Source organism: Halomonas sabkhae (genome assembly GCF_030409265.1).
Classification (GTDB): Bacteria; Pseudomonadota; Gammaproteobacteria; order Pseudomonadales; family Halomonadaceae; genus Halomonas; species Halomonas halmophila.
In genome coordinates, this window is record NZ_JAUFPM010000002.1 from 1 (window position 1) to 57671 (window position 57671).

The 57671-nt window shown below is 65.5% G+C and carries 52 protein-coding genes and 2 tRNA genes (1 of these 54 running past the window's edge); 24 read left to right on the top strand and 30 right to left on the bottom strand.

What is annotated here, in order from left to right; all coding sequences use genetic code 11:
• Window positions 1-187, top strand: a 187-nt coding sequence (locus QWY79_RS01285; RefSeq protein WP_290269127.1) for a hypothetical protein, incomplete at its 5' end; no start/stop codon positions are given.
• 501 nt (window positions 188-688) lie between these two features.
• On the opposite strand, the gene tyrS is transcribed toward QWY79_RS01285, so the two are convergent.
• Window positions 689-1888: a tyrosine--tRNA ligase gene (gene tyrS / locus QWY79_RS01290; protein ID WP_290269129.1), complete on the bottom strand. Its 1200-nt coding sequence runs from the start codon at window positions 1886-1888 to the stop codon at window positions 689-691.
• Between the two features lie 112 nt (window positions 1889-2000).
• On the opposite strand from tyrS, the gene QWY79_RS01295 reads away from it, so the two are divergent.
• Window positions 2001-3131 carry an anhydro-N-acetylmuramic acid kinase gene (locus QWY79_RS01295; protein WP_290269131.1) on the top strand — a complete coding sequence of 377 codons (1131 nt, stop codon included), beginning with the start codon at window positions 2001-2003 and terminating at the stop codon, window positions 3129-3131.
• Window positions 3132-3133: 2 nt separating this feature from the next.
• On the opposite strand, the gene QWY79_RS01300 is transcribed toward QWY79_RS01295, so the two are convergent.
• Window positions 3134-4180: a type IV pilus twitching motility protein PilT gene (locus QWY79_RS01300; RefSeq protein WP_290269133.1), complete on the bottom strand. Its 1047-nt coding sequence runs from the start codon at window positions 4178-4180 to the stop codon at window positions 3134-3136.
• 54 nt (window positions 4181-4234) lie between these two features.
• On the opposite strand from QWY79_RS01300, the gene QWY79_RS01305 reads away from it, so the two are divergent.
• Genes QWY79_RS01305 through metW form a run of 5 tightly spaced genes read left to right on the top strand, consistent with a single transcriptional unit; the run spans window position 4235 to window position 8259 of the window.
• Entirely contained in the window at window positions 4235-4939 is a 705-nt protein-coding gene (locus QWY79_RS01305) for a YggS family pyridoxal phosphate-dependent enzyme (RefSeq protein ID WP_290269135.1), read from the top strand.
• A 55-nt stretch (window positions 4940-4994) separates the two neighbouring features.
• Entirely contained in the window at window positions 4995-5819 is an 825-nt protein-coding gene (gene proC, locus QWY79_RS01310; RefSeq protein ID WP_290269137.1) for a pyrroline-5-carboxylate reductase, read from the top strand.
• A 26-nt stretch (window positions 5820-5845) separates the two neighbouring features.
• On the top strand, window positions 5846-6439 hold the full coding sequence (locus QWY79_RS01315; RefSeq protein WP_290269139.1) for a YggT family protein: 594 nt from the start codon (window positions 5846-5848) through the stop codon (window positions 6437-6439).
• Between the two features lie 48 nt (window positions 6440-6487).
• On the top strand, window positions 6488-7645 hold the full coding sequence (metX, locus tag QWY79_RS01320) for a homoserine O-succinyltransferase MetX (protein WP_290269140.1): 1158 nt from the start codon (window positions 6488-6490) through the stop codon (window positions 7643-7645).
• Window positions 7645-8259: a methionine biosynthesis protein MetW gene (gene metW, locus QWY79_RS01325; RefSeq protein ID WP_290269143.1), complete on the top strand. Its 615-nt coding sequence runs from the start codon at window positions 7645-7647 to the stop codon at window positions 8257-8259. The genes metX and metW overlap by 1 nt, the downstream gene beginning before the upstream one ends.
• A gap of 30 nt (window positions 8260-8289) precedes the next feature.
• Here the strand turns inward: metW and sfsA are convergent, their stop codons facing one another.
• The gene (gene sfsA / locus QWY79_RS01330; RefSeq protein WP_290269145.1) at window positions 8290-9027 is read right to left on the bottom strand and encodes a DNA/RNA nuclease SfsA; all 738 of its coding nucleotides are present in this window, start codon (window positions 9025-9027) and stop codon (window positions 8290-8292) included.
• A complete protein-coding gene (locus QWY79_RS01335; protein WP_290269146.1) occupies window positions 9027-10199 on the bottom strand; it encodes a pyridoxal phosphate-dependent aminotransferase in 1173 nt (390 codons plus the stop codon). Before QWY79_RS01335 ends, sfsA begins: the two co-directional genes overlap by 1 nt.
• 379 nt (window positions 10200-10578) lie before the next feature.
• Here QWY79_RS01335 and dksA point away from each other — a divergent pair, with 379 nt between their 5' ends.
• The 11 genes from dksA (at window position 10579) to QWY79_RS01390 (ending at window position 23141) form a co-directional block, all read left to right on the top strand.
• A complete protein-coding gene (gene dksA / locus QWY79_RS01340; RefSeq protein ID WP_141320454.1) occupies window positions 10579-11016 on the top strand; it encodes an RNA polymerase-binding protein DksA in 438 nt (145 codons plus the stop codon).
• Between the two features lie 109 nt (window positions 11017-11125).
• The gene (gene gluQRS / locus QWY79_RS01345; RefSeq protein WP_290269150.1) at window positions 11126-12022 is read left to right on the top strand and encodes a tRNA glutamyl-Q(34) synthetase GluQRS; all 897 of its coding nucleotides are present in this window, start codon (window positions 11126-11128) and stop codon (window positions 12020-12022) included.
• A 238-nt stretch (window positions 12023-12260) separates the two neighbouring features.
• Window positions 12261-12440: a hypothetical protein gene (locus QWY79_RS01350; RefSeq protein WP_141320458.1), complete on the top strand. Its 180-nt coding sequence runs from the start codon at window positions 12261-12263 to the stop codon at window positions 12438-12440.
• A gap of 15 nt (window positions 12441-12455) precedes the next feature.
• Window positions 12456-15416, top strand: coding sequence for an ATP-binding protein (locus QWY79_RS01355; RefSeq protein WP_290269154.1), 2961 nt, complete (start codon window positions 12456-12458; stop codon window positions 15414-15416).
• Window positions 15394-16794, top strand: a complete 1401-nt coding sequence (locus QWY79_RS01360; RefSeq protein ID WP_290269156.1) for a sigma-54-dependent transcriptional regulator — start codon at window positions 15394-15396, stop codon at window positions 16792-16794. The genes QWY79_RS01355 and QWY79_RS01360 overlap by 23 nt, the downstream gene beginning before the upstream one ends.
• A gap of 939 nt (window positions 16795-17733) precedes the next feature.
• Window positions 17734-19134 carry a polynucleotide adenylyltransferase PcnB gene (gene pcnB / locus QWY79_RS01365; protein ID WP_290269158.1) on the top strand — a complete coding sequence of 467 codons (1401 nt, stop codon included), beginning with the start codon at window positions 17734-17736 and terminating at the stop codon, window positions 19132-19134.
• The gene (gene folK / locus QWY79_RS01370) at window positions 19131-19637 is read left to right on the top strand and encodes a 2-amino-4-hydroxy-6-hydroxymethyldihydropteridine diphosphokinase (RefSeq protein WP_290269160.1); all 507 of its coding nucleotides are present in this window, start codon (window positions 19131-19133) and stop codon (window positions 19635-19637) included. The genes pcnB and folK overlap by 4 nt, the downstream gene beginning before the upstream one ends.
• Window positions 19638-19749: 112 nt before the next feature.
• Entirely contained in the window at window positions 19750-20541 is a 792-nt protein-coding gene (gene panB, locus QWY79_RS01375) for a 3-methyl-2-oxobutanoate hydroxymethyltransferase (RefSeq protein ID WP_290269162.1), read from the top strand.
• Window positions 20541-21404, top strand: coding sequence for a pantoate--beta-alanine ligase (gene panC, locus QWY79_RS01380; RefSeq protein ID WP_290269165.1), 864 nt, complete (start codon window positions 20541-20543; stop codon window positions 21402-21404). Before panB ends, panC begins: the two co-directional genes overlap by 1 nt.
• 40 nt (window positions 21405-21444) lie before the next feature.
• Complete coding sequence (gene panD / locus QWY79_RS01385) at window positions 21445-21825, top strand: aspartate 1-decarboxylase (RefSeq protein WP_290269166.1); 381 nt, start codon at window positions 21445-21447, stop codon at window positions 21823-21825.
• 140 nt (window positions 21826-21965) lie between these two features.
• The gene (locus tag QWY79_RS01390) at window positions 21966-23141 is read left to right on the top strand and encodes an acetyl-CoA C-acetyltransferase (RefSeq protein WP_290269169.1); all 1176 of its coding nucleotides are present in this window, start codon (window positions 21966-21968) and stop codon (window positions 23139-23141) included.
• An 81-nt stretch (window positions 23142-23222) separates the two neighbouring features.
• Here the strand turns inward: QWY79_RS01390 and QWY79_RS01395 are convergent, their stop codons facing one another.
• The 16 genes from QWY79_RS01395 to rlmE all read right to left on the bottom strand — a co-directional run bounded on the left by QWY79_RS01395 (window position 23223) and on the right by rlmE (window position 40194).
• The gene (locus QWY79_RS01395; protein WP_435389746.1) at window positions 23223-24425 is read right to left on the bottom strand and encodes an MFS transporter; all 1203 of its coding nucleotides are present in this window, start codon (window positions 24423-24425) and stop codon (window positions 23223-23225) included.
• Window positions 24426-24505: 80 nt separating this feature from the next.
• Complete coding sequence (gene pnp / locus QWY79_RS01400) at window positions 24506-26644, bottom strand: polyribonucleotide nucleotidyltransferase (RefSeq protein WP_290269171.1); 2139 nt, start codon at window positions 26642-26644, stop codon at window positions 24506-24508.
• Between the two features lie 375 nt (window positions 26645-27019).
• Window positions 27020-27289, bottom strand: coding sequence for a 30S ribosomal protein S15 (gene rpsO / locus QWY79_RS01405; RefSeq protein ID WP_141320481.1), 270 nt, complete (start codon window positions 27287-27289; stop codon window positions 27020-27022).
• Window positions 27290-27378: 89 nt separating this feature from the next.
• Entirely contained in the window at window positions 27379-28305 is a 927-nt protein-coding gene (gene truB / locus QWY79_RS01410) for a tRNA pseudouridine(55) synthase TruB (RefSeq protein ID WP_290269174.1), read from the bottom strand.
• Complete coding sequence (gene rbfA / locus QWY79_RS01415) at window positions 28305-28694, bottom strand: 30S ribosome-binding factor RbfA (protein ID WP_141320485.1); 390 nt, start codon at window positions 28692-28694, stop codon at window positions 28305-28307. The genes truB and rbfA overlap by 1 nt, the downstream gene beginning before the upstream one ends.
• 18 nt (window positions 28695-28712) lie before the next feature.
• A complete protein-coding gene (gene infB / locus QWY79_RS01420; protein ID WP_290269180.1) occupies window positions 28713-31265 on the bottom strand; it encodes a translation initiation factor IF-2 in 2553 nt (850 codons plus the stop codon).
• A gap of 28 nt (window positions 31266-31293) precedes the next feature.
• A complete protein-coding gene (gene nusA / locus QWY79_RS01425) occupies window positions 31294-32787 on the bottom strand; it encodes a transcription termination factor NusA (RefSeq protein WP_141320489.1) in 1494 nt (497 codons plus the stop codon).
• Window positions 32788-32827: 40 nt separating this feature from the next.
• On the bottom strand, window positions 32828-33289 hold the full coding sequence (gene rimP / locus QWY79_RS01430; RefSeq protein WP_290269183.1) for a ribosome maturation factor RimP: 462 nt from the start codon (window positions 33287-33289) through the stop codon (window positions 32828-32830).
• A gap of 222 nt (window positions 33290-33511) precedes the next feature.
• Window positions 33512-33588 (bottom strand) — tRNA-Met (locus tag QWY79_RS01435).
• A 125-nt stretch (window positions 33589-33713) separates the two neighbouring features.
• Window positions 33714-33800, bottom strand: a tRNA-Leu gene (locus tag QWY79_RS01440).
• A 26-nt stretch (window positions 33801-33826) separates the two neighbouring features.
• Window positions 33827-34189: a preprotein translocase subunit SecG gene (secG, locus tag QWY79_RS01445; RefSeq protein WP_290269186.1), complete on the bottom strand. Its 363-nt coding sequence runs from the start codon at window positions 34187-34189 to the stop codon at window positions 33827-33829.
• Window positions 34190-34193: 4 nt separating this feature from the next.
• Window positions 34194-34943, bottom strand: coding sequence for a triose-phosphate isomerase (gene tpiA / locus QWY79_RS01450; protein WP_290269188.1), 750 nt, complete (start codon window positions 34941-34943; stop codon window positions 34194-34196).
• A 47-nt stretch (window positions 34944-34990) separates the two neighbouring features.
• Window positions 34991-36340 carry a phosphoglucosamine mutase gene (gene glmM / locus QWY79_RS01455; RefSeq protein ID WP_290269190.1) on the bottom strand — a complete coding sequence of 450 codons (1350 nt, stop codon included), beginning with the start codon at window positions 36338-36340 and terminating at the stop codon, window positions 34991-34993.
• Entirely contained in the window at window positions 36333-37196 is an 864-nt protein-coding gene (gene folP / locus QWY79_RS01460) for a dihydropteroate synthase (RefSeq protein ID WP_435389747.1), read from the bottom strand. Before folP ends, glmM begins: the two co-directional genes overlap by 8 nt.
• Before the next feature lie 109 nt (window positions 37197-37305).
• Window positions 37306-39282 (bottom strand): ATP-dependent zinc metalloprotease FtsH, encoded by a 1977-nt coding sequence (gene ftsH / locus QWY79_RS01465; protein ID WP_290269193.1) that lies wholly within the window; start codon window positions 39280-39282, stop codon window positions 37306-37308.
• A 216-nt stretch (window positions 39283-39498) separates the two neighbouring features.
• Window positions 39499-40194 carry a 23S rRNA (uridine(2552)-2'-O)-methyltransferase RlmE gene (rlmE, locus tag QWY79_RS01470; protein ID WP_290269195.1) on the bottom strand — a complete coding sequence of 232 codons (696 nt, stop codon included), beginning with the start codon at window positions 40192-40194 and terminating at the stop codon, window positions 39499-39501.
• A gap of 174 nt (window positions 40195-40368) precedes the next feature.
• On the opposite strand from rlmE, the gene yhbY reads away from it, so the two are divergent.
• Window positions 40369-40695, top strand: a complete 327-nt coding sequence (yhbY, locus tag QWY79_RS01475) for a ribosome assembly RNA-binding protein YhbY (RefSeq protein ID WP_141320505.1) — start codon at window positions 40369-40371, stop codon at window positions 40693-40695.
• 111 nt (window positions 40696-40806) lie between these two features.
• On the opposite strand, the gene greA is transcribed toward yhbY, so the two are convergent.
• The 4 genes from greA to dapB all read right to left on the bottom strand — a co-directional run bounded on the left by greA (window position 40807) and on the right by dapB (window position 46943).
• Window positions 40807-41283, bottom strand: a complete 477-nt coding sequence (gene greA, locus QWY79_RS01480; RefSeq protein ID WP_141320507.1) for a transcription elongation factor GreA — start codon at window positions 41281-41283, stop codon at window positions 40807-40809.
• On the bottom strand, window positions 41280-44510 hold the full coding sequence (gene carB, locus QWY79_RS01485; RefSeq protein WP_290269198.1) for a carbamoyl-phosphate synthase large subunit: 3231 nt from the start codon (window positions 44508-44510) through the stop codon (window positions 41280-41282). Before carB ends, greA begins: the two co-directional genes overlap by 4 nt.
• A 191-nt stretch (window positions 44511-44701) precedes the next feature.
• The gene (gene carA, locus QWY79_RS01490) at window positions 44702-45847 is read right to left on the bottom strand and encodes a glutamine-hydrolyzing carbamoyl-phosphate synthase small subunit (protein ID WP_290269200.1); all 1146 of its coding nucleotides are present in this window, start codon (window positions 45845-45847) and stop codon (window positions 44702-44704) included.
• A gap of 289 nt (window positions 45848-46136) precedes the next feature.
• Window positions 46137-46943 (bottom strand): 4-hydroxy-tetrahydrodipicolinate reductase, encoded by an 807-nt coding sequence (dapB, locus tag QWY79_RS01495; RefSeq protein ID WP_290269202.1) that lies wholly within the window; start codon window positions 46941-46943, stop codon window positions 46137-46139.
• A gap of 156 nt (window positions 46944-47099) precedes the next feature.
• Between dapB and QWY79_RS01500 the strand changes: the two genes are divergently transcribed.
• Window positions 47100-48077, top strand: coding sequence for an esterase-like activity of phytase family protein (locus QWY79_RS01500; protein WP_290269204.1), 978 nt, complete (start codon window positions 47100-47102; stop codon window positions 48075-48077).
• On the opposite strand, the gene QWY79_RS01505 is transcribed toward QWY79_RS01500, so the two are convergent.
• A complete protein-coding gene (locus QWY79_RS01505) occupies window positions 48063-48968 on the bottom strand; it encodes a DMT family transporter (protein WP_290269206.1) in 906 nt (301 codons plus the stop codon). The two genes, QWY79_RS01500 and QWY79_RS01505, sit on opposite strands and share 15 nt — an antisense overlap.
• Window positions 48969-48971: 3 nt before the next feature.
• Entirely contained in the window at window positions 48972-49253 is a 282-nt protein-coding gene (locus tag QWY79_RS01510; RefSeq protein WP_141320518.1) for a DUF2218 domain-containing protein, read from the bottom strand.
• A gap of 338 nt (window positions 49254-49591) precedes the next feature.
• Between QWY79_RS01510 and QWY79_RS01515 the strand changes: the two genes are divergently transcribed.
• From QWY79_RS01515 to QWY79_RS01525, 3 genes are read left to right on the top strand one after another with little or no spacing between them, the layout of a single operon-like run.
• Window positions 49592-50719, top strand: coding sequence for an ABC transporter substrate-binding protein (locus QWY79_RS01515; RefSeq protein WP_290269210.1), 1128 nt, complete (start codon window positions 49592-49594; stop codon window positions 50717-50719).
• Window position 50720: 1 nt separating this feature from the next.
• Window positions 50721-51809 carry a FecCD family ABC transporter permease gene (locus QWY79_RS01520; protein ID WP_290269212.1) on the top strand — a complete coding sequence of 363 codons (1089 nt, stop codon included), beginning with the start codon at window positions 50721-50723 and terminating at the stop codon, window positions 51807-51809.
• Entirely contained in the window at window positions 51803-52552 is a 750-nt protein-coding gene (locus QWY79_RS01525; RefSeq protein ID WP_290269214.1) for an ABC transporter ATP-binding protein, read from the top strand. Before QWY79_RS01520 ends, QWY79_RS01525 begins: the two co-directional genes overlap by 7 nt.
• On the opposite strand, the gene QWY79_RS01530 is transcribed toward QWY79_RS01525, so the two are convergent.
• Both QWY79_RS01530 and QWY79_RS01535 read right to left on the bottom strand, forming a co-directional pair.
• Window positions 52530-53429 (bottom strand): DMT family transporter, encoded by a 900-nt coding sequence (locus QWY79_RS01530; protein ID WP_290269216.1) that lies wholly within the window; start codon window positions 53427-53429, stop codon window positions 52530-52532. The two genes, QWY79_RS01525 and QWY79_RS01530, sit on opposite strands and share 23 nt — an antisense overlap.
• A gap of 76 nt (window positions 53430-53505) precedes the next feature.
• Window positions 53506-54483 carry a virulence RhuM family protein/type II toxin-antitoxin system death-on-curing family toxin gene (locus tag QWY79_RS01535; RefSeq protein WP_290269218.1) on the bottom strand — a complete coding sequence of 326 codons (978 nt, stop codon included), beginning with the start codon at window positions 54481-54483 and terminating at the stop codon, window positions 53506-53508.
• Between the two features lie 389 nt (window positions 54484-54872).
• On the opposite strand from QWY79_RS01535, the gene QWY79_RS01540 reads away from it, so the two are divergent.
• A complete protein-coding gene (locus tag QWY79_RS01540; RefSeq protein WP_290269220.1) occupies window positions 54873-55052 on the top strand; it encodes a hypothetical protein in 180 nt (59 codons plus the stop codon).
• 71 nt (window positions 55053-55123) lie between these two features.
• Here QWY79_RS01540 and dnaJ read toward each other — a convergent pair whose 3' ends face one another.
• Both dnaJ and dnaK read right to left on the bottom strand, forming a co-directional pair.
• Complete coding sequence (dnaJ, locus tag QWY79_RS01545; protein ID WP_141320527.1) at window positions 55124-56260, bottom strand: molecular chaperone DnaJ; 1137 nt, start codon at window positions 56258-56260, stop codon at window positions 55124-55126.
• Between the two features lie 92 nt (window positions 56261-56352).
• Window positions 56353-57671: the 3' portion of a molecular chaperone DnaK gene (gene dnaK, locus QWY79_RS01550; RefSeq protein ID WP_290269224.1), read on the bottom strand. The gene runs 616 nt beyond the window's last position; only the last 1319 of its 1935 coding nucleotides appear in the window; the start codon falls outside the window, past its right edge — the gene reads right to left on this strand; it ends in the stop codon at window positions 56353-56355.

A 57671-nucleotide genomic window follows, 5' to 3' on the forward strand; every position in this document is an offset into this window, starting at 1 on the left:
TCTGAGCCATGATCAAACTCTTCAGTTTCAATCATTGAGATCCTTGCTTGTCACTCGAAAGCAACAACAGCGGATCAAACTTGGCTCAAGGTTCAAACGTTCTCAAAAAGACTCGAAAGCCTTTGACGAGTCGCTTGCCTTGATTTTCGGTGACTGGTCACCGACATCCCGACAAGCGCCCACATGAATTACCTGATCGATTGTTAAAGAGCGCCTCGCCTTGCTGGTCATCAGCGCCTGGCGAGGAAGACGTATTCTACAGGATCGGCGCCTGGCGTCAAGCTCGATGTTGCCGAGCGAGCGACGCAGCCTCCAAAGGCGGCTGCCGATCAAGCCCTTGGCGGGCCCTGCAAGAAGTGGTGCGTATTCTACCGAAATCCGCGGCTCTGTCAATCGGTGATTTTCGTCGTGATGCCGAAAAACGCCAAGAAAAACAGAGGATTCCACCTCTTTTCACCGCTGGCGAGGTTGGCCCGTCGCCGGCAGCGGATGCGTACTATATGGCCTCAGTCGGCTTCACGCAAGGAGTTTTTGAAGGGATTTTTACCGACTCGTGACACGGCGCCCTGGCGGATAATACACAGCCCTCATGTGCCGGACCACCTGTGGATAACCGGGTGCCAGGAGCCAAGTACGCGAACGCCCGCACGAGGCGGGCGTTCTCAACAGCACTGCCTGGCCACGCCGGTCAGGAAACCTGGACCCTGGCATAGCGTTTTTTGCCGGCCTGGATTACATAACTCTTGCCGGTATCCAGCATGTGATCACGGGCGACTGCCTCTCCGTCGACTTTCACCCGGCCATTGCCCAACATGTCCTTGGCCTGGGCGCTGTTCTTCACCAGGCCGGCCCGGTTGAGGACGGCACCGATCGGGGCCTGATCGCTACCCTCGAAGTCGACCTCCACTTCCGGCAGGTCTTCCGGCAATTCGCCATCCGCCAGCTGGTTGCCGGCACTGCGGTGCGCATTGGCCGCCGCTTCTGCGCCGTGGTAACGCCCGATCAGCTCACGCGCCAGCTCCATCTTGATATCGCGGGGATTGTCACCGCGTTCGATACGCTGGCGGAGATCCTCGATCTCGTCATTGTTCTTCAGCGACAACAACTCGAAGTAGCGCCACATCAGGCTGTCGGGCATGGAGACCAGCTTGTTGAACATGGCCCCGGGCGATTCGTCGACACCGACATAGTTATCCAGCGACTTGGACATCTTCTGAACGCCGTCCAGGCCTTCCAGCAGCGGCATGGTGATGACGACCTGGGACTCCTGGTCGAAGTGCTTCTGCACTTCACGGCCCATGAGCAGGTTGAACTTCTGGTCGGTACCGCCGAGCTCGATGTCGGCTTCCAGTGCCACCGAGTCGTAGCCCTGCACGAGCGGATACAGGAACTCATGAATGGAGATCGCCTGACCACCACGATAGCGCTTCTCGAAATCATCGCGCTCGAGCATGCGAGCCACCGTGCTCTGCGCGGCCAGCTCGATCATGTCGGCGGCACTCATGGAGGAGAACCACTCGGCATTGAAGCGCACCTCGGTCTTGGCCGGGTCGAGCACCTTGAACACCTGTTCCTTGTAGGTCTCGGCGTTGGCGCGCACCTCTTCTTCCGTGAGTGGCTTGCGGGTCACGCTCTTGCCGGTCGGGTCGCCAATGCGACCGGTAAAGTCACCGATCAGGAAGATGACCTCATGGCCCAGATCCTGGAACTGACGCATCTTGGTCAGCAGGACGCTGTGCCCCAGGTGCAGGTCCGGTGCCGTGGGATCGAACCCGGCCTTGATGCGCAGGGTGCGACCGGACTCGAGCTTCTTGACCAGCTCGTCTTCCAGCAGGATTTCGTGAGTACCGCGCTTGAGCAACGCCAGCGCGTCGGCGACATCGGACATTCTCTCCTCTCCACTCGGCAAGATGGCCCACCCGGGACCTTGATCGGCGATGATGATTCACCAATGCTACCATGTCGCTCGATAACGGTTGAGCCTATTGGCAGGAGTTCCCATGAGCTTGTTCATCGGCCTGATGTCGGGCACCAGTCTCGACGGCATCGACGCCGCCCTGGTCGACCTGAGCGCGGAGGCCCCGGCACGGCTGCTGGCGACCCGCGCCGAGCCCATGCCCGCCGAGTTGCGCGACCGCCTATGGCAGCTCTGCCATGCCGAGAGTGCGCGCTTCGCCGACCTGGCCCGGGCCGAACATGACTTTAGCCACCTGCAGGCCCGGTCCGTGCAAAACCTCCTGGCCGAACAGCAACTGGAGGCCTGCGCGATCACCGCCATCGGCAGTCATGGCCAGACCGTGGAACACGCGCCGGCGGGGCATGACGGCGGCCCCGCCTATACCCTGCAGCTGGACAATCCGAGCCTGCTCGCGGAGCTCACCGGATGCCAGGTGGTTGCCGACATCCGGCGTCGCGACCTGGCCGCCGGCGGCCAGGCGGCCCCCCTGGCACCGGCCTTCCATCAGGCCCTGTTCCGCGCTGCCGACGAGTGGCGCGTGGTTCTCAACCTGGGCGGCTTCGCCAATATCACGGTCCTGCCACCCGACCACGATCCTCGGGCCCCGCTGGGCTTCGATACCGGCCCCGCCAATGCCCTGATGGATGCCTGGCATGCACGGCACCGTGGCGGCCACTTCGATGCCGAGGGCGCCTGGGCCGGCTCGGGCCAAGTCGACAAGGCCCTGCTCACCCGCCTGCTGGATGATCCCTTCTTTCGCCAGGCGCCGCCGCGCAGCACCGGCCGCGAGTACTTCCATCTCGACTGGCTGCACGCCCGGCTCACCGGCGACGAGCACCCCGCCGACGTTCAGGCCACGCTTGCCGAGCTGACCGCCAGCAGTATCGCCCAGGGCATCGAGATGGCCCGGCTACAGCTGGAAGCGCCCGCCATTGCTCGGCTCCTGCCCTGTGGCGGCGGGGCGCACAACCCCGACCTGATGGCCAGGCTGTCCCGCCAGCTGCCCGATGCCCGCGTGACCGACAGCAGCGAGGCCGGCTGGCCACCCGACTGGCTGGAGGCCGGCGCCTTTGCCTGGCTGGCCTGGCGGCGACTCGAAGGCCTGCCCGGCAACCTGCCCTCGGTCACCGGCGCCACCGGGCCACGCGTGCTGGGCGGCATCTACGCCGCCTGAGCTCAGGGCGCCGCGACGCCCGGCAGGTCAGCACGCGCCAGCGATTGCGCCTCGCCCGGGTCGACCACGCCCGCACTCACCAGGCGGCTCAATGCCGTATCGAGAGTCTGCATGCCCTGGGCCGCCCCGGTCTGCAACACCGAATAGAGCTGGGCCACCTTGTCCTCACGAATCAGGTTGCGCACTGCCGGGGTCGCCAGCATGCGCTCATGAGCGACCACACGGCCGCCCGTACGGCACTTGAGCAGCACCTGGGAAACCACCGCCTGCAGGGATTCCGACAGCATGGCGCGCACCATCGGCTGCTCGGCCCCCGGGAAGGCATCGATGATACGATCAATGGTCTTGGTCGCGGAGAGAGTGTGCAGGGTTCCCAGTACCAGGTGGCCGGTCTCGGCCGCGGTCAACGCCAGCCGCATGGTCTCCAGGTCGCGCATTTCACCGACCAGGATCACGTCAGGATCCTCGCGCAGGGCGCCACGCAGGGCAGCCGAAAAGCTCTGCGTATCCCGCGCGACCTCGCGCTGACTGACCAGGCCGCACTTGCCCTGATGCACGAATTCCACCGGATCCTCGATGGTCAGGATGTGCTCGGGGCGCGTCGCATTGATGGCATCGATGATCGCCGCCAGGGTAGTGCTCTTGCCCGAGCCGGTCGGCCCGGTCACCAGCACCAGGCCCTGCCGCAGCCGGGCCAGCTGGCCGAGTTCCGCGGCCAGCCCGAGTGCCTCGAGGCTCGGCACCTCGACCGGAATTGCGCGCAGCACGGCCCCGATGCCGCGACCATGCTCGAAGACATTGCCGCGGAAACGGGACCCGTCCGGCATGGCCAGCGCCAGATCGACCTGCCCCTCGGTCTCCAGCGTCGCCCAGTGCGACTCGCCGAGCAGGCCGCGCAGCTCCCGGCGCAAATCCGCATCGTCGAGGGGCTCACTCCCCAGAGGTTGCAGAGCCCCGTCAACACGCACCATCGGCACCGTTTGCGCCGAAAGATGCAGATCCGAGGCGCCGTGCTTTGCCGAGGATGCCAGCAATTCGGTAATATCCATGCGATTCCCTCGCTCCCTCGCCAGAGGTTCCTGTTGCATGACGGGCCACACGACATGACAGACCCAGCACTTTCCGAGTCACTGGACGCCGCCCGCGCCCGCCTCGCTGCCGCCCTGCAGGCCGCTCGGCGCCCCGAGGGCGAGGCGCGGCTGCTGGCCGTCAGCAAGACCAAGCCCGCCGCCATGATTCGCGAGGCCTGGGGCCTGGGGCTGCGCGAGTTCGGCGAAAACTATGTCCAGGAAGCCCTGGACAAGCAGGCCGAACTCGACGACCTGAGCGATATCGTCTGGCACTTCATCGGCCCGCTGCAGACCAACAAGAGCCGCAGCGTCGCCGAACACTTTTCCTGGGTACACAGCATAGACCGTGAACGCCTGGCCCGACGCCTGGATGCACAGCGGCCCGCGACGCTGCCGCCACTGAACGTCTGCCTCCAGGTCAACATCAGCAACGAGGCCAGCAAGTCCGGCGTGACGCTCGACGAGCTGCCCGCCCTGGCGGCCTGCGTACAGGCACTGCCGAACCTGCAACTGCGGGGGTTGATGGCCATTCCGGCCCAGTACGACGACCCGGACGCACAGCGCCGTCCTTTCCGGCAGCTACGCGAGGCGCTCGACGCCTTGCGCGAACACCTGCCCGAGGCACCACTGGATACGCTCTCCATGGGCATGAGCAACGACATGGAAGCCGCCGTGATGGAAGGCGCTACCCTGGTAAGACTGGGTACCGCCATCTTCGGCACACGCCATTACAGCTGACATTGCCGCGCCGACCCGGCGCCGAGCGACTCACCGACAGACACAGGACACCAGCATGACAACTCGAGTGACTTTCATCGGGGCCGGCAACATGGCCGGCGCCATCATCGGCGGCATGATCGACAGCGGCTTTGCGCGTCAGGCGATTACCGCCACCTCGCCGGATGACAGCGTGCTGGCCCCGCTGCGCGAACGCCTGGGCATCCATACCGCCACCGACAACGCCGCCGCCGTGGCCGAGGCCGACGTGGTCGTGCTGGCCGTCAAGCCGCAGATCATGCAGGACGTCTGCGCCGGCATGCAGGATGCCATCCAGGCCCGCAAGCCGCTGATCCTCTCCGTGGCCGCAGGCCTGCCGGCCGACACCCTCGAGCACTGGCTCGGCGGGGAACTGCCGGTGGTCCGCTGCATGCCCAACACGCCTTCGCTGGTGGGCGCCGGCGCGGCCGGCCTGTACGCCAATGCCCGTGTCAGCGACGACCAGAAGCGCAGTGCTACCGAGCTGCTCGAGGCCGTGGGGCTGGTCGAGTGGGTCGACGACGAATCACTGCTGGATGCCGTGACCGCCGTGTCCGGCAGCGCACCGGCCTACTTCTTCCTGATGTTCGAGGCCATGGAGCAGGCCGGCGTCGAACTCGGCCTGCCCGGCGACACGGCGCGTCGTCTGGCGATGCAGACCGCCTATGGCGCCGCCAGCATGGCCATGGACAGCGACAAGACGCCCGGCGAACTCAAGCGCAACGTGATGTCACCGGGCGGCACCACCGAACGTGCCATCCAGCACATGGAAAACGCCGGCCTGCGTGACATCATGCAAGGGGCCATGCGCGCCTGCGCCGATCGCGCGAGTGAAATGGCCGACGAACTCGGCAAGCGCTGAAACCCGCTCTACCATGGAGGAGCCCAATGGGCAGCCAACTGGGAAATACCGGCCTCTTGCTGGTCAACACCGTCGTCAACATCTACCTGTTCCTGCTGATGCTGCGCTTTCTGCTGCAGGCATCGCGGGCCGACTACTACAACCCCATCAGCCAGTCGGTGGTCAAGATCACCCAGCCAGCCGTGCGCCCCTTCCAGAGCTTTTTGGGGCCGGTGATGGGACGCTTCGACCTGGCCACCCTGGCCAGTGGTCTGGTCATCAAGCTGATCGCCATCATCGTCGTGCTGCAGATCGCCGGCTACGGCATGGCGCCCATCGACAGCCTGGCCATCGGCGCCGTGGCGGCACTGGCCAATGCCATCCTGAAGATCTATTTCTTCGCGCTGATCGCCATGATCATCCTCAGCTGGGTCGCGCCCCAGGCCAGCCACCCCGGCGCCCTGCTGATCATGCAGCTGGTGGAGCCGATCATGGCGCCGGTGCGGCGTATCATTCCGCCACTGGGCATGATCGATCTGTCACCGATCGTGGTGTTCATCGCCATCAACCTGATCGATGGTATCGTGGTGGGTTCACTGATCCGCGCCGCCGGCGTCGTCGGTGTGCTGGTCGGCCTTTGACGATCGGCACGCTGCCAACAAACGCGAATAAGGGAAACGACACACCCGATGACCGAGATGCCTCGTGAGTCGGTCGGCCTGGTGACGCCTATCACGGCGCACTTCGACGACCCCCTGGAGCTGGCCTGCGGCAAGACGCTGCCGGCCTATGACCTGGTCTACGAGACCTACGGCACGCTCAACGCCGAGCGCAGCAACGCCGTGCTGATCTGTCACGCCCTGTCCGGGCACCACCACGCCGCCGGCTATCACAGCAGCGAGGATCGCAAGCCCGGCTGGTGGGATGCGCATATCGGCCCCGGCAAGTCCATCGACACCGAACGCTTCTTCGTGGTGTCGCTGAACAACCTGGGCGGCTGCCACGGCAGCACCGGCCCCACCAGCCTCAACCCCGCAACCGGGGAAGCCTGGGGACCGGACTTCCCGATGGTGACGGTGATCGACTGGGTGCACAGCCAGGCACGGCTGGCCGATCGCCTGGGCATCGAGCGCTTCGCCGCCATCATCGGCGGCAGCCTCGGCGGCATGCAGGTACTGCAGTGGGCGCTCAGCTACCCGGAGCGCATCGCTCATGCCGGCGTCATCGCCGCGACTCCCAAGCTGTCGGCTCAGAACATCGCCTTCAACGAGGTCGCGCGCCAGGCCATCCGCTCGGATCCGGACTTCTTCGACGGCCACTATGCCGACCATGACACCCTGCCGCGTCGCGGGCTCAAGCTGGCGCGCATGATCGGTCACATCACCTATCTGTCGGAAGACGCCATGGGCAACAAGTTCGGCCGCGACCTGCGCAGCCAGGACCTGAACTTCGGCTATGGCGAGGAATTCCAGGTAGAGTCCTATCTGCGCTATCAGGGCGACACCTTTTCCTCGTCCTTCGATGCGCATACCTACCTGCTGATGACCAAGGCGCTGGACTACTTCGACCCCGCCGCGAACCACGACGGCGACCTCGCCGCCGCCCTGGCCCCGGCGCGCTGCCCCTTCCTGGTGGTCAGCTTCACCAGCGACTGGCGCTTCACGCCCTCGCGCTCCAGGGAACTGGTCGACGCCCTGATTCGCGCCGGCAAGCCGGTCAGCTATGCCAATATCGAATCGTCCCATGGTCACGATGCCTTCCTGCTGCCCGAACCCCGCTACCAGGCGGTATTCGCCGCCTTCATGGATCGCGTGGCCGATGACGAGGGACTGGAGGGCCGTTTGTGATGCGTACCGACCTGAAGCTGATCTACGACTGGGTGCCAGAGAAAGCCCGCCTGCTCGACCTGGGGTGCGGCGATGGCGAACTGCTGGATGCCCTGGCCCGCGACAAGAACGTCACCGGCTATGGCCTGGAGATCGACCCCGAGGGCATCACCCGTTGCCTGGCCCGGGGCGTCAACGTCATCGAGCAGAACCTGGATGAGGGGCTGGCCAACTTCGAGGATGATGCCTGCGACCTGGTCGTCATGACCCAGGCCCTGCAGGCCCTGCGGCGGCCGGACCGGATGCTCGACGAGATGCTGCGCGTCGCCGAGGAATGCATCATCACCTTTCCCAACTTCGCCTACTGGCGCCACCGGGTGCATCTCGGCATGCGCGGCTACATGCCGGTGTCCAAGTCGCTGCCGCACGCCTGGTACGACACGCCCAACATCCACCTCTCGACCTTCAACGACTTCGAGCACCTGTGCCGTCAGAAGGACCTGGTCATCGTCGACCGCGCCGTGGGCGCCGGGGATTATCGCGACCACTGGGCGTCGCGGCTGTGGCCCAACCTGCTGGGCGAAATCGCCATCTTCCGGGTCACGCGGCGGCGCCGCCAGGGGGCGACGGCCTGAGCCAAAGCGCCGCGATCGGCGCGGCGGCGCTCAGACGCCGTGCAGGCGCACCGGCAGTGCCGCCGCCAGGCTGATGTCCTCGGGCACAGCAGCGGCCCCCCGCGCCACCCTGACCCCATGCGCCAGCACCTCGACGCCCTGTCCAGCGACCCGGCGCAGGGTCTCGCCATAGGCCGGGTCCAGATGATCCGCCGGCGCGACATCGGCGATGCCCTCATGGGCCACGCAGAACAGCAGCACCGCGCGGTGCCCACGGGCCGCCAGCGACGCCAGGGCCTCCAGGTGCCGGCGGCCGCGCTCGCTCACCGCATCGGGAAAGTAGCCGTAGCCATCCGTCTCGCGCAGCGTGACCTGCTTGACCTCCACGAAGGTGTCGATACCCGAGGTGCCGGGGCGCCGGAAATCGAGGCGACTCCCCTCGACCCGGGCCTCGGCCTGCCAGCTCCCGGCGCCGGCCAGCGCCGCGATGCGTTGCGCCTGCAGAGCTTCCGCGACGATGCGGTTGGTGCGTCCGGTATGCACCGAGGCCAGTGCCACGCCGCCCTCCGGCTCGGGCAGTTCGATCAGCTCCCAGGTCCAGGCCAGCTTGCGTTGCGGGTTGTCGCTGGGCGCCAGCCAGACCCGACAGCCCGGCACATTGACCGCACGCATCGAGCCGGTATTGGGGCAGTGCGCCACCACCTCGCGGCCATCGTCCAGCTGTACATCGGCCAGAAAGCGCTTGTAGCGCCGCCGCAGGGTACCGCCCACCAGGCTCGGATAACGCATCAGGCCATCCCTTGGCGGCGTTGTAGAAAGCGCCCGAGGCGCGCCACGGCCTCTTCCAGCCGTGCCACGTCAGTGGTGAAGGCGATCCGCACATGGCGCTCGCCGCCCTGCACGGCAAAGTCCGTCCCCGGCGTGATGGCCACGTTTTCTTCCTCGAGCAAGCTCAGGCAGAAGGCTTCGCTGTCCTGGCTGTAGCGCGAGATGTCCAGCCACAGATAGAACGCCCCCTGGGGCGGCAGCGACGGCGCCAGCCCCAGGGCGGCCAGTCCCTTCAGCAGGGCATCACGGCGCGTCTCGAGCTCGCGACGGCGGCCCTCGAGTATCTCCCGGCAGTCGGGCCGGAAGGCCGCCAGGGCGGCATACTGGGCCGGTGTCGAGGCCGCCAGAAAGATGTTCTGCGCCAGCCGCGACAGAGGCTCGACGGCATCCTCGGGCGCCACCAGCCAGCCCAGCCGCCAGCCGGTCATGCCGAAGTACTTGGAGAAGCTGTTGACCACAAAGGCGTCCGAACTCACCGCGGAGGCCGAGACCGGAGGTATATCGTAGGTCAGGCCCTGGTAGATCTCGTCCACCAGCAGGTGACCGCCGCGCTCGGCCACGCTGGCGGCCAGCTCGCGCAATGCATCGAGGCCCAGCATATGGCCGGTCGGATTGGAGGGCGAGGCCAGCATGGCCAGCCGTGTCCGAGGCTGCCAGTGGCGGGCGACAAGCGATGCATCCAGCTGCCAGCCACTACGCTCGTCCACCGGCACGGCATCCACCTCCGCCCCGGCCAGCGACATGAAGTGGCGGTTGCAGGGATAGGTCGGGTCGGCCATCAGCACCCGGTCACCGGACTCCACCAGCAACTGGCTGGCCAGCAGCAAGGCCCCCGAGGCCCCGGGCGTGACCAGGATGCGTTCCGGCGCCACCGACGCGCCGAAGTGCTCGGCATAGTGAGCCGCAATCGCCTCGCGCAGTGCCGGCAGTCCGCCAGCCGGCGTATAGCGCGTCCGCCCATGGGCGAGCGCCGCCTGGCCCGCTTCCAGCACCGGCGGCGGGGTCGGAAAATCCGGCTCGCCGATTTCCAGATGAATCACGTCATGGCCGGCCGCTTCCCGGGCCTGGGCCGTTTCCAGCAGATTCATCACCCGGAAGGGCGCAATGCCCTTCAGCCGCGAGCTCCAGCTCATCCTGTTCTCCTCTTGTCGGTCTCGCAAACCACCCTGTGGGACTCGTCAGGATACTGCTCGGCATGTTACGACGTTTGGCTCGAGGACGCAGTCGCCGGATCGGCCGGCCTTCTGACAACAGTCCTTTACACAATAGCCTTGCAAAACCGCCAATTTTTCGCTAAACAAGCATCCCTTTGGCGTGAGATACCTTAGGGAGCGCTGGAAGAGTCGCCTGACGGATCAGGCGTGGCGCACGACACCGGGAGAGCACGACATGGCGGCGCTCTCTGACACGCCGGCACAGGCCGGCAGCGCGCCGCGCACGGCTTCGACGCAGTGTTCCCGCATCAGCATGGCAGGTATTGATCAGCAGTCACTCAAGTAGCGAGGCAGTCCCATGCCAGTAGCCGAACAGAAAATGGAAGCGCCCCGGAAATTCACCCCGTACGAGCCTGCGGCGGATGAAGAGTACATGAACGACAAGCAGCTCGCGCATTTCCGCCAGATCCTTCAGGGCTGGAAGCAGGAGCTGATGGAGGAAGTCGACCGCACGGTGCGCCACCTGCAGGAAGAGGCCAACAACTACGCGGACCCGGCCGACCGGGCGACGCAGGAGGAAGGCTTCAGCCTGGAGCTGCGCACCCGTGACCGCGAGCGCAAGCTGCTGAAGAAGATCAACGAGACCATCGACAAGATCGACGAGGACGACTACGGCTTCTGCGAGGCCTGTGGTGTCGAGATCGGCATCCGTCGTCTCGAGGCACGACCCACCGCTACCCTGTGCGTCGACTGCAAGACGCTGGCCGAGCTCAAGGAAAAGCAGCTCGGCGGCTGAGCCACCCCGATGCGTCGCGCCGGGCACGCTGCCCGGCGCCCCGGTTTCCTGCAAGCCTTGTCGCCGGTGACACGCGCACAAGGCTCGCCGCCACGTCCCGGAGTCGTGCATGCGCGCCTACCGCGGCCGCTTCGCCCCCACCCCTTCTGGCCCCTTGCATTTCGGCTCGCTGATCGCGGCCCTGGCCAGCTATCTGGATGCCCGGCATCAACAGGGGCAGTGGCTGCTGCGTATCGAGGATATCGACCCGCCGCGTTGCCCGGCCGGTGCCGCGGCGACCATTCAGCGCCAGCTCGAGGCCTTCGGCCTGCACTGGGACGGCCCGGTGCTCTGGCAGCATGATCGCGATGCGGCCTACCAGCAGGCGCTCGAGCGTCTCGCGGCACTGGGGCTGGCCTACCCCTGCAGTTGTTCGCGCAAGCAGTGGCGGGACCACTCGACCTATCCGGGCTGGTGCCGTGACGGCCCACGGGAACCCGACAGCCCCCTCGCCTGGCGGCTGCGTACCGACCTCGGCCCGACCCCGGTCAGCTGGCAGGACCGCCTGTTCGGTCATCAGCAGTTCACGCCGACCGCCATGGGCGATGTGGTGCTCAAGCGCAAGGACGGCCTCTGGGCCTACCAGCTGGCGGTCGTGGTGGATGATGCCGACCAGGGCATCAGCGACATCGTGCGCGGCGCCGACCTCCTCGACAACACCCCCTGGCAGCGTCAACTGCAGCATGCTCTGGACCTGCCGACGCCTCGCTACCTGCATCTGCCATTGATTCTCGCCGACAACGGGCAGAAGCTGTCGAAGCAGAACCTGGCCCCGGCCCTGCCCGAAACGCCCGACGCGGCCCGCCCCCTGCTGCATCGCGCGCTGGTCGCGCTGGACCAGGCGCCCCCGGCATCCCTGGCCAGCGAGCCGGTGCACATCCAGCTCGACTGGGCCATCGCGCACTGGTCGCCGCGCTCCCTGCAGGCCACGGCGGAGCGGCGTGAACCCAGGCACAGCAGCTTTTAGGGAACGCTGATTTATGTCGCGAGCGATGATAGGTTGGCGGCCGCCGGAGCGACACTCGAAGCGCAGCGGAGAGAACGTCCACAGGACGGCCCCGCAGGGGCGAGAAGCCATAGGCTTCGAGTCAATACCGGAGTTTACACGTGAGTAAATGAGGATATTGACCGGGCTCGCGCACGAGTACCGCCGGCAGCCAAGATATCGAGCACAGCAATAAATCAGCGTTTCCTTAGGGAGTGACATGTACGTCTACCGAATCATGCTATTCCTGGTCTTTGGTGGCTACCTGCTGTCCCCCCTGCTGATGAGCGGCTGGGCGTCGCCCGAGGCGTCCTGGTACCGCCCCTTCCTGATCTGGGCCGGGCTGATCGCCCTGACGCTGTGGCTGGAGCAGAAACGCAAGCTGGACGAGCGGCGCTAGGGGGTAATGACTGCCATGAGCCTGAACCTCCCCGGGCTGCTGATGCTCGGCATCGGTTACCTGTCACTGCTCTTTCTCAGCGCCACGGCCGTCGATCGCGGCTGGCTGCCCAGGCGGCTGGTCCGCCATCCGGCGGTCTATATCCTGGCCCTGGGCGTCTACGCCAGCGCCTGGGCCGTCTACGGCAGCCTCGAGTTCGCCAGCCGCTATGGCTTCGGCTATCTGGCCTATTACCTCGGCGTTGCCGGCGCCTTCCTGCTGGCCCCGGTGCTGCTGGTCCCCATCCAGCGCATGACACGTACGCACCAGCTGGCCTCGCTGGCCGATCTGTTCGCCTTTCGCTTCCGTTCGCGCTGGGTCGGCACCCTGATGACAGTGGTCAGCCTGCTGGCCGTGCTGCCCTTGCTGGCGTTGCAGATACAGACCATGGGCCAGGCCATCCACCGCCTCAGCGGCAGCGCCTCCCCGGCACTGCTGGCGCTGGGCTTCAGCCTGTTGATCGCCTTGTTCGCCATGCTGTTCGGGGCGCGTCACACGCACCAGCATGCCCGCCATGAAGGCCTGCTCGCGGCCATTGCCCTGGAGTCGCTGGTCAAGCTGGCCGCCATGCTGGTGCTCGGCGGGGTGGCCCTGTTCGGTGTCTTCAACGGTCCCGCGGACCTGCAGAGCTGGCTCGATGGCGCCGGCCACGTCAGCCAGACACGCATCGCCCAGCTCGACCCCGGACAGTGGCGCACCCTGCTGCTGCTGTTCTTCGCCGCGGCCTTTTTGATGCCGCACATGTTCCACATCACCTTCGCCGAGACGCTGGACCGGCGCACGCTCCTGCAGTCCAGCTGGGCACTGCCGCTGTTTCTGCTGCTGATGGCCCTGCCGATTCCCTTGATCCTGTGGGCCAGCCAGCGCCTGGGCGTCGACGAAGTGGGCGCCGGGGCGGCTTACCTGGCCTTCGGCCTGTCCACGTCCTGGTGGGTCGACGGCCTGGCCTTCATCGCCGGCCTGGCCGCCGCCAGCGGGACCATGATCATCATCTCGCTGGCGCTGTCGGGCATGATGCTGAACCATATGGTGCTGGTGGCCCACCCGCCGATCGCTCAGCCCGACCTCTATCGCTGGCTGCGCTGGCTGCGGCGCGGCTTGATCGCCGCGGTCATCCTGGCCGGCTGGCTGTTCTATCGACTGGTCGGCGTGCATCACGACCTCTCCGCCCTGGGCCTGGCTTCCTTCGTCGGCGTGGCCCAGTGCCTGCCGGGCATGCTGGCGCTGCTCTACTGGCCGGGTGCCAATCGCAAGGGCATGGTCAGCGGGCTCAGCGTGGGCGTGGTGATCTGGCTGGCGGGCCTGTGGGTGCCATTGCTGACGCCCTATCCCGGCCTGGTCCTGCTGCCGCCAGGCCTCGATGTGCTGGCCGGCGAGCCCGACTGGTACAGCGTCACCCTGGTCGCGCTGGCGGCCAATATCCTGACCTTCATCCTGGTCTCCCTGGCCACGCAGACCTCGACCGGCGAACGTGCCGCCGCCGAGGCCTGCTCCGTGGACGCCGTGGTGCGTCCCATGCGCCTGCCGCTGGCCGCCGCCAACGGCGCCGAGTTCAAGCAGCAGCTGGCCGGGGTACTGGGCGCCGATGTCGCCGGCCGGGAAGTCGAGAGGGCCCTGACGGCTCTCGAGATGTCGCCCCTGGACGCTCGGCCCTACGCCCTGCGCCGCCTGCGGGACCGTATTCAGGCCAATCTTTCCGGCCTGATGGGCCCTTCGGTGGCCCAGGACATCGTCGACCGCTGCCTGCCCTATCAGCATGACGGCCCGGTCGCCAGCGAGGACATCCACTTCGTCGAGAACCGGCTCGAAGCCTATCGCTCGCGCCTCACCGGCCTGGCACGCGAACTCGACAGCCTGCGGCGCTACCATCGGCGGACGCTCACCCGCCTGCCCATCGGCCTGTGCGCCTTCGGCGAGGACGGTGAACTGCTGATGTGGAATGATGCCCTGGCCGAGCTGTCGGGCATCTCCGGCGAGGCCGTGCTCGGCGCGCACCGCGAGACCCTGCCGGCCCCCTGGAACACCCTGCTGGGGCAGATTCTCGCGGCGCCCCAGGAGCGGCTCTACAAGCAGCCGGTCAGCCTGGCACACGGCGAACGCTTCCTGACCCTGCACCGCGCCGGCCTGCAGGGCGAACAGGGCGAGGATGGCGGTCATGTCATCCTGGTCGAGGATCACAGCGAAATGAAATGGCTCGAGGACGAGCTGATTCATGCCGCACGCCTGGCCTCCATCGGCCAGCTGGCCACCGGCGTGGCCCACGAGATCGGCAACCCGATCACCGGCATTTCCTCGCTGGCCCAGAACCTGCGCTACGACACCGAGGACCCGGCACTGCGCGAAACCGCCGACCAGATTCAGGGCCTCACCGATCGTGTCTCGCAGATCGTCGGTTCACTGGTGGGCTTCGCCCATGGCGGCCGGCATGTCACCGGGGCCGGCTTTACTGCCACCCGCATGCAGGAGGTGACCGAGGAGGCCCTGCACTTGATTCGACTCGCCCGCTCGGGGGACGATATACACTACATCAATCGCTGTGCGGCCGATCAGGTCGTGATGGGCGACGCACAGCGCCTGCAGCAGGTGATGCTCAACCTGTTGGGCAATGCCCGGGACGCCAGCGAGGCCGGTGCCCAGGTCATCATCGAGGCCGTGCCCCAGGCAGCCTACCTGCACCTGAGCATCACCGACGAAGGCCGCGGCATCGACCCGGAGGTGCGCGACCACCTCTTCGAGCCCTTCACGACCACCAAACCCGCAGGCGAAGGAACCGGGCTCGGTCTGCCGCTGGTCTACAGCATCATCGCCGAGCATGATGGGCATATCGACATCGAGTCGCCGCCCGCGGGACATGCCGGCGGCACTCGCATCCATCTGTGGCTGCCCCTGTACCGAGAAGGTGACGAAGGCCCCCATGAGCCGGATTCTGATCGTTGAAGACGAAGCCATCATTCGCAGCGCCCTGAGGCGGCTGTTGGAGCGGCATGACCATCATGTCAGCGAGGCGGCCTCCATCGACGAGGCCCGTGCGCTCGAGCCCCAGGGCCAGGATCTGGTCATCGCCGACCTGCGCCTGCCCGGCGAGCCGGGGACCGACCTCATTCGGCTGGCGGACCCGGTGCCGGTGCTGATCATGACCAGCTATGCCAGCATGCGATCAGCCGTCGAGGCGCTCAAGCTCGGCGCCGTCGACTATGTGGCCAAGCCCTTCGATCATGACGAGCTGCTCGAGACGGTCTCGCGCATCCTGCACCAGCAGGCCAGCCGCCGCACCGAGCCGCCCGACGTCACCGACCCGGTCGGCCAGGCGCAACCCATGATAGGGCGCTGCCCGGCCATGCAGGCCGTCTACACACGCATCCGCAAGACCGCGCCCGCGGATGTCACCGTGCTCATCCAGGGCGAATCGGGCACCGGCAAGGAACTGGTCGCCCGCGCCCTGCACCAGCAGAGCCGGCGCGCCGCCGCCCCGCTGATCTGCGTCAACTGCGCCGCCATCCCCGAGACGCTGATCGAGTCCGAGCTCTTCGGTCACGAGAAGGGCGCCTTCACCGGGGCCAACAGCGCCCGCACCGGCCTGGTCGAAGCCGCCGACAACGGCACCCTGTTTCTCGACGAGATCGGCGAGCTGCCGACGGATGCCCAGGCGCGTCTGTTGCGCGTGCTGCAGGAGGGCGAGATCCGCAAGATCGGCTCGGTGGAGACGCGTCACGTCGATGTGCGCCTGATCGCCGCCACGCACCGCGACCTGCATGCGCTGTCGCGGACCGGAGAATTCCGTCTCGACCTGTATTACCGGCTCAACGTCATGCAGATCGATCTGCCGCCCCTGCGGGACCGCGAGGACGATATCCTCGAGATCGCCGACACCCTCCTCGACAAGGCGTGCCGGCGCCACCAGCGCGAGGGCCTGCGCCTCTCCCGGGCTGCCCGGCGCGTGATACGCGACGCTCCCTGGCCGGGCAATGTTCGCGAGCTGGAAAATGCCCTGGAGCGCGGCGTCATCCTCGCCGAGAGCCATCTGATTCACCCGGATGACCTGGGCCTCGGCGGACCTGTGCCGTCAGCCACCACGCGTACCGAGGCCCACAATGTCACCCCGCTCGACGACGGCCCGGACCCCGCGCCGACCAGCGACGACGCCGAGGACCTCTCCCTCGAGGATTACTTCCAGCACTTCGTGCTCGAGCATCAGGACCAGATGAGCGAAACCGAGCTGGCCCACAAGCTGGGCATCAGCCGCAAATGCCTGTGGGAGCGGCGCCAGAAACTGGGCATTCCCCGCAAGAAGGGGCCACGCCGCCACACCGGCTGACCCGCATGCCCCACCGGCGCGGCCGGCCTGCGACCAAAGTGTGAGAGACCCCCTGCCTCCCTTTCTCTGTCCGGCACCCCGTAGCGCGCACCAGATTGTTACCTTCCCACACAGCGCATGCGCCACCACGGGGCAGTGCGGGTAACACAGCCCTTACCGGAGCCCCATGACAAATCGATGAAAAACCATAAGACACTGTTTATAAACAGCTTTCATCATTCTGGCACGAGCTCTGCAATTAAATAGGCAAGAAAAACAATCCGGATGTCACCACGGCCGCCAACAATAACAACGGCTCGCAAGGTGACAGGATCCGACCCGACAACAACAAGTCCCCGGGTCGAGACACTGGAGCCCCATGCCGACCAACAACAACAGCACGGCATGCATGAGCTCTGTTCGAGGCCAACAACGACAATATCCTCGAGAACCGGAAAATGACGCGACGCACCCATTACCGACCGCCAACAACAACAAGGGTCGCCGAGGTGCACTCCCGGTAACAACAACAAGCCATCGGGAGGAGGTATGCCAGGCATGCCGTCGTGGTTGGATTATTGTTTTGAATACGAGGCGGTCGCTGCCAGGAGCAGCACAAGGACAACAACATGCTTGCCTGAGACTCCTTGGTGACTGTGGTGCGTATTCAAGGCGATGTGCCATCACGAAGAAGAACAGCAGCTCACGAGCTGCCATCTGCAACATTCCGGGGAGGCCACTGGCCTCCCCTTTCTATTGGCAGCCTGACCCGACGCTCCCTGCCCGCCATCGTCGCGCCCGACCGCCTCGCGCCACCTGCCTGCGAGTCCTCATGCAGGGCGACGTCTTCGCTCCCTGGTGCACCATGCTTTGCAAGGCCGCGGGTGTCCGCTACACTCGACGACTTTCATGGTTTCATTTCGATCCTCTTTTCGAACTCCCGCGAGTCGACAACACCGCATGATCAAAGGTTTTACCCGCTTTCTGCAGAGCCCGGGCCAGCACCTCAAGTCGCTGTTCGGCACTCAGGATGCGCCGGCCGGAGGCCCAGTGCTGCGCATCATCCCCCGCGAAGATCACCCTGTCTCGCGCCAGCTTTTCAGTGACTCGGCGCTCAAGGTTCTGTATCGCCTGCACAATGCCGGGTTCGAGGCCTTCCTGGTCGGCGGCTGCATTCGCGATGCCCTGCTCGGGCGCCAGCCCAAGGACTTCGACGTGGCAACCGACGCCACGCCGGAAGAGGTGCGCGACCTGTTCCGCAACTCGCGCCTCATCGGTCGGCGTTTCCGCATCGTTCACGTCCGCTTCGGCCGTGAGGTCATCGAGGTCACCACCTTTCGCGGCAAACCGAGTGAGGATGACGGCCAGAACGTGGCGCATCAGTCCGATGACGGCATGCTGCTGCGCGACAATGTCTGGGGCAATATCGAAGAGGACGCACTGCGTCGCGACTTTTCGATCAATGCCCTCTACTACAACATCGCCGACTTCTCGATCCATGACTTCGCCGATGGCGTGCGTGATATCGAATCGCGCACCCTGCGGCTGATCGGCGACCCGGCGACCCGTTACCGCGAGGACCCGGTGCGCATGCTGCGCGCCATTCGTTTCGCCGCCAAGCTGGACTTCCAGCTCGACGCCGAGACCGAGGCACCGCTCGAGGAGCTGGCGCCCCTGCTGTTGCAGGTGCCACCGGCACGCCTGTTCGACGAAGTCCTCAAGCTGTTCATGAACGGCTACGGCGTCGAGACCTATCACCTGCTGCGTGACTACGGCCTCTTCCCCATGCTGTTCCCGGAAACCGACGAGGCCTTCGACGAGCTGCCCTGGGCCGACGCCGTGATCGAAAGGGCGCTGGCCAGCACCGATGAGCGCGTGCAACAGGACCGGCCGGTCACCCCGGCCTTCCTGTTCGCCGCCCTGCTCTGGGGCCCGGTCCAGCTTCGCCAGCGTGCCCACGAGCAGGAAGGCATGGCGCCGATCCCGGCCCTGCAGGCCGCCTCGCAGCGCGTGGTCTCGCGGCAGCTGCAGCATGTCGCCATCCCCAAGCGCTTCAGCCTGCCCATGCGGGATATCTGGGATCTCCAGCAACGCCTGCCCAAGCGGCGCGGCAAGCGCGCCTTCCAGACACGCGAGCACCCGCGCTTCCGGGCCGCCTTCGACTTCCTGCTGCTGCGCGAGGCCGCCGGCGAGATCGAACCGGGTCTCGGCGACTGGTGGAGCGCCTTCCAGAAGGCCGATGAGCACGAACAGCGCCGCCTGCTCGGCAAGGTCGATGCCGACCCGGCCGGCTCCCCCGCGCCACGCAAGCGTCGCCGGCGTCGTCGGCGCAAGCCCCAGAACACGCCGTCGGACTCATGAGCCTCGCCTGGATCGGACTCGGCAGTAACCTGAATGACCCGGCAGGACATGTCGCCCGGGCCCTGCACGAACTCGACGGACTGCCCCTGACCCGTCGTCGCACGGCCTCTTCACTGTATGCCACGCGCCCGGTGGGCCCGGCGGATCAGCCGGACTTCATCAACGCCGTCGCCCAGCTGGAGACCCGGCTCTCGCCGCTGGCCCTGCTCGATCAACTGCAGGCCCTCGAACAGCGCCATGGCCGAGTGCGCGAGCGCCGCTGGGGCCCCCGCACCCTGGACCTCGACCTGTTGCTCTTCGATGCGCGACAGCTTGAAGCGCCACGCCTGACGCTCCCCCATGCGGAGATGACGCGGCGGGCCTTCGTACTGGTGCCACTGCTGGAAGCGGCCCCCACGCTGTCGCTGCCCGACGGTCAGACCATTGCCGCCCTGGTGGAGCAGTTACCCGAGGCGACGCCGCCGCGCCGCATGTCCGCTGCAGTGTTACCCGAATCCCGCTGACGCCTCACCAATGTTACCTATCGACACCCTGGACGAATTCGAGTAACAATCTCATGTTACCCGAGGGCCGCGGCCCATTGCCGACCGGTCGACGACATAACGAGAGCACGCCATGAAACCCATCACCCTGAGCACGCTGCAGGCCCACAAGCGCGCCGGTGAAGCCTTCAGCTGCCTGACCGCCTATGATGCCACCTTCGCGCACGCTGCCGATGCCGCCGGCATCGAAGTGCTGCTGGTGGGCGACTCCCTGGGCATGGTGCTGCAGGGCCATGCCAGCACCCTGCCGGTCACCCTGGCGGACATTGCCTACCACACCCGCTGTGTGGCACGACACAAGGGCAGAAGCCTGCTGATGGTCGATCTGCCCTTCATGAGCAATGCCTCCACCCAGCGCCTGCTCGAGGACGCCGGCGAACTGATGCGCGCCGGCGCCGAGATGATCAAGGTCGAAGGCGAAGCCTGGATGGCCGAGGGCGTGCGCGAGCTGGTGCGCCGCGGCGTGCCGGTCTGCGCCCACCTGGGCCTGACGCCCCAGGCCGTTCACCAGCTGGGCGGCTACAAGGTGCAGGGCCGGGACAGCGAGGAGGCCTCGCGTATACTCGAGGAGGCCCGCGCCCTGGTCGAGGCCGGCGCCTCGGTGATCCTCCTCGAATGCGTGCCGGCCAGCCTGGGACGTGCCGTCAGCGAGGCGCTCGAGGTGCCGGTAATCGGTATCGGCGCCGGCCCGGACACCGATGGCCAGATCCTCGTCATGCACGATGTGCTGGGCGTGACAGCGGGGCGCGGCCCGCGCTTCGTCAAGAACTTCATGGCCGAGGCCGACGACATCCAGGACGCCTTCAAGCGCTACCATGACGCCGTCAAGACACGTCAATTTCCCGCCGAGGAGCACTGCTTCTGATGCAATGCCTGCAGCAGATCCGCGCCTTGCGAGATACACTCGACGCGCACCGTCGTGCCGGCCGCAGCATCGGCCTGGTGCCCACCATGGGCAATCTGCATGACGGCCATCTGGCCCTGGTCGCCGAGGCGCGGCGGCGCGCCGACATCGTGGTAGCCAGCATCTTCGTCAACCCGACCCAGTTCGGACCGGGCGAGGATCTGGATGCCTACCCGCGAACCTTCGAGGCCGACCGCCGCCAGCTCGCCGAGGCCGGCTGCGACCTGGTGTTCGCGCCCGACGAAGCCACCCTCTATCCGCGCGGCGGGGCAGCCCAGACCCGGGTCAGCGTGCCCGATGTCTCGCAGGGCTTGTGCGGCGGCTCGCGTCCCGGTCATTTCGATGGCGTGGCCACCGTGGTCACCATGCTGTTCCATCTGGTGCAGCCCGATCTGGCCTGCTTCGGCGAGAAGGACTATCAGCAGCTGGCGGTGATTCGCCGCCTGGTCGACGACCTGCACCTGCCCATCGAGATCATCGGCGTGCCCATCGTGCGCGACGCGGATGGCCTGGCGCTGTCGTCACGCAACGGCTACCTGAATGCCGACCAGCGCCGCACGGCGGCCCGGCTGCAACAGACGCTGGGCGAGCTGCGCGAAGCCCTGGAAAACGGCGCCGCCATCGCGCCGACCCTCGACCAGGGCCGGCAGCGACTGCGCGCGGCCGGCTTCGAGCCCGACTACCTGGAGCTGCGCGCCGCCGACCTGGGCGAGCCCGATGCCTCGACAGGCGACGCCGTGCTGCTCGCCGCGGCCTGGCTCGGCAGCACCCGACTGATCGACAACCTGACCCTGAGGCTGCCCTCGGCCGCTTCACCGCCCTGACCACCCTCATGCCCTGACTCACCCATAAGAGGAGCCCGCGATGCTCACCCATATGCTCAAGGCCAAGCTGCACATGGCCCGCGTGACCCACGCCGTTCTCAACTATGAAGGTTCCTGCGCCATCGATGGCGAGCTGCTCGACATGGCAGGCATCCGCGACAACGAACAGATCCAGATCTACAACGTCGAGAACGGCCAGCGTTTCACCACCTATGCCATCCGCGCCGAGGCAGGCTCCGGCATCATCTCGGTCAACGGCGCCGCCGCCCATCTGGCCAGTGCCGGCCAGCGGGTCATCATCTGCAGCTACGCCATGTACACCGATGCCGAGCTGGACACCCATCAGCCGGCCCTGGTCTACCTGCAGGATGGCAACGCGGTCAGCCACACCAGCAACGCGATTCCCGTCCAGCTGGCCTGAGTCGGGCACGGCATGATGCTGCCGTCAGCCGCCATGCGACATAAGTTCAGGGGGCTTTCGGCGCACCGGGCATTGTCGCAGCGCACAATGGTCGCCTATGCTGGAAAGGCGTACGTCCGCTCATTTCAGGAGTCTTGACCATGTCAGAAGTGGTGATCGTTGCTGCACGCCGTACCGCTGTCGGCGCCTTCGGCGGCTCTCTTGCCGGCATTCCCGCCAGTGAACTCGGTGCCCATGTCATCAAGGATATCCTTGGTGGCACCGGTGTTGCCGGCGACCAGGTCGACGAGGTGCTGCTCGGCCAGGTCCTCACGGCCGGCACCGGGCAGAACCCGGCTCGCCAGGCGGCCATTCAGGCCGGCCTGCCCGAGGCCGTCCCCGCCATGACCATCAACAAGGTCTGCGGCTCCGGGCTCAAGGCCCTGCACCTGGCCACCCAGGCCATCCGCTGCGGCGATGCCGAGCTGATCCTGGCCGGCGGTCAGGAGAACATGTCGCTCTCTCCCCATGTGCTGCCCAACTCGCGCACCGGCCAGCGCATGGGGGACTGGAAGGCCATCGATTCCATGGTTCACGACGGCCTGTGGGACGCCTTCAACAACTACCACATGGGCATCACCGCCGAGAATCTGGCGGAAAAGTACAGCATCACCCGCGAGGCCATGGACGAGTTCGCCGCCGCCTCCCAGCAGAAGGCCGCCGCCGCCATCCGCGAAGGCCGCTTCAAGGGCCAGATCGCCGGCATCGACATTCCGCAGCGCAAGGGCGACCCGCTCCACTTCGACACCGACGAGAATCCTCGCGAGGTGACCGCCGAGAAGCTGGGCAGCATGCGCCCGGCCTTCAAGAAGGACGGCAGCGTCACGGCCGGCAATGCCTCGGCGCTCAATGACGGCGCCGCCGTGGTCATGCTGTGCTCCGCGGAAAAGGCCGAGGCCCTGGGCCTGGAGCCGCTGGCTCGCATCAAGGCCTACTCCAATGCCGGCGTCGACCCGTCCATCATGGGCATCGGCCCGGCCCCGGCCACCCGCCGCTGCCTGGACAAGGCCGGCTGGAGCCTCGCTGACCTCGATCTGATCGAGGCCAATGAAGCCTTCGCCGCCCAGGCGCTCTCGGTCAACAAGGAACTCGGCTGGGACACCGACAAGGTCAACGTCAACGGCGGCGCCATTGCCCTGGGCCACCCGATCGGCGCCTCCGGCTGTCGCATTCTGGTCACCCTGGTGCACGAGATGATCGCCCGCGATGCGCGCAAGGGACTGGCGACGCTGTGCATCGGCGGGGGTCAGGGCGTGGCACTGGCCATCGAGCGCTGATGGCTCGCTGACCGCCCTACCCGACCCATCGTCACCCTCGACAGGCCCCCGTTTGACGGGGGCCTTGTCGTTGCATTGCCGTCAATCGCGGCTGGGCCCGACCACCCGCGATGGCGTACCTGCCACCAATACCGCCGCCACGACGAACAGTGCGCCCGAGCACAACAGGACACCGCTCAGGCCGGTGGCATCGACCACCTGCCCCCCGGCCATGGCGCCGATGCCGATCGACAGGTTGAACACGAAGGCCATCAGGGCGGTGGCGGCCTCGGTGTTCCGGGCGCTCTTGAGAATCCAGGTCTGCAGGCTGACCGAGATGCTGCCGAACACCGCGCCCCACAGCATCAGCAAACCGATCGCCAGCGGCGGCTGATGCCCCAGCAGGGGAAACGCCAGCGTCGCCGTGGCCAGCAACAGCGGAATGGTCAGCACCGTGGCATAAGGCCGACGGCCGGCGGCACTGCCGGCAAAGAAGTTGCCCAGCAACCCCGCCGCGCCGTAACACAGCAGCAGGACACTGATGCTGGACAACGGAATACCGGCGATGTCCTGCAGAATCGGGCTGATGAAGGTGTAGGCGGAGAAATGGCCGATCACGATCAGCGTCGTGACCGCGACGCCGACCCGCACGCCGCGACTGGCAAACTGATCGGCCAGATTCGACAGACGCACCGGCTCGCGTGCCGGCAGGCTGGGCAGCAACTGCCACAACGCCAGGGTCACCAGCAGGCTCAGCCCCGCCAGTGAGCCGAAGGCAATGCGCCAGTCGGTATGCTCGCCCAGCCAGGTCCCCGCCGGTACACCCAGCACCGCGGCCCCGGCCACCCCACTGAAGATCATCGACATGGCACGCGGCACCTGCGGCAGGGCAACCAGACGCGAGGCCAGCCCCCCGGCAATCGCCCAGAAGCCGCCGATGCAGATGCCGACCAGCACTCGGGTCGCCAGCAGGGTGATGAAATCATCCGCCAGTGCCCCCAGCAGACTGGCCAGCGTCATCAGGGCCATCAACCCGGTGAGCAGCCAGCGCCGATTCAGGCGCCCGACTGCAACCGGCAACAAGGGGGCCGAGAAGGCCGCCACGACGCCGGGCACCGTGATCAGCAGGCCGGCGATGCCCGGCGTGACTGCCAGCGAATCGGCGACCTGGGACAGCAGCCCGATGGGCAGCTGCTCGGCCGTCACCAGCAGGAAGATGCCCACCATCACGGCGCCCACGCCCAGCCAGTCACGTTTCTCGGTGGTGGCCCTGGCCGCCGCCTGACTTGCAGTATCCTGTGTCATGAATTCCTCGGGTTCCACACAAAGCCGCCCCCGCAGCTCGGCTGCAGGGGCGGCTCGTCCTCAAGCGTGCGGCTTGAAGCTTACAGCTGCGGTTCTTCCTCGGCTGCCTCGGCTTCGAAGGCCGCCTTCTCTTCCGGCGTGATTTCCTTGATGGTCAGCTTCACCCGGTTGCGGTTGTCGATGTCGAGCACCTTGACGATCGGCTCGTCGCCCTCGTTCAGGAAGTCGCGCACATCATTGACCCGCTCGGGCACAATCTGGGAAATGTGCACCAGGCCGTCGGTACCCGGAATGATGTTGACGAAGGCGCCGAAGTCGGCGATGCGCACGACCTTGCCGCGATACAGCTTGCCGATCTCGGGCACGGCGGTGATCGACAGCACGGTATCGATCGCCGCCTTGGCCGCCGACTTCTCCTCGGCATAGATGCGTACCGTGCCGTCGTCGTCGAGATCGATGGAGGCGCCGGTGTCATCGCAGATCTTGCGGATCATGGCGCCGCCCTTGCCGATGACGTCGCGGATCTTCTCCGGATCGATCTTGATGGTCGCCATGGAGGGGGCGTTCTCGGAGACTTCCTCACGGCTCGTGCCGATCACGTCGTTCATCTGGCCGAGGATATGCTGACGCGCTTCATGGGCCTGCTGCAGCGCCTGCTCCATGATCTCCTCGTTGATGCCCTCGATCTTGATGTCCATCTGCAGGGCCGTGACGCCTGCGGCGCTGCCGGCCACCTTGAAGTCCATGTCGCCGAGGTGGTCCTCGTCACCCAGGATATCGGTCAGCACGGCGAAGTCATCCCCGTCCTTGACCAGGCCCATGGCGATGCCGGCCACCGGGGCCTTCATGGGCACGCCGGCATCCATCAGGGCCAGCGAGGAACCGCACACCGAGGCCATGGAGCTCGAGCCGTTGGATTCGGTGATTTCCGAGACCACCCGGATGGTGTAGGGGAAGTCGTCCTCGGACGGCAGCATGGCTTCCACACCGCGCCGGGCCAGGCGGCCATGGCCGATCTCGCGACGCTTGGGCCCGCCCATGAAGCCGGCTTCGCCGACACAGTAGGGCGGGAAGTTGTAGTGCAGCAGGAAGCGATCCTTGCGTTCACCTTCCAGGGATTCGATCAGCTGGGCATCACGCAGCGTGCCCAGGGTCGCCACGACCACCGCCTGCGTCTCGCCGCGGGTGAAGACGGCCGAGCCATGCGTCTTGGGCAGGCCGCCGACCTCGATGTCCAGCGGGCGTACGGTCTTCAGGTCGCGGCCATCGATACGTGGCTCGCCCTTGACCACCCGGCTGCGCACGACACGCTTCTCGAGGCTGGCGAAGGCGCCCTTGACCTCGTCGGCCTCGAACTGGCCGTCCTGGTCGCCGGCGAGCTGCTCGATGGCCTCGGCCTTGAGTGCCGCCAGGGCGTCCTGACGCTGCATCTTGTCGGTGACGCGGTAGGCCTCGCCGACGCGTGTCTCGAAGCCACGGCTCAGGGCCTCCTCGAGGGACACATTGGCTTGCGGTGCCTGCCACTCCCAGCGCGGCTTGCCGGCCTCGGCCGCCAGCTCGTTGACGGCCTTGACCACCGTCTGCATTTCCTGGTGGGCGAACAGCACGGCGCCCAGCATCTCGTCCTCGAGCAGCTCCTTGGCCTCGGACTCGACCATCAGCACGGCCTTCTCGGTACCGGCCACCACCATGTTCAGCTCGGAGGTGGTCAGCTCCTCGACGGTCGGGTTGAGGAAGTAGCCCTGCTCTTCGCTGAAGCCGACCCGCGCCGCGCCGATCGGCCCATTGAAGGGCACGCCGGAAATGGCCAGGGCCGCCGAGGTGCCGATCATGGCGGCGATATCCGGGTCATGGTTGCGATCGGTGGAAAGCACCGTGCACACGACCTGGACCTCGTTCATGAAGCCATCCGGGAACAGCGGACGAATCGGCCGATCGATCAGCCGCGAAGTCAGCGTCTCCTTCTCGGTGGGACGCCCCTCGCGCTTGAAGAAGCCGCCGGGAATCTTGCCGACCGCGTAGGTCTTTTCCTGATAATGGACGGAGAGCGGGAAGAACGGCTGGGAAGGATTGACGTCCTTCTTGGCCACGACGGTGCACAGCACCACGGTGTCGTCCATGGTGACCATCACGGCACCATTGGCCTGGCGGGCGATACGCCCGGTTTCCAGGGTGACGGTGCTGCGACCGTATTCGAATGTTTTCTTGACCGGATTCACGGCGGCTTCCTTCAACTTGTCGATTCATGTTCGGGTCGTTTTGACTCGCCGACCATTTTAGGGATTGACGGCCGAGAGGGCCACCGATTCTGTCACCCGCCCCGCATCGCCAGCCCGAACGTCAGGCGCGCAAGGCTTCTGCCCCTGACAGACAAAACGGGCGGCCCCGAAGGACCGCCCGTTTCGTGTCGTTGCCAGAAAAGCGGCTTGGCGTACAAGGTGCTTTTCGGTCAGGAGCGCTGCATAAATCGCCGAGCGTCGCCAAGCGCAAGGCGCACGGAGCGCAGAAAGCGAGACATAACCTATTGTTAGGCGAGCTTTCTAGCACCGCGCAACGCCGCGATTGGCACGCGCAGGCATTTAAGCAGTGACTCCTTAGCGACGCAGGCCGAGACGCTTGATAATCGCCTGATACCGGTCGAAATCCTTGCGCTTCAGATAGTCCAGCAGCTTGCGACGCTGGTTGACCATGCGGATCAGGCCACGACGCGAGTGGTGATCCTGCTTGTTGGTCTTGAAGTGCCCCTGCAGACCGTCGATGTTGGCGGTCAGCAGTGCCACCTGAACCTCGGGGGAACCAGTGTCGTTTTCACCACGGCCGTGTTCGTTGACGATCGCGGCTTTCTGTTCTGCGGTCAGTGCCATCTGTCTCTCCAGTAAGCAATATGCCTAATGATGAATGTCGGGGACCACGCATATTTGCAGTCCCCACGCCCAGTCCGTGCCGGACTGGCTCACGCCGAGCCCGCGACCGCGGAGCTCAGCAGACGCCGGGGCGCTATGTCCCCGGCCGCCGTCACCACGCCGAGCCCCCGGAAGGCCTCGTCATGGTAAAGCCTGATCAAGCTGTCGACGGGCAGCTCACCCGCCTCGTTTCCTGCCGCCTGGCCGTAGCTCAGGTGGCGGGCGCCGGCATCACTCAGATCATGACGCGGCAGATGGGCCACCAGCACATCGACGGGCAGCAGTGCCGCATCCTGTGAGGCCGCCTCGACCCGCTGCTCCAGGCTTGCCAGATCGAGCATGTCGTCCGCCGCGAAGGGCCCTGTCTTGAGCCGCCGCAGCGCACTGATGTGGCCCCCGCATCCCAGCGCCTGGCCGATGTCCTCGGCCAGGGTGCGGATGTAGGTGCCCTTGCTGACCCGCGCCTCCATCTCGAAGGCCGTGCCATCGAAAGACAGGAGGCGCGCATCATACACGCTCACGCGACGCGCTGCACGCTCGATTGTCTTGCCCTCGCGAGCCAGCTCGTACAGCTTGCGACCCTGATGCTTGAGTGCCGAATGCATCGGCGGCACCTGATCGAGCTCGCCGATGAAGTCGGTCAAGACCGCGCTGATGGCGGTCTCGTCCAGTGTCGGCGGGTCACGTCGTTCCAGCACCTCGCCTTCGGCATCGCCGGTATCGGTGATCACACCGAGCTCGACGCGGGTCCGGTAGACCTTGTCGGCATCCAGCAGGTGCGACGAGAACTTGGTGGCCTCACCGAAGCAGACGGGCAGCAGACCGGTCGCCATGGGATCCAGAGTGCCGGTATGGCCGGCCTTCTGCGCATCGAACAAGCGTCTGGCACGCTGCAGGGCCTGATTGCTGGACACCCCCTCGGGCTTGTCCAGCAGCAGTACGCCGTCCACCGGACGGCCGCGACGGCGGCGCGCCATCAGCGTTCGCCTTCCTCGTCATCATGACGCGAGCGATCGTCGGCGACGGCCTCGTCAATCAGCGAGGAAAGGCGCTGGCCACGCTCCAGGCTGGCATCATAATGAAAGCGCAGCTCGGGCACATGGCGCAGCTTGATGCGGCGCGCGATCTGACCACGCAGGAAGCCGGCAGCGCGCTTGAGAATCTTCAGATTCTCGGCCACGCGCTCGTCGTCGTTCTCGCCCAGCAGGGTCACGTGAACGTCGGCGTACCCCAGGTCGCGACTGACCTCGACACCACTGACGGTCACCATGCCCAGGCGCGGGTCCTTGACCTCGCGCTGGATCAGGACCGCCAGCTCCTTCTGGAGCTGGTCGGCCACACGGTCGGTACGCTTGAACTCACGCATGATCGACTCCTCGAGCGGTCACAGTGTCCGCTCGACCTTGACCTGATCGAAGACCTCGATCTTGTCGCCGACCTGGACATCGTTGTAGTTCTTCACGCCGATACCGCACTCGACACCGCTACGCACCTCGTTGACATCGTCCTTGTAGCGACGCAGGGATTCCAGCTCGCCCTCGTAGATGACCACGTTCTCGCGCAGTACGCGGATCTTCTTCTGACGATGGACGTTGCCTTCGAGCACCATGCACCCGGCCACCTGGCCGATCTTGGGCGCACGGAAGACATCACGAACCTCGGCCACACCGACGATCTGCTCTTTCCAGTCCGGCTCGAGCATGCCGCTCATGGCCTGCTTGACCTCGTCGATCAGGTGGTAGATGACGCTGTAGTAGCGCAGCTCCAGGCCTTCACGTTCGATGATCTCGCGGGCGGCCGCATCGGCACGCACATTGAAGCCGACCACGATGGCCTCGGAGGCCAGCGCCAGGTTGGCATCGGTACCGGTGATACCGCCAACCCCGGACGACACCACGGCAACCTTCACCTCGTCGGTGGAGAGTTCCTCGAGGGCGCCCTTGATGGCTTCCAGCGAGCCCTGCACATCGGCCTTGAGGACGATGTTGACCTTGGCCGCCTCTTCCTGACCCATCTGGCTGAACATGTTCTCCAGCTTGGCCTTCTGCTGCCGGGCCAGACGCACCTCGCGGTACTTGCCCTGGCGGAAGTTGGCCACTTCACGGGCCTTCTTCTCGTCGTCGAGGACCATGAAGTCATCACCGGCTTCCGGCGTGCCATCCAGACCCTGGATCTCCACCGGCATGGCGGGCCCCACTTCCTCGACCTGCTTGCCGAGTTCGTTGGTCAGGGCGCGCACGCGGCCATAGTGCAGGCCGGCAAGCACGATATCGCCTCGCTTCAGGGTACCGTTCTGGACCAGTACGGTGGCCACCGGGCCGCGGCCCTTGTCGAGACGCGACTCGACCACCACGCCCTTGCCGGGCGCTTCGGGCACGGCCTTGAGCTCGAGCACTTCGGATACCAGCTGAATCGACTCCAGCAGGTTCTCGATGCCTTCCCCGGTCTGTGCGGAGACATGCACGAACTGCGTATCACCGCCCCACTCTTCGGAGATCACGCCGTGCTGCGAAAGCTCGCTCTTGACGCGGTCCGGATCGGCATTTTCCTTGTCGATCTTGTTGACGGCCACGACCATCGGGACTTCGGCCGCCTTGGAGTGCTCGACGGCCTCGATGGTCTGCGGCATGACGCCGTCATCGGCCGCCACGACCAGCACCACCACGTCGGTGGCCTTGGCGCCGCGTGCCCGCATGGCGGTAAAGGCCGCGTGGCCCGGCGTATCCAGGAAGGTCACCCCGCCGTGATCGTCCTCGACGTGGTAGGCACCGATGTGCTGGGTGATGCCGCCGGCTTCGCCGGTGGCCACCTTGGCACGGCGGATGTAGTCGAGCAGCGAGGTCTTGCCGTGGTCGACGTGGCCCATGACCGTGACGACCGGCGAACGCATGATTTCCTCGCCCTCGTAGGAAATGCCTTCGAGGACTTCCGTCTCCAGCGCATCATCCTTGACCAGCTTGGGCTTGTGGCCCATTTCCTCGACCACGATGGCCGCGGTGTCCTGGTCGATGGTCTGGTTGATGGTCACCGCCGCGCCCATGGTGAACATGGCCTTGATGACCTCGTTGGCCTTGATCGACATCTTGTCGGCCAGGTCGGCAACGCTGATGGACTCGGGGATCGAGACTTCGCGGACGATCGGCTGCGTCGGCTTCTGGAAGCCGTGCTTGCCACCGCCCTGGCCACCACGGCGGCTGCCACGACGCTCGGCGCGCTTGGCCTTGCGACCACCACGCCGCCGCTCTTCGCGGTCGTTGCGGTCATCCTCGCGCTCGTTGCCGCTGTGCCCCTTCTTGCCGGGCTTGCCACTGGCCTTCTTGACGGCCGCGCGGCGACCCTCGGTGCGGCCTTCCTTGGGCGGTGCCGGGGCTTCCTCGGGGGCCGGGGTCTCCAGCTCGGGCACCGGAATCTCGGGCTCGGGCTCGGCCTTGGCCGGCGCGGCCTCTTCGGCGGCGGGTTGCTCGGCGGCCGCCTTCTCGGCTTCGGCCTGCTCGGCTGCCTTGCGCGCCTCTTCTTCCTCGGCACGACGCTTGGCTTCCTCGGCCGCCTCGGCTTCACGCTTGGCCTCGGCCGAGGCCATGTCCCCCACCAGCTGACGAGGACCGCTTTCCTCCTGCTGAGGCTCTTCGGCCGGCTCTTCGTCGCGCTTCACGTAGGTACGCTTCTTGCGGACCTGCACCTCGATGCTCTTGCCACGCTCACCGGTATTGATACGGCTGCGGGTCTTGCGGGTGAGGGTGACGCGGTTTTTCTCTCCCGCCGAGCCACTGCCCCCGTGGCTCTTGGTGAGGTAATCGAGCAGCTGTCGCTTGTCCTCCTCGGACACAACGTCGCCCTCGGACTTGTGCTCGAGTCCGGCTTCTTTCATCTGCTCCAGCAGGCGGGACACATCGCGCCCCACCTTTGCTGCAAAATCCTTAACGGTCATTTCTGACATTACGACCCTCCTCAGCCCGTGACCCGTATTACTGTTCGCTCTCGAACCATGGCGCGCGGGCGGTCATGATCAGTGATGCAGCGCGCTCGTCGTCCAGTTCCTCGATATCGGTCAGATCATCGACAGACTGCTCGGCGAGATCCTCCATGGTGACGATACCCCGACTGGCCAGGATGAAGGCCAGGTGGCGCTCCATGCCGTCCATCGCCAGCAGGTCGTCGGCCGGCTGGGCGCCATCGAGTTCTTCCTCGGAAGCGATGGCCAGGTTCAACAATTCGTCCTTGGCACGCGCGCGCAGCTCCTCGATGAGCTCTTCGTCCAGCTCTTCGATTTCCAGCATTTCTTCCACCGGGACGTAGGCGACTTCTTCCAGTGACGTGAAGCCTTCCTCGACCAGTAGACGCGCCACGTCATCGTCGACGTTCAGGTGTTGAATGAAGTACTCGACCAGGCTATCGACCTCCTGATCACGTTTGCTCTCGGCTTCCGCCTCGGTCATGACGTTGATGCGCCAGCCGGTAAGCTCGGTTGCCAGGCGGACGTTCTGGCCGCTGCGACCGATGGCCTGGGCCAGATTGTCCTCGCCGACCGCGACGTCCATGGCATGGGCGTCCTCGTCGACCAGAATGGACGCCACATCCGCCGGCGCCATGGCGTTGATGACCAGCTGTGCCGGGTTGTCGTCCCACAGCACGATGTCCACGCGCTCGTTCTGCAGCTCGGTGGAGACCGCCTGAACGCGCGAGCCACGCATGCCGACACAGGCCCCCACCGGATCGATGCGGCGATCATTGGTCTTGACCGCGATCTTGGCGCGCGAACCGGGATCGCGGGCAGCGCCCTTGATCTCGATCAGCTGCTCGGCGATCTCGGGAACCTCGATCTTGAACAGCTCGATGATCAGCTGCGGCGCGATGCGCGACAGGATCAGTTGAGCGCCACGCGCCTCGGGATCGACCTTGGTCAGCAGGGCCCGCACACGTTCGTTCATGCGATAGCGCTCGCCGGCGATCATCTCGCTGCGCGGCAGGAACGCCTCGGCGTTGTCGCCCAGGTCAATGATCAGGCCGTCGCGTGTCGTCTTCTTGACAATGCCCGCGACCAGCTCGCCCTCGCGTTCGGCGTAGAGGCTGACGACCTCGGCACGCTCGGCTTCACGGACCTTCTGCACGATGACCTGCTTGGCGGTCTGAGCGGCGATCCGGCCGAAGGTGGCGTTCTCGATCCGCTCCTCGACCACATCACCCAGACCCAGCGGCGGATCGCGCCGTTCGGCATAGGTGAGCTTGATCTGGGCATCCGGCCCGTCGAAGTCGTCGTCCTCAACCACCTCCCAACGACGGAAGGTTTCATAGTCCCCGGTACGACGATCGATGTGCACGCGCACGCTGGCTTCTTCATCCTCGAAGCGCTTGCGCGAGGCACTGGCCAAGGCGGACTCGACCGCCTCGAAGATCACATCGCGGGGGACCCCCTTCTCATTGGAGATCGCGTCGACGACCGCCAGAATCTCTTTACTCATGACTTAGCCTCGCCAGAAAACCCGTCCTTGTGCACCACCATCACGACTCGAACTGCGGTTCGATGCGTGCCTGGTCAATGCTCTCGATGGGAAAGCAATATTCCTCGCCGTCGAGCTGCAACAGCACCTCGTCACCTTCAATGCCGGCCAGCACTCCCTTGAACTTGCGACGCCCATCGAAGGCCGTGCGCAGCTTCACGGTCACGCTGTGACCCGCATAGCGCTCGAATTGCTCGAGGGTAAACAGCGGCCGATCCACCCCGGGGGATGACACCTCGAGTCGATACTCGCCGGCGATCGGATCCTCGACATCCAGCACCGCGCTGACCTGGCGACTGATATCGGCGCAATCATCCACCCCGACCCCGTTCTCATGGTCGATGTAGACCACCAGCCGGGAGTGCTTGCCCTGGGACAGATAATCGATGCCCCACAGATCAAAGCCCATGGCCGTGACGATCGGCTCGATCAGCGCCTTCAGCGCAGTATCCTTGGTTGCCATGGAAGAAAGCTCCTACAGCCGTTGCATCAGGCACCTGGCCAGGAGTCAACAGGAAAGTCAGGTGGCTGATTGGCGTTATCCCGGGTCAGCCGATCGCACTGTGTCGTCGAGCTGGCCGCTAACAAAAAGCCCCTTCACAGGAAGGGGCTTTTACAAGAAACCTGTATACCACTTCGGCATCATCGGCATGCCCCTAAAGGAACTGCATGCCTGCCAGGAAGATGGTAGCGGGGACCGGATTTGAACCGATGACCTTCGGGTTATGAGCCCGACGAGCTACCAGACTGCTCCACCCCGCATCAATCTAGGTCGGTGATTGTATGCCCGATGCCTGCCGGCGTCAAGCTACAACGCTACCGTTCTGCCAATCCTGCTACTGAGGCCGACACTCGCATGCGCATTGCCCTGCGGAGTCGGTTTCATATGGTGCCGAAGGCGGGACTTGAACCCGCACGACCGTAAGGCCACTACCCCCTCAAGATAGCGTGTCTACCAATTCCACCACTTCGGCATCAGGGGACGACCGGAAGGCGCGGATCAGTTGCCGCCCTCCTCCAGTACTGGCGCTGCATTATCCTCGCCACTGCCCTCTTCGTCAAGGGTCGGGGAGGTTTTTTGCTGTTCGATCACTTCGGCATCGGGAATGCCTGTCTCGACCGGCGCCTCGCCGGCCTGGGACGCAAAATACGCCAGGGCCAGGGAGGTCGCGAAGAACGCGGCCGCCAGCAGGGCGGTGGCGCGTGACAGGAAGTTGCCGCTGCCGCGCGAACCGAACACGGTCTGGGAAGAACCGCCACCGAAGGAGGCGCCGGCATCGGCCCCCTTACCCTGCTGCAGCAGGATCAGGGCAACCAGGGCGATGGCAATCGCCACGTGGATCATGAGAAGAGCAACTTGCATGGATTCAACCTGCTGACTGACAAATGGCTAGGAAATCGTCGATCTTGAGAGAAGCGCCGCCGATCAGGCCACCATCGATATCCGGCTGAGCCAGGAGTTCGGCGGCGTTATCAGCCTTCATGCTGCCGCCGTACAGCAGCGGCGTGGCAGCGGCGAGCGCTTCGGCATGACTCGCCAGGCGACGGCGGATCGCGGCGTGCATGGCCTGCGCCTGTTCGGGGGTGGCGGTGCGCCCGGTGCCGATGGCCCATACCGGCTCATAGGCGATCACCAGCTGCTGACGCTGGTCCGGCTCCAGGCCGTTCAATACCGCATCCAGCTGACCGAGCACCACCGCCTCGCTACGCTCGGCATCACGCTCGGCGAGGGTCTCACCGAGGCACAGGATCGGCCGCAGGCCGGCGTCCAGGGCGCGCTGCACCCGTGCCAGCACGGCGGCATCGTCCTCGTTGAACAGGGTACGCCGCTCGGAGTGGCCGACGAGCACCAGGCTCGCCCCCAGCTCGCGCAGCATCTCGCCGCTGACTTCGCCGGTATAGGCCCCCGAGGCCTGGTCACTGAGAGTCTGCGCGCCCAGTGCCGCGCGGCTGCCCGACAGGGCACGGGCCGCGGCTTCCAGATAGGGGAATGGCACCATCAGGGCGACATCCAGCTGCGACGGCAATGCAGCATCGCCGAGTGCCTGACCGAATGACTCGACCAGGCTACGGGAACCGTTCATCTTCCAGTTGCCGGCAATCAGCGGCGTAGGCATGAGACTTCCTCTTCAAGGTGGGCCGAAATGGTATAGGAGCGGCTTTGTCAAGACAACATGTGCTCGACATCATCGGCAAGACGCCGGGCCAGGCCCTGGACATCCAGGTGCGGGCGACCCTCCACCATGACGCGGATCAACGGCTCGGTGCCCGACGGCCGCAGCAGGACACGCCCCTGGTCGCCGAGCTCGGCTTCCAGGGCCGCGACGGCGTCTTTCAAGGCCGGCTCATCCATCAGCGCCTTGGCATCGGCGCCCGCCGGCAGGCGCACGTTGACCAGCGCCTGTGGCGCCTTCTCCAGCCCGGACAGCAACTGACCCAGAGTCTTGCCCTCGCGCGCCATGATCGACAGCACCTGGAGAGCCGAGACGATGCCGTCGCCGGTGGTCTGCACATGGCCACAGACGATATGGCCCGAGGATTCGCCGCCCAGCTGCCAGTCATTGGCGGCCATGCGCTCGATCACATAGCGGTCGCCGACCTTGGCACGCTCGAAGGGCACGCCCATCTGTTCCAGGGCGGCCGCCAGGCCGAAGTTGCTCATCAGGGTGCCGACCACGCCACCGACCAGTTCGCCCCTGGTGTGGCGATCACGGGCAATCATGTAGAGGATGTCGTCGCCATCGACCTCGCGACCATCGGCATCCACCAGCAATACCCTGTCCCCGTCGCCGTCGAAGGCCACGCCCAGGTCCGCACCCTCGCGGATGACCGCGGCACGTAGCGCCGCCGGCTGGGTGGAGCCCACGTCATGGTTGATGTTCAGGCCATCCGGATTGGCGCCGATCAGGCTGACCTCGGCGCCCAGCTCGCGGAACACATTGGGCGCGATATGGTAGGTGGCCCCATGGGCGCAATCGACCACCATGTGCAGGCCGTGCAGATGGACGCGATTGGGCACGGTGGACTTGCAGAACTCGATGTAGCGACCGGCCGCATCATCCACGCGGCGCGCCTTGCCCAGGGCATCCGGCGCCACCGTGGTCAGCGGCTGGTCGAGCATCGCCTCGATGCGTTCCTCGACGGCATCGTCCAGCTTGACCCCCTCGGCGGAGAAGAACTTGATGCCGTTGTCGGCAAAGGCATTATGCGACGCCGAAATGACGATCCCGGCATCGGCGCGAAAGGTGCGCGTCAGGTAGGCAATGCCCGGCGTCGGCATCGGGCCGAGCAGGGCCACATCGACGCCCGCCGCTGACAGCCCGGCTTCCAGCGCCGACTCGAACATGTAGCCCGAAATGCGGGTGTCCTTACCGATCAGCACCCTGGCCTGGCCGAGTTCACGCCTCAGCACCTGGCCGGTCGCCCAGCCCAGCTTGAGCATGAAGTCTGCCGTGATGGGAGGTTCCCCAACCGTCCCGCGAATGCCATCCGTGCCAAAGTAACGTCTAGTCATTGTCGCAACCTTCCTTGAGTACGGCCCAGGCCATGTTCACCGCGTCCACGTGGGGCCCCACATCATGAACACGCAGGATGCGCGCCCCACGCTCGACGGCCATGGCGGACAGGGCCAGGCCACCCGCAAGGCGCTCTTCCACCGGCCGCTCCAGTACCTTGCCGATCATGCTCTTGCGCGACATGCCGACCAGGATCGGCAACTCGAGTGCGGTCAGGCGCTCCATGTACTTCAACAGACGTAGATTATGCTCCACCGTCTTGGCGAAGCCAAAGCCGGGATCGATCAGCAACCGCTCACGCCGCAGCCCCGCCGCCTCGCAGTCGGCCACCCTCGCCTCGAGGAACTCGGCCACGGCTTCCTCGACGGGCCGGTCATAATGCGGATCGTTCTGCATGTCCCCCGGCTCGCCCAGCATGTGCATCAGGCACACCGGCAGCCCGGTGGTGGCGGCGGCCCGCATGGCGCCCTCGCGCCGCAGGTTGCGCACGTCATTGAGCATGCCGGCCCCGGCATTGGCCACTTCATGCATGACCTCCGGGGTGCTGGTATCCACCGAGACCAGCGCATCCAGATCGCGCACCAGGGCCTCGACCACCGGCATGACCCGATCCAGTTCCTGCTGCACGGGCACGGCGGCCGCGCCGGGACGTGTCGATTCGCCGCCCACGTCGATGATCGAGGCCCCCTCGCCGAGCATCTTCTCGGCCCGCTGACGGGCATCATCCAGGGCCACATGATGGCCCCCATCCGAGAAGGAGTCCGGCGTCACATTGAGCACCCCCATGACATGGGGAAAGGAGAGATCCAGGCGGTGGCGACCGCATTGCAGGGTGGAGGCAGGTCTGGTGTACATCATCTTCCCGGAAAAGCAGCGAACGACCGAGCCCGGCATCATGCTGGCCGGGCGCTACACAAAAGGCGCCCCGCAGGGCGCCTGACGATCCTGGTGACTGGGCAGCGGATCAGGTACCGGCAGGACCACCCAGGGGGTCGGAGGGGCGACGCCGCGGCGTTTCCTCGTCCGAGTCACCATCATCGGAGGACGAATCCGAGGCCTGGTTCTCGTCGCCGGCATCGGTCACCGGCGAGCCGCCACCGGAGCCGCCATCTTCCCAGTCCTGCGGCGGCTTCGGATCACGGCCTTCCATGATGTCCTTGAGCTGGCTGTGATCGATGGTCTCGTACTTGACCAGCGCCTCGGCCATGGCATCCAGCTTGTCGCGGTTGTCCTCGAGGATCTGACGCGCCTGCTGGTAGCACTCGTCGATGATGCGGCGCACTTCCTTGTCGAGACGCGTGGTGGTCTCGCCGGACTTCAGCATGCCGCCCTGACTGCCGCCACCGAGGAACTGGTGCGACTCGTCCTCGTCGTACATGATCGGCCCCATCTCGTCGGACAGACCCCACTTGGCGACCATGTTGTGGGCCAGCTCGGTGGCCCGCTTGATGTCGTTCGAGGCCCCCGTGGTCACGCCATTGGGTCCGAGCGTCATTTCCTCGGCGATACGGCCACCGAACAGCGAGCAGATCTGACTGATGATCTGCTGACGCGACATGCTGTAGCGATCCTCGTCCGGCAGGAACATGGTCACGCCCAGTGCGCGGCCACGCGGAATGATGGTCACCTTGTAGACCGGATCATGCTCGGGCATCACCAGGCCGATGATGGCGTGGCCGGACTCGTGATAGGCCGTGTTGAGCTTGTCCTTCTCGGTCATGACCATGGAGCGGCGCTCGGCGCCCATCAGGATCTTGTCCTTGGCCATTTCCAGCTCATCCATGCCCACCAGACGCTTGTTGCCACGCGCAGCGAACAGCGCCGCCTCGTTGACCAGGTTGGCCAGGTCGGCCCCGGAGAAGCCCGGGGTACCACGGGCGATGAAGGTCGGCTTGACGTCATCTCCCAGCGGCACCTTGCGCAGGTGCACGTTGAGAATATGCTCGCGGCCGCGGATGTCCGGCAGCGGCACGGTCACCTGGCGGTCGAAACGGCCGGGACGCAGCAGTGCCGGATCCAGCACGTCGGGCCGGTTGGTCGCGGCAATGACGATGATGCCCTCATTGGCCTCGAAGCCGTCCATCTCGACCAGCAACTGGTTGAGCGTCTGCTCGCGCTCGTCATTGCCGCCGCCCATGCCGGCACCGCGCGAGCGGCCCACGGCGTCGATCTCGTCGATGAAGATGATGCAGGGCGACTGCTTCTTGGCCTGCTCGAACATGTCGCGCACGCGGGAAGCACCGACACCGACGAACATTTCCACGAAGTCGGAACCGGAAATCGAGAAGAAGGGCACACTGGCCTCGCCGGCGATCGACTTGGCCAGCAGGGTCTTGCCGGTACCCGGCGGCCCCACCATCAGCACGCCACGCGGAATCGTGCCGCCCAGGCGCTGAAACTTGGTCGGATCGCGCAGGAAGTCGACCAGCTCCTCGACTTCTTCCTTGGCCTCGTCACAGCCGGCGACGTCGGAAAAGGTGGTCTTGATCTGGTCCTGGGACAGCAGCTTGGCCTTGGACTTGCCGAAACTCATCGGCCCGCCCTTGCCGCTGCCACCGCCCTGCATCTGACGCATGAAGAAGATGAATATCGCCAGGATCAGCAGGATCGGGAAGCTGGCGATCAGCAGGCGGGTCCACAGGCTCTGCTCTTCGGGCTTCTGGCCGACCACGGTAACGTCATGGGCCAGCAGATCATCCATCAGCTTGGGGTCTTCCGCCGCCGGACGAATGGTCTGGAATTCCGAGCCATCGCTGCGCTGGCCGGAGATCGTGTAACCATCGATGGTCACGCTCGCGACCTGCTCGTTTTGCACCTGCTCGATGAACTGAGAGTAGTTCATCGTCTGCGGTGAGTCTTCGACACTGAAATTGTTGAACACCGTCAGCAACACCGCCGCGATGACCAACCACAAAATCAGGTTCTTCGCCATATCGTTCAAGGGACTACCCTCATTGCAAGAATCCGTCGGCCGAATACGCCTAGTGCTTCGACACTACATCCGGGACACATGTTCAACCAGGACGTGGCCGCGCGTCCATCACATGATGACCCACTGTGGCATATTTGCCACACATTGTCCGGCCATTGAACCGTTAGTGCCAGCCTATCGACGAGGCTGTCCTGTCATGTGGCCGGGCCCGGCGAGTCGCCGGGCTCAGCCACGAAATCCTTCCGCCAGCAGGTACACCTCGCGCGAACGGGCTCGCGAGGCTTCCGGCTTGCGCGTCACCACCCGCTTGAAGTCGCCGCGCAGCTCCTTCAGGAAGGCATCGAAGCCTTCCCCCTGAAACACCTTGGCGAGGAAGCTGCCGCCCGGCGACAGTGTCTGGCGAGCCAGATCCAGGGCCAGTTCGACCAGGTACATGGCCTGTGGCTGATCGATCGCCGCCATACCACTCATGTTGGGGGCCATGTCCGACATCACAAGGTCAACCGGCCGCTGCTCGAGGCGCGTCAGTATCTCGTCGAGCACGCTCTCTTCGGTGAAGTCGCCCTGCACGAAGTCGACACCCGGCAGGGCATCGATGTCGAGGATGTCGGAGGCGATCACGCGACCCTTGTCGCCCACTTTCTCGGCCGCCACCTGGCTCCAGCCACCCGGCGCCGCCCCGAGATCGATGATCGTCATGCCGGGGCGCAGCAGCTTGTCCTTGTCGTTGATCGCCAGCAGCTTGTAGCTGGCACGACTGCGATAACCGTCCTGCCAGCTCTGCTGCACATAGGGGTCATCGAAATGCTCTTTCATCCAGCCGGAACGCGCTTTTGACGAACCGCCCGACGAGCCGCGCTTCCCGGCTCCCTTGGCACGCGAGGCTTTATCCCCGGCGCGCGAATCATGCGAAGATGCCACGGCATCACCTGTAAAATGATCTGGATGACGGGCGGTCGAGCGAAGTCCGGGATGACCTGAAGGCAAGTGCGCTCCCGGCCGCTCGGCACAATAACCCGAGAATGCGGTTTCACCACGACGCGATACGCCGTAACATGGGCGCGCAGCGCGCCAACCGGGAAGAATCAAGATACCATGAGCTTGTCACAGGCACAAAAGAAAGCATTTCGCAGCATCGGCCACCACCTCGACCCCGTGGTCATGGTGTCGGAGAACGGCATTTCAGAAGGCGTCATCGCCGAACTGGACCGCGCGCTCACCGACCATGAACTGATCAAGGTCAAGCTGGCACTGCCCGAACGCGAGGACCGCACCGCGATGATCGAGGAACTGCTCGACGCCAGCGGCGCGGAACTGATCCAGAAGATCGGTAAGGTCGCCCTCCTCTACCGCCACAACCCGAAGGTCAACCCGAAGCTGTCCAACATCAAACGCTTCGAGAATCATCACGGGCGACGCTGACGCGCCGCAGAGAGGGAAGAAGGAAGAGACAAGAGGGAAGAAAACCCTCTACCCAACGACAAGGCCGCCCGTCCGGGCGGCCTTTCTTACTTCTTCACTCTTCGACTTATCTTACAGATGCTCCACACTGGAGATCTCGTACTCGACGTCGCCGCCGGGGGTGCGCACCAGCACCGTCTCGCCTTCTTCCTTGCCGATCAGGGCGCGGGCGATCGGCGAGGTCACGGAGATCAGCCCCGATTTGATATCGGCCTCGTCCTCGCCGACGATGCGATAGGTCACTTCCTCGTCATCCTCGAGGTTGATCAACTCCACCGTCACCCCGAAGATCACCTTGCCCGTCCTGGGCAGCTTGGTGACGTCGATGACCTGAGCGTTCGAGAGCTTGCCCTCGATTTCCTGAATACGCCCCTCGATGAAGCCCTGCTGCTCGCGCGCCGCATGATACTCGGCATTCTCCTTGAGATCGCCGTGCTCACGCGCCTCGGCGATCGCGGCAATGACATTGGGTCGTGCTTCGCCCTTGAGGTGTTCGAGTTCTTCGCGCAGACGCTGTTCACCGACGGAGGTCATCGGGACCTTGTTCATTGACTGACTCCTGCATGCAGTTCCTGTAACCGCCGTACCGTGATGGCATTTCCATATTCGAGCGCCAGACAAACGGCATTCGCCCCTGCCAGGGTGGTGGCATAGGGAACCTTCCGGGCAAGGGCGGTACGGCGGATCACCGAGGAATCATTGATGGCCTGGCGGCCCTCGGTGGTATTGACGATATAGGCGATTTCGTCGTTCTTGAGCAGATCGACGATATGCGGCCGGCCTTCATACACCTTGTTCACGACCTCGACGGGCAGGTCGGCCGCTTCCAGGGCCGATGCCGTGCCGCGTGTCGCGCATAGGGTAAAGCCCAACTTTAGCAGAGAACGGGCCACTTCGATAACACCCGATTTATCCGGCTCGCGCACCGACAGGAAGGCCTTGCGCTCGCCATCCAGGGCCGGAATGGCCTCGCCGGCGCCCAGCTGGGCCTTGTAGAAGGCCTCGGCAAAGGTGTCCCCGCTGCCCATGACCTCGCCGGTGGATTTCATCTCCGGCGACAGGATGGGGTCGACCCCCGGGAACTTGTTGAACGGGAAGACGGCTTCCTTGACGCTGTAGAAGTGCGGCACCACTTCCTCGGCGAAGCCCTGGTCGGCCAGCGAGGTGCCGGCCATGCAGCGCGCCGCCACCTGCGCCAGCGAGGTGCCGATGCACTTCGACACGAAGGGCACGGTACGCGAGGCCCGCGGGTTGACCTCGATGACATAGATCTCGCCATTCTGCCAGGCCAGCTGCACGTTCATCAGGCCCTTGACGCCAAGCTCCACCGCCATGCGCTTGACCTGGTCACGCATCTCGTCCTGCACCGCGGCCGGCAGCGAGTACGGCGGCAGGGCACAGGCCGAGTCACCGGAGTGCACGCCGGCCTGCTCGATGTGCTGCATGATGCCGCCGATCACCACCTGCTGGCCGTCGGAGACCGCATCGATATCGACCTCGATGGCCGCATTCAGGAAGTGGTCGAGCAGCACCGGCGAGTCATTGGAAACCTTGACCGCGTGGATCATGTAGTTCTCGAGCTCGGACGCATCATAGACGATCTCCATGGCCCGACCGCCCAGCACATAGGACGGCCGCACCACCAGCGGGTAGCCGATGGCCTCGGCCTTGGAGAAGGCCTCCTCGAAGCTGCGCGCGGTGGCATTGGGCGGCTGCTTGAGCCCCAGCTTGTCGATCATCTCCTGGAAGCGTTCACGATCCTCCGCGCGGTCGATGGCATCCGGCGTGGTACCGATGATCGGCACCCCGGCGGCCTCGAGCTCACGGGCCAGCTTGAGCGGGGTCTGACCGCCGAACTGCACGATCACGCCCGCCGGCTTCTCCTTGTCGGCGATCTCGAGCACGTCCTCGAGGGTCACCGGATCGAAGTAGAGACGGTCCGAGGTGTCATAGTCGGTGGAGACGGTCTCCGGGTTGCAGTTGACCATGATGGTTTCATAGCCGTCGTCGCGCATGGCGAGCACCGCGTGCACACAGCAATAGTCGAACTCGATGCCCTGGCCGATACGATTGGGCCCGCCACCCAGCACCATGATCTTCGGGCGCTCGGAGACCTCGGCCTCGCACTCTTCCTCGTAGCTGGAATACATGTAGGCGGTATCGGTGGCGAACTCGGCGGCACAGGTATCCACACGCTTGTAGACGGGACGGATGTCGAACGCCTGACGCGCCTTGCGGAAATCCTTCTCGGCCACCCCCAGCAGCTTCGACAGGCGCGCATCCGAGAAGCCCTTGCGCTTGAGCGCGAAGAGCTCGTCAGACGTCAGCTCGGAGAGCGAGCGCCGCGCCAGCTCGGCCTCGGCACGCACCAGGTCCTCGAGCTGCACCAGGAACCAGCGGTCGATATTGGTCAGGCGGAACACCTCCTCGATGCCCAGCCCGGCGCGCATGGCGTCGGCCACATAGAAGATGCGCTCGGCACCCGCCACCTGCAGCTCGCCCTTGATGTGCGCCATGGCATCATCCGTGAAGCGCGTGATCTTGGGATCGAGGCCGTCATTGCCGGTCTCCAGGCCGCGCAGCGCTTTCTGCAACGATTCCTGGAAGGTCCGGCCGATGGCCATGACCTCGCCCACCGACTTCATCTGGGTGGTCAGGCGATCGTTGGCCTGGGGGAACTTCTCGAAGGTGAAGCGCGGTATCTTGGTGACCACATAGTCGATGGACGGCTCGAACGAGGCCGGGGTACGCCCGCCGGTGATGTCGTTCTGCAGCTCGTCCAGGGTATAGCCGACGGCCAGCTTGGCGGCGATCTTGGCGATGGGAAAGCCGGTGGCCTTGGAGGCCAGCGCCGAGGAGCGCGAGACGCGCGGGTTCATCTCGATGACCACCACGCGACCGGTCTGCGGGTCCACGCCGAACTGCACGTTGGAGCCGCCGGTCTCGACGCCGATCTCGCGCAACACCGCCAGCGAGGCGTCGCGCATGATCTGATATTCCTTGTCGGTCAGCGTCTGCGCCGGCGCCACGGTGATGGAGTCGCCGGTATGCACGCCCATGGGGTCGAAGTTCTCGATGGCACAGACGATGATGCAGTTGTCGTTCTTGTCACGAACGACCTCCATCTCGTATTCCTTCCAGCCCAGCAGCGACTCGTCGATCAACAGCTCGTGGTTGTTGGAGAGCTCGAAGCCGCGGGTGCAGATTTCCTTGAACTCTTCCTTGTTGTAGGCCACGCCGCCGCCGGAGCCGCCCATGGTGTAGGAAGGCCGGATGATCACCGGGAAGCCCAGCTCGCCCTGGATCTCCCAGGCCTCGTCCATGCTGTGGGCGACCTTGGCCTTGGGGCATTCCAGATTGATGCGCCTCATGGCCTGGTCGAAGAGGTCGCGATCCTCGGCCATGTTGATGGCGTCAGCGTTGGCGCCGATCATCTCGACGCCGTGCCTGGCGAGGACGCCGTGCTTGTCGAGGTCCAGGGCACAGTTGAGGGCCGTCTGGCCGCCCATGGTGGGCAGGATGGCATCGGGCTTTTCGGCCTCGATGATCTTCTCGACGGCCTGCCAGGTGATCGGCTCGATGTAGGTGGCATCGGCCATCACCGGGTCGGTCATGATGGTCGCCGGGTTGGAGTTGACCAGGATGACCCGGAAGCCCTCCTCGCTCAACGCCTTGCAGGCCTGCGCGCCGGAGTAGTCGAATTCGCACGCCTGACCGATGACGATCGGGCCGGCGCCAATGATCAGGATGCTCTGGATGTCGGTACGTTTTGGCATGACGGTTCCCGCGTCTAATTCAGTGTAAAAACAGACTCGATGATGGCTTGGAGAGAGCTTTTCCGGCGCCAAACCTTCGCGAGGGCGCTGTAAACCCTTCCCTGGGCGCTACTTTTGCCATTCATGGACAAAAGATCCTCGCTTCGACTTGTCCCCGGCGCTCATCACGCCGCAAGTTTGCACAGGAGTCCTTAGCGGCGCTCCTTCATCATGGAGACAAAGCGGTCGAACAACGGCGACACATCCCGAGGGCCGGGGCTAGCTTCGGGGTGGCCCTGAAAGCTGAACGCCGGGCGGTCGGTGCGCTCGATGCCCTGCAGGGTGCCATCGAACAGCGAGCGATGCGTCGCGCGCAGGGTGGCCGGCAGCGTGGCTTCATCGGCGGCGAAGCCGTGGTTCTGGCTGGTGATCATCACCTGGCCGCTGTCCAGATCCTGCACCGGGTGGTTGGCGCCGTGGTGACCATGGCCCATCTTGACCGTGCGCGCGCCGCTGGCCAGCGCCAGCAACTGATGGCCCAGGCAGATGCCGAACACCGGGATGTCGGTCTCGAGGAACTCCTGGATGGCGCGAATGGCGTAGTCGCAGGGCTCGGGGTCGCCCGGGCCATTGGACAGGAAGATGCCGTCCGGCTGCATGTCCAGCACCTCGCGAGCCGATGTCTCGGCCGGCACCACGGTCAGGCGGCAGCCGCGCGAGGCCAGCATGCGCAGGATGTTGTGCTTGGCGCCGAAGTCATAGGCCACCACATGATAGGGGCGCTCGTCCCGAGCGGTATCGGCATAGCCCTTGCCCAGCGCCCACTCGCCCTGGGACCAGTCGTGGGCCGCGCTGCACGAGACCACCCTGGCCAGGTCCATGCCCTTGAGGCCGGGAAAGGCCCGGGCCGCTTCCAGGGCGCTCGCCGTGGCATCCTCGCCCGCGGCCATCTCCCCGGCGAGGATGGCGCCGTTCAGCGCGCCCTTGTCGCGCAGCAGGCGGGTCAGGCGACGCGTGTCGATATCGGCGATCCCCAGGACGTTATTGTCGGCGAGATACTCGGACAGGGTCTGTTCACAGCGGAAGCTGCTGGCCAGCATCGGCAGGTCGCGAATCACCAGCCCGGCGGCGGCAATGCTGGCGGACTCCACGTCCTCGTGATTGACGCCGGTATTGCCGATGTGCGGATAGGTCAGGGTCACGATCTGACGGCTGTAGGACGGGTCGGTGAGGATCTCCTGATAGCCCGTCATGGCCGTATTGAACACCACCTCACCGCTGGTTTGCCCATCGGCGCCAATGGCGGTGCCGTAAAACACACTGCCATCTTCCAAGGCCAGTATCGCGGGTTTGTTCAATGCAACGTCCTCCCAGGTGTAAAGAGACAGCTCGTCAAGAAATACGCTTCGAACGGCGCTAGCCGCATGGCGCTCGCTGTGCCGTCAGGGGCCGGCCGCGGCACGACAGGCCCCACCATCGGCCCGTAAAAAAGCGGGACGAAACCCGACATGGAAGACCGGTTTCATCCCGCTTGTTGTCATTCGCTCGGAATGCTGGGCCGACGCAACAAGCGTTCGCGCGGCATGAGCCGGCTGCCCGGCCAAAATTTGGGGGATTTTAAAGCATCCGCGGCCGTTCGACCACCCTTCAGTCGAGCCCGAGCACGTCCTGCATGTCATAACGGCCGGCCGACTGGCCGACCACCCAACGCGCCGCGCGCACCGCACCCTTGGCGAAGGTCATGCGGCTGGACGCCTTGTGGGTGATCTCGACGCGCTCGCCCTCGGTGGCAAACATCACGGTGTGCTCACCGACGATGTCGCCGGCGCGCAGCGTGGCGAAGCCGATCTCCTTGTCGGTGCGCGGCCCGCACTGACCGACGCGCTCGAACACCCCGTACTCCTTGAGCGGGCGCTCCAGGACATCGGCCATCACCTCGCCCATCTTCAGGGCCGTACCGGAAGGCGCATCGACCTTGTGACGGTGGTGAGACTCGATGACCTCGATGTCATACCCCTCGTCCCCCAGCGCCCTGGCGGCGGTCTGCAGCAGCTGCAGCGTCAGATTGACGCCGACGCTCATGTTGGGCGCGAAGACCATGGGGACCCGGTCACGGTAGCCGTCCAACTCGGCCAGTTCGGTCTCGGAGAGGCCGGTGGTGCCGATCACCATGCGCTTGCCGTGCGCGGCGCAGAACGCCAGGTTGTCGAGCGTGACCCGCGGCGCGGTGAAATCGATCAGCACGTCGATGTCATCGACGATGCGCGCCGGGTCATCGACGGCGGCCACCCCCAGCCTGCCCTGACCGGCGAGCTCACCGAGGTCGACCCCCACCAGCGAACTCCCCGGCTCGACGATGCCGCCGGCCAGGCTGGCCTCGGCATCCTGCTGCACGGCGTTGACCAGGGTGCGGCCCATGCGCCCGGCGACACCGACGATGGCAATACGAGTCATGCAAAACTCCTGAGATTGGCGGATCGAAAGATGGCCGGAGTATAACAACGCCACCCCCGGGCGTCTCGACGGATGCCGGCGGCGCCGAGGCGTCACACGATCGATACACCAGTGTGGCAGACTGACGCCACCAGCCGAGCAAGCCGAGATACCGCCATGCCCAGCCCCCGGATACCACGCCCGAGCCTTCGCCTGCTGATGGCCGCCAGCCTGCTGACAGCCCTGGTCACCCCGCTGGCCGGCTGCGCCGATCGCGTGCGCGCCATCCCGCTGGCCGGCGACGAGGTCCTGGCGCGCGCCCCTGTCGAGCTCTGCGGCAGCCTGGCGCTACCCGACCAGTGGCTTGAGGGCATCCCGCTCAACGGGCTCTCCGACCTGGCGCGGGAAGCGGATACCGGCCTGCTCTACCTGCTCTCGGATCGCGGGCGCCTGCATCGCGTGCGCCCCCTCTTCGACAACGGACAGCTGAGCAGCCTGACGCCCATCGACAGTCAGCGGCTGCGCGACGCCCGGGGCCAGCCGCTCGCCGGCGCGGACGCCGATGCCGAGTCGCTGACCCTGCTGCACGCCGACAACGCCACGCCGGGTGACACCGAACTCTGGGTCAGCTTCGAGCGCGACCACCGCCTGCAACGCTTCGCCCCGGACGGCACTCCCCTGGCGGCGCCCATTCGCCCACCGCAGACCAGCACGGCGAGCCGCAACCAGGGCATGGAGGCCATGACCCGGCACCCGACCCACGGACTCATCCTGGGCCTGGAAGCAGCGCCGGCCGGCGTCCCGGACAAGCAGACCCGGCTGTTCAGCCTGGACGGCAAGGAGTGGCATTACCCCCTGGCGGCGGCCAGCGGCAGCGCCCTGACCGAGCTCACGACCGATGGCGACGAGCTGCTGGCACTCGAGCGCGCTTTTGCTCCGCCCGCCCCGCTGGTCATCAGCCTGCGACGCGTCCGACTCGGCGAGCCACCGCGACTCGATGTCGAGACCCTGGCCAGCTTTTCCAGTGCCGACGGCTGGTGGCTGGACAACATGGAAGGCATGACACGGCTCGAGGACGGCCGCGTGCTGATCCTCAGCGATGACAACGCCAGGGCGCTGCAGCGTAGCCTGCTGGTCTGCCTACGCCCGCGTTGAGCCGCCGCCGGCGTCATGTCGCAATAACAGCGCAATAGCCGCCAGTACCATCAGACTGCCCGGCAGCCAGATCCAGCCCAGGCTCTGCGGCACCCGCAGGAACAACACCAGCATGGAAACGAAGGGCACCAGGTAGCCATAGGCGGTGATGGCACCCGGCGTCAGCACCTGGGTGGCACGCTGCATCAGCCAGAAGGTCAGGGCGCTGGAGCACAGCCCCAGATAGACCAGCAGCAGGCCATCGCTCCAGCGCATCGACCCCAGCCGGACCGCAGGTTCCACCAGCAGCCCCAGCAGGCCGATCAGCGCGCCGCCCAGCGCCAGGCTCCAGAAGGTACGCACCGCGGCCGACGCCGACAGCAGTCCGGTATTGAGTCCCCATTTGGAAATCACCGGGTACAGCGCCGAGCACACACAGCCGACGAAGAAGACCGCTTCGCCCCGGCCCAGCTGCATCGCGCCACCCCGCACCCGTGCCTCGGCCAGTGCCAGCGCCAGGGCACCCGCCGCTCCCAGGGCCAGGATCGCCGGCAGTCGCCAGGCCGGCTGCTCCACGCGCAGCAGCCGACCGAGGCCATAGGCCAGCAAGGGCACACTGACATACAGGGTCGCCATGGACAGCGCCGTGGCATGATGCGCCGCCCAGAACATGGCGCCGAAGAACCCCGCCAGACACAGACCCATCAGGGCATAGAGCGGCCACGCCGAAGGTGAGGGCCTGAAACCATCGGCCCGATACGCCAGCGGCCACAGGCCGCCACAGGCAATGGCGAAACGCAGCGCCGTCAGCAGCATCGGCGGCAGCTCACTCAGCAGGCCCACGGCGGGAAACGACAGCCCCACCAGTGCCGCCCAGAGCCACATCCCCAGGTGCGCGGCACGCGATGTCACGGATCAGTTTTCCCAGATGATATCCAGGGATTCCTTGCCCGCCATGCGCTCCAGGTGATTGGCCACGACACCTTCCAGCTGGTCCAGCCCTTCCTCGTCGAGTGCTTCCACCGCCACATGCAGCTTGTCTTCCTCGGCCTGCAGCAGGCAACTGCCATTCTCGAACTGGATTCGGCCCTGTGCCTCCGATTGCTCGACCTCCAGCTTGTGCGCCCAGTGCTTGCACAGCCGGTTGATCAACTGGTCACCGGATTCGGTGAGTACTACTGCTCGCGATATCGGCATGACGACGCTTCCATCATTTCCAGAGAGTTGAAGACCACAGATTATGACGGCACATCATCGAGCGCCACCCTACCTTGGCCGACCCGCATGACCGAAGCGTCATCGCCCGACGAGGCCTCGACAACCCGACGGCATCCCGGCAAAATATTATCATTTGTAAACCCGAATCATACGCAACAAGGGAAACACGACTTGAATCGCCAAGCCGAGTGAAGCACAAGGCGCAACAGCGAGTCAGGCGAGCCTGTGAGCAGCGTGCCACGCAGTGATTGGCATGCACAGGCACTCAAGCAGCGTTTCCCGGAGCCGGCCCTCTTTCAACCCGCGAGCCCCACCCCATGACAGCACCTCTACTCAAGACCCTCGGCAGCCTCGGCCTGCTGATGAGCGCCAGCCTGGCCCAGGCCGACGAGATCACCGTCACCGATGTCGCCGGCCGCGACGTCAGCGTGGAGGCGCCCGTGGACCGCGTGATCCTCGGCGAAGGCCGTCAGATCTACCTGCTCGGCGCCCTGCAGCCGCAGGATCCGTTCGAACACGTGGTGGGCTGGCGCAACGACTTTTCCCAGGCCGACCCGGACAATTACGCCAGCTATGCCGACAAGTTTCCGGAGTTAAAGGACATCCCCACCTTCGGCGGCTTCAAGGATGGCACCTTCGATGTCGAACAGGCGGCCTCGCTGCAGCCGGACGTGGTGTTGATGAACCTCGAGGCCAGGACGGCCACCGAGGACGCCGGCTATGACGACAAGCTGGCCGAGCTGGGCATCCCCATCGTCTACGTCGATTTCCGCGCCGATCCCATCGCGCATACCACCCCCTCGATGCGCCTGATGGGCAAACTGCTCGGCGAGCAAAAGGCAGCCGAGGCCTTCATCGACTACTCCGAGCAGCAGATGGCGCGCGTCACCGAGACCATCGAGAGCGCCGATCCCGAGCGGCCGCGCGTCTTCATCGACCGTGCCGGTGGCTACTCGGAAGACTGCTGCATGAGCTTCGGCCCGGGCAATTTCGGCGAATACGTCGAGCTCGCCGGCGGCACCAATATCGCCCGGGACATCATTCCCGACACCTTCGGCAGCCTGAACCCGGAGCAGATCATCGCCGCCGACCCGCAGCAGGTGGTCGTCACCGGCGGTAACTGGGACGCCTATGTTCCCGGCGGCGACTGGGTGGGCGTCGGCCCGGGCGCCGACATGGACAAGGCCCGGGCCAAACTCGAGGGCCTGACCGAGCGCACCGCCATGACCGGTATCGAGGCCGTCGACAACGACAACTTTCATGCCATCTGGCACCAGTTCTACAACAGCCCCTACTACTTCGTGGCGGTACAGAAGATGGCCAAGTGGTTCCATCCTGACCTGTTCACCGACCTCGACCCCGAAGCCACCATGCAGACGCTGCACGAACGCTTCCTGCCGGTCGACTACGAGCCGGGCTACTGGCTCTCGCTGAAGGATCGCTGAGATGTCGGCCAGCGCCAGTGACAGCCTCGAGCAGCCGGGTGCTCGCCCCGCCTCCGCAGGCCGCGACCATTACCGCCGGCTGGTGCTGCGCCGCCAGCTGATCCTGGCCGGCCTGACGCTCGTGCTGCTCTTTACCCTGTGCGTCGACCTGGCCATGGGGCCGGCACGCTTCAGCCTGGCGGAGGTGGTCGCCGCACTGTTTGACCCGGATGCCGCCAGCCAGCAGGTGCGCGTCATCCTCTGGGAAATCCGCATGCCGGTGGCGCTGATGGCCCTGGTGGTCGGCGCCAGCCTGTCGGTGGCCGGCGCCCAGATGCAGACCATCCTCAGCAACCCGCTGGCCAGCCCCTTCACGCTGGGGATCTCGGCGGGTGCCAGCTTCGGTGCCGCCCTCGCCCTGGCCTTCGGCGTGGCGATCATTCCCGCCGCCATCGACTACGTCATCCCGATCAATGCCTTCGTGATGGCCATGCTCACCGCCTTCGCCATCCATGCGCTGAGCCTCAAGCGCGGCGTGACCATCGAGACCATCGTGCTGCTCGGCATCGCCATGGTCTTCATCTTCAACTCGCTGATGGCGCTGATTCAGTTCTTCGCCAGCCAGCAGGCCGTGTCCGCCGTGGTGTTCTGGACCATGGGCAGCCTGACCAAGGCCACCTGGCCCAAGCTGTGGATCGCGCTGGGGGTGCTGGCCGTGGTCATGCCGCTGCTGGCCCGTCATGGGTGGGCGCTGACCGCCATGCGCCTGGGCGATGCCAAGGCCGAAAGCCTGGGCGTGAAGCCCCGCGGCCTGCGCCTGGAGGTGCTGATACTGGTCTCGTTGCTGGCCGCCATTGCCGTGGCCTTCGTCGGCACCATCGGCTTTATCGGCCTGGTCGGGCCACATATCGCCCGCCTGCTGCTGGGCGAGGATCAGCGCTTCTTCCTGCCGGGAGCCGCCCTCTGTGGTGCCCTGATCCTCTCCGTCGGCTCGGTGCTGTCGAAGGTCATCATTCCGGGCACCATCATCCCGATCGGTATCATCACCTCGCTGGTCGGCATCCCCTTCTTCCTGTTCCTCGTTCTCAACCACAAGAAGGCCTCATGGTAACGCTCACCCTCGACCGGCTGACGGCGAGCTATGGCCGTCGGCCCATCCTCGCCGAGATCACCACGCCGCCCCTCGAGGGCGGGCAGGTGGTCGCCGTGCTCGGCCCCAATGCCGCCGGCAAGTCGACCCTGTTCCGGCGCCTCTTCGGCCTGCTCGCCGGCGGCGGCCAGGTGCACCTCGAAGGCGTCAGCCGCCAGCAGCCCATCGCCTACATGCCTCAGGAAACCGCCGCCAGCGCCGCCCTCACGGTATATGAGGCCGTGTTGCTGGCGCGCATGCAGGGGCGACGCCTGAATGTCGATGACGATGACCTCGCCGCCGTGGATCAGGCCCTGGACGAGCTGGGCATCGCCGCGCTCGGCGAGCGGGATATCGGCGACCTGAGTGGCGGCCAGCGACAGATGGTCAGCGCCGCCCAGGCGCTGGTACAGAACCCGGACATCCTGCTGCTCGACGAGCCGACCTCGGCGCTGGACCTGCACCGCCAGATCCAGCTACTGACGATCCTCCGCCGTCTGGCCAGGGAACGCGGCATGCTGGTGATCGCGGCGCTGCACGATATCGGTCATGCCCTGCGCTTCAGCGATCACGCCATGGTGCTGCAGAACGGCACGCTGATCCGCTGTGGCCCGACCACCGAGGTCGTCACGCCCGAGCTGCTGCACCGGGTCTACCAGGTGAATGCCCGCATCGAGCCCTGCTCGAAGGGACAGCCGCAGCTCATCGTCGAAGAAGCCGTCTGACGCGGTGGCCTTCGAGGGCCGCCAGGGCGGCCCCGCCCAGCACCAGTGGCAGCGCGACAAGAAAACCACTGGACAGCGGCAGGCCGAAGATCAGCAGGTCGGCCAGCACCGGCCAGACCAACGCCACATACTCGAAGGGCGCCAGCCGCGAGACCTCGGTAAAGCGCAGGGCCAGTGTCATGCAGATGTGCGCCGCGCCGCCGAACAACCCGGCCAGGATCAGCAGCGCCAGGGTCTTCCCGGACACCGCCACCCAGCCCAGCGGCAGGGTGGCCAGGCCAGCCAGGGTGGTGACCAGCACGAAGTAGAAGGCAATCGACGCCGCCGACTCGGTACGCGAGATGCGCCTGACCGTGACCATGGCCCCGGCCGTCAGCAAGGCGGCGAGTATGCCCAGCCCATAGCCGATCACCCGCCCGGCCGGCTGCCCCGCCCCCAGATCCGGGACGACCAGTGCCGCGACGCCGCACAGCACCAGGGCAAAAGCCAGGGCGCGATGCAGCGTGAAACGCTCGCTGAGCAGCAGCACACCGCCGATGGCCGTGAAGACCGGCGCCAGTTGCGCCAGCAGCGTCGCCTCGGCCACCGGCAAGCGCGCCACCGCCGCGAAGGACGCGAACATCGCCGCCGCCCCCAGCCCCGAGCGCAGCAGGTGCCCCAGCGGCCGCCGCGTGACCAGGGCCCGCGGAAACTCCCGCCGCCACAGCATGAACACCAGGATCGGCAACAGCGCGAAGGCCGAACGGAAGAAGATCGTCTGCCCCAGCGGCACCTGAGTGCTCACCAGCTTGACGCAGACCATCATGCCGGTGAACAGAATGCCCGACATCAGCCGCAGCAGGATGCCGGCCAGCGGCCGATCCGTGACGTTGTTCATGAATTTCCTGGCCTACGAATTCGAGTAAAAGAGAGTTTGTGTCGTGTATCGACAGGGCTCGTCCAGCGGCCCTTGCCTATTTCAGCAGGACGAAGTGTTCGATCAGCCGGATCATCAGCGCCTTCTGCTCGGGCAGGCTCTCCGCCACCAGCAGCGCCAGGGCCACCAGTGTATTGTCGTTGACCAACTGCTCCACGGGCCGGGCCAGCAGAGGCTGATTCAAGCGCAGATACCACAGGAAGAGGAAGGAACCGGTGCGCTTGTTGCCGTCGGCGAAGGGGTGATTCTTGACCACCAGGTACAGCAGGTGAGCCGCACGGCTGGCCACGTTCGGATAGAACAGCTCGTCGCCGAAGCCCTGCTCGATGGTGGCCAACGCCGAGGCCAACCCGTCTCCGCGTGACCGACCGAACAGCTCGGTGGCCTCCCCCTTGACCATCAGTTCCCGCTTGAGCGCAGCGATGCCTTCGATAGCCGCCTCCAGTGACAGGGGACACATGTCGGACTGGCGTCCGGCCACCTCGGTCAGGCTCTGGTCGTCATAGCCCTGAATCAGGCTCCAGGAGCGGGCATAGTCTTCGATCACCCGCAGCACCGCCTCCCCCTCAGGGGCCACCAGGCCCTGGTTGGCCAGGGTACGCGTGAGCAGCGCCATGGCCTGCTCGAGTTCCACGCCCCGCTCCTCGAGCCGCTGGTGATTCAGGGTGTAGCCCTCCACCAGATGCTGCCTGAGCACCGAGGTCGCCCACTTGCGAAACTGCACGCCTCGCTGGGACTTGATCCGGTAGCCCACGGAGATAATGACATCGAGGTTGAAGTAATCGACCTGGTAGACCTTCCCGTCGGAGGCAGTTGTTGCAAATTTTGCAACAACTGCCTGGCGCTCGAGCTCCCCCTCTCTGAACACATTACGGATGTGGCGCGAGATCACCGACTTATCGCGCTCAAAGAGGGCAACCATCTGGTCCAGGCTAAGCCACACCGTCTCCTGCTGGAGAGACACCTCCAGCGACACGGTCCCGTCGCTGGACTGGAAAATCTGTATCTGCTGCATGCCGATTCCCTGTGGCGTCCTGACAAGCGGGCTCTTGACTCATATAGCAGCCATTTTCTGCAAATGCTGCTGGCGCCAATGTTACCACCATCACTACTCACCCGAGGTGGTAACGTGGCAGTAAAACGAGCGCTACAAAGCGGTGAGTACGAAAAGTTCCCCGACCGGCTCGCCAAGAATGTTCACGAAGCCTCCCAGCAGTATGCCCGCTCCACCGCCTGCCGCCCCCTGGTGCTAGAAGCCTGCGATTAGCGCTGCGCGGCGATTCGACGGCACCGTATAACGTCAGACCACCGTTACTTGGCAGAGGCCGCACACCTGACTCTCTTCGCCGTCGGCCAGAATGAGCACCCGACAAACGGCCTGGCGCTAAGGCAGCGCTGAATAAAATGTACAACAACCTGCTCGCGCCAAGGCCGGATCAGCGCTGGCACGCCAGCCCTGCGGTCGATGCCCTGGTCCCGGACAATCACTGGCTCTGCGATCTGAACGGCACGCCACTGGTCTTGCCTCAGGACCCGCGCTGGCATCCATGCACCGATGGGCGCCTGGAACACCTGCAACGCTGAGTCGGACACAACGAAGCCCCGCCTCCTCGGGGAGTGCGGGGCCTCTGGGTGAAGCGACGGACCGGCGCCCGTTACGGCTTCATGTCCTCGAAGAACTTCTTCACGCCGTCGAAGAAGTTGCTCTTCTTCGGCGAGTGATGGCTGTTGCTGCCGTCCAGGCTGTCCTGGAACTGGCGCAGCAGGTCCTTCTGTTCCTCGCTGAGCTTGACCGGCGTCTCGACCTCGACGCGGCACAGCAGGTCGCCGGCGGGGCCGCCACGCACCGGCTTCACGCCCTTGCCCTTGAGGCGGAACATCTTGCCGGTCTGGGTCTCGGGCGGAATCTTCAGCTTGACCCGGCCATCCAGGGTCGGCACCTCGAGCTCGCCACCCAGGGTGGCATCGACGAAGTTGATCGGCACCTCGCACTGCAGATGACGGCCTTCGCGCTCGAAGATATGGTGCGGCTTGATGGCCACCTGGACGTAGAGATCACCGGGCGGACCACCGTTCATGCCGGCTTCGCCTTCGGCATTGAGGCGAATGCGATCGCCGGTGTCCACGCCGGCCGGAATCTTCACCGACAAGGTGCGGGTCTCGCGCTCGCGGCCTTCACCGTTGCACTTGTGACACGGCACCTTGACGTGCTGACCGCTGCCATGACAGGTCGGGCAGGTCTGCTGCACGGCGAAGAAGCCCTGCTGCATGCGCACCTGACCCATGCCGTGACAGGTCGGGCAGGTCTCCTTGCTGGAGCCCGGCTCGGCACCGTCCCCGTCGCAGCGCTCGCACTCGATATGGCGCGGCACGCGAATATCCACGCTGGTACCGGCGACGGCATCCTCGAGGTCGACCTCGAGGTTGTAGCGCAGATCACTGCCACGCTGCGGGGCATTGGGATTGCGGCGCGCTCCGCCACCTCCGAAGATATCGCCGAAGACATCGCCGAAGATGTCGCTGAAGCCGCCGGCCCCGGCACCGCCGAAGCCGCCACCGGCCTGGCCGTCGACGCCGTCATGACCGAACTGGTCATAGGCCGCGCGCTTCTCGCTGTCCGTCAGGACCTCGTAGGCCTCGGAAACCTCGCGGAACTTCTCCGCCGCGGTATCATCGTCCGGATTACGGTCCGGATGGTATTTCTGTGCCAGGCGACGGTAGGCCTTCTTGATCTCTTTCTGATCGGCCCCGCGCTCGATTCCCAGCACTTCGTAATAGTCACGCTTGGACATCTGTCTGTCCGCCTCCGTAGCGACGCTGCGCAAACACCAACGCGGGAGTCGAGCTCCCGCGCTGGTGTCAGCCGTGATTCAGGCGTCGTGGTTTACTGCTTTTTCTGGTCGTCGTTGACTTCCTCGTACTCGGCGTCGACCACGTCGTCTTCCTGCTTGCCTTCGGCTTGCTCGCCGCTGTCGGCCTGCTGCTGAGCGGCGTCGTCACCCTGCTCGGCGTACATCTTCTGCGCCAGGTTACCGGAGGCTTCGGTCAGCGTATCCAGCTTGGCCTGGATGTCGTCCTTGTCGTCGCCCTTGATGGCTTCCTCGAGTTCGCTGGCCGCGTTCTCGATGGACTGCTTCTCTTCGTCGGTCGCCTTGTCGCCGGCTTCCTCGAGCGTCTTGCGGGCGGCGTGGACCATGCCGTCGGCCTGGTTGCGCAGCTGGACGAGTTCCTCGAACTTCTTGTCCTCTTCGGCATTGGCCTCGGCGTCCTGCACCATCTGCTCGACTTCTTCCTCGGACAGACCACTGGAGGCCTTGATGACGATCGACTGCTCCTTGCCGGTCGCCTTGTCCTTGGCCGAGACGTTGAGGATGCCGTTGGCGTCCAGGTCGAAGGCGACCTCGATCTGCGGCACACCACGCGGTGCCGGCGGAATGTCGGAGAGGTCGAAGCGACCCAGCGACTTGTTGCCGTTGGACTGCTTGCGCTCACCCTGCAGCACGTGGATGGTCACGGCCGTCTGATTGTCATCCGCGGTCGAGAAGGTCTGGGTCTTCTTGGTCGGGATGGTGGTGTTCTTCTCGATCAGCGGCGTCATCACGCCACCCAGGGTCTCGATGCCCAGGGTCAGCGGCGTGACGTCGAGCAGCAGCACGTCCTTCACGTCGCCGCCGAGCACGCCGCCCTGGATGGCAGCACCCACGGCCACGGCTTCGTCCGGGTTGACGTCCTTGCGGGCGTCCTTGCCGAAGAACTCGGTGACCTTGGACTGCACCAGCGGCATGCGCGTCTGGCCGCCGACCAGGATGACGTCATCGATGTCGGAAGCCGACAGCTCGGCATCCGCCAGCGCGGTCTTGCACGGCTTCAGCGAGCGCGCCACCAGGTCTTCGACCAGCGACTCGAGCTTGGCACGCGTGACCTTGACGTTGAGGTGCTTGGGCCCGGTGTTGTCGGCCGTGATGTACGGCAGGTTGACCTCGGTCTGCTGGGCACTGGACAGCTCGATCTTGGCCTTCTCGGCGGCTTCCTTGAGGCGCTGCATGGCCAGGTTGTCGCCGGACAGGTCCATGCCGCTGTCATGCTTGAACTGATCGACCAGATAGTTGATCAACGCCAGGTCGAAGTCTTCACCACCCAGGAAGGTATCGCCATTGGTGGCCAGCACTTCGAACTGGGTCTCGCCGTCGACATCGGCCACTT

Coding starts and splice junctions, on each gene's coding strand:
- folK (WP_290269160.1), top strand. CDS start 19,131: ATGAGCCTCGCCTGGATCGGACTCGGCAGTAACCTGAATGACCCGGCA.
- QWY79_RS01315 (WP_290269139.1), top strand. CDS start 5,846: ATGGGCAGCCAACTGGGAAATACCGGCCTCTTGCTGGTCAACACCGTC.
- QWY79_RS01395 (WP_435389746.1), bottom strand. CDS start 24,425: ATGACACAGGATACTGCAAGTCAGGCGGCGGCCAGGGCCACCACCGAG.
- QWY79_RS01350 (WP_141320458.1), top strand. CDS start 12,261: ATGTACGTCTACCGAATCATGCTATTCCTGGTCTTTGGTGGCTACCTG.
- metX (WP_290269140.1), top strand. CDS start 6,488: ATGACCGAGATGCCTCGTGAGTCGGTCGGCCTGGTGACGCCTATCACG.
- panD (WP_290269166.1), top strand. CDS start 21,445: ATGCTCACCCATATGCTCAAGGCCAAGCTGCACATGGCCCGCGTGACC.
- greA (WP_141320507.1), bottom strand. CDS start 41,283: ATGAACAAGGTCCCGATGACCTCCGTCGGTGAACAGCGTCTGCGCGAA.
- pcnB (WP_290269158.1), top strand. CDS start 17,734: ATGATCAAAGGTTTTACCCGCTTTCTGCAGAGCCCGGGCCAGCACCTC.
- metW (WP_290269143.1), top strand. CDS start 7,645: ATGCGTACCGACCTGAAGCTGATCTACGACTGGGTGCCAGAGAAAGCC.
- sfsA (WP_290269145.1), bottom strand. CDS start 9,027: ATGCGTTATCCGAGCCTGGTGGGCGGTACCCTGCGGCGGCGCTACAAG.
- nusA (WP_141320489.1), bottom strand. CDS start 32,787: ATGAGTAAAGAGATTCTGGCGGTCGTCGACGCGATCTCCAATGAGAAG.
- QWY79_RS01360 (WP_290269156.1), top strand. CDS start 15,394: ATGAGCCGGATTCTGATCGTTGAAGACGAAGCCATCATTCGCAGCGCC.
- secG (WP_290269186.1), bottom strand. CDS start 34,189: ATGCAAGTTGCTCTTCTCATGATCCACGTGGCGATTGCCATCGCCCTG.
- QWY79_RS01500 (WP_290269204.1), top strand. CDS start 47,100: ATGCCCAGCCCCCGGATACCACGCCCGAGCCTTCGCCTGCTGATGGCC.
- folP (WP_435389747.1), bottom strand. CDS start 37,196: ATGTACACCAGACCTGCCTCCACCCTGCAATGCGGTCGCCACCGCCTG.
- dnaJ (WP_141320527.1), bottom strand. CDS start 56,260: ATGTCCAAGCGTGACTATTACGAAGTGCTGGGAATCGAGCGCGGGGCC.
- dapB (WP_290269202.1), bottom strand. CDS start 46,943: ATGACTCGTATTGCCATCGTCGGTGTCGCCGGGCGCATGGGCCGCACC.
- QWY79_RS01515 (WP_290269210.1), top strand. CDS start 49,592: ATGACAGCACCTCTACTCAAGACCCTCGGCAGCCTCGGCCTGCTGATG.
- QWY79_RS01520 (WP_290269212.1), top strand. CDS start 50,721: ATGTCGGCCAGCGCCAGTGACAGCCTCGAGCAGCCGGGTGCTCGCCCC.
- QWY79_RS01335 (WP_290269146.1), bottom strand. CDS start 10,199: ATGAGCTGGAGCTCGCGGCTGAAGGGCATTGCGCCCTTCCGGGTGATG.
- glmM (WP_290269190.1), bottom strand. CDS start 36,340: ATGACTAGACGTTACTTTGGCACGGATGGCATTCGCGGGACGGTTGGG.
- panB (WP_290269162.1), top strand. CDS start 19,750: ATGAAACCCATCACCCTGAGCACGCTGCAGGCCCACAAGCGCGCCGGT.
- rimP (WP_290269183.1), bottom strand. CDS start 33,289: ATGGCAACCAAGGATACTGCGCTGAAGGCGCTGATCGAGCCGATCGTC.
- QWY79_RS01530 (WP_290269216.1), bottom strand. CDS start 53,429: ATGAACAACGTCACGGATCGGCCGCTGGCCGGCATCCTGCTGCGGCTG.
- QWY79_RS01510 (WP_141320518.1), bottom strand. CDS start 49,253: ATGCCGATATCGCGAGCAGTAGTACTCACCGAATCCGGTGACCAGTTG.
- infB (WP_290269180.1), bottom strand. CDS start 31,265: ATGTCAGAAATGACCGTTAAGGATTTTGCAGCAAAGGTGGGGCGCGAT.
- QWY79_RS01305 (WP_290269135.1), top strand. CDS start 4,235: ATGACAGACCCAGCACTTTCCGAGTCACTGGACGCCGCCCGCGCCCGC.
- QWY79_RS01540 (WP_290269220.1), top strand. CDS start 54,873: ATGTACAACAACCTGCTCGCGCCAAGGCCGGATCAGCGCTGGCACGCC.
- QWY79_RS01355 (WP_290269154.1), top strand. CDS start 12,456: ATGAGCCTGAACCTCCCCGGGCTGCTGATGCTCGGCATCGGTTACCTG.
- tpiA (WP_290269188.1), bottom strand. CDS start 34,943: ATGCCTACGCCGCTGATTGCCGGCAACTGGAAGATGAACGGTTCCCGT.
- rbfA (WP_141320485.1), bottom strand. CDS start 28,694: ATGCGTGAGTTCAAGCGTACCGACCGTGTGGCCGACCAGCTCCAGAAG.
- panC (WP_290269165.1), top strand. CDS start 20,541: ATGCAATGCCTGCAGCAGATCCGCGCCTTGCGAGATACACTCGACGCG.
- truB (WP_290269174.1), bottom strand. CDS start 28,305: ATGGCGCGCCGCCGTCGCGGCCGTCCGGTGGACGGCGTACTGCTGCTG.
- tyrS (WP_290269129.1), bottom strand. CDS start 1,888: ATGTCCGATGTCGCCGACGCGCTGGCGTTGCTCAAGCGCGGTACTCAC.
- QWY79_RS01390 (WP_290269169.1), top strand. CDS start 21,966: ATGTCAGAAGTGGTGATCGTTGCTGCACGCCGTACCGCTGTCGGCGCC.
- carB (WP_290269198.1), bottom strand. CDS start 44,510: ATGCCAAAACGTACCGACATCCAGAGCATCCTGATCATTGGCGCCGGC.
- QWY79_RS01535 (WP_290269218.1), bottom strand. CDS start 54,483: ATGCAGCAGATACAGATTTTCCAGTCCAGCGACGGGACCGTGTCGCTG.
- QWY79_RS01525 (WP_290269214.1), top strand. CDS start 51,803: ATGGTAACGCTCACCCTCGACCGGCTGACGGCGAGCTATGGCCGTCGG.
- rpsO (WP_141320481.1), bottom strand. CDS start 27,289: ATGGCACTGACCGCAGAACAGAAAGCCGCGATCGTCAACGAACACGGC.
- QWY79_RS01295 (WP_290269131.1), top strand. CDS start 2,001: ATGAGCTTGTTCATCGGCCTGATGTCGGGCACCAGTCTCGACGGCATC.
- gluQRS (WP_290269150.1), top strand. CDS start 11,126: ATGCGCGCCTACCGCGGCCGCTTCGCCCCCACCCCTTCTGGCCCCTTG.
- yhbY (WP_141320505.1), top strand. CDS start 40,369: ATGAGCTTGTCACAGGCACAAAAGAAAGCATTTCGCAGCATCGGCCAC.
- proC (WP_290269137.1), top strand. CDS start 4,995: ATGACAACTCGAGTGACTTTCATCGGGGCCGGCAACATGGCCGGCGCC.
- QWY79_RS01300 (WP_290269133.1), bottom strand. CDS start 4,180: ATGGATATTACCGAATTGCTGGCATCCTCGGCAAAGCACGGCGCCTCG.
- dksA (WP_141320454.1), top strand. CDS start 10,579: ATGCCAGTAGCCGAACAGAAAATGGAAGCGCCCCGGAAATTCACCCCG.